Genomic DNA, 57,671 nt, shown 5'->3' with positions numbered 1-57,671 from the left:
TCCAAATATATCTCCGAGTAATCCTGTTATACCACCAAAAACGTTTTTTAAACCGTCTAATATTGGACCATAAATCGGATCTAAACTTATTTGTGATCCTAATTCTCCCATTGCATTTCCAAAACTTGAAAGGCCTCCGCTAATAGCATTTCCAGCTGATTTAGCATTACTTTTAATCCAATTTGATATATTTTGTGCCCATGATGTTTTCATAATTCCATCAGCAACTAAAGTTCCCACATTTCTTATACTTCCTGTTAATACATCAAATCCACCTTTGAACATCTGACTTAAACTTCCTAATTGTTTTGTTTCTAAATCATAATATGCTTTTGTTTGAGGATATAAGGTTTGAGCAAGTTTTAATTGTTCCAAAAGAATGTTTTTAGTTTCTTTTTGTGCTTTATTTGAATCATCTTCAATTCCTAAGAGTTGATTTAATACAGTCCTTATTACATTTTCATTTTCTTTTGCATCTGGAACGTAATTCATAACATAATTCAAGATTTCATTTGCTATATTTTTTGTTTCAGTGAAATCTTTTGCTATATTCGTATTGCCCGAACCAGAAAGATAATTTGAAATCAAACTTACTATATCAACTCCACCGCCTGTTTCATATCCTCTAATCCTTTTTTGTTCTAACATTGCAACTAATTGAGGATATTTTTTTACCATCCAGGCAGGAATTACATATTCACCTTTATGTACTACACCGGCAACATCATATTTCCCACCATCACCTGTGTATCCTCCGCTTGCAAATCCTGCTGCAAATAAAGCATATTTTAAAGCCTCTTCTAAAAATGTTGCTGATAATGCTGAACTCGTTAATACTCCTGTACCAATTGAACCAAATATTCCGGCCATTCTTAAAGCATATTGACCTGTAGTTAATGGAACATCTGTTGCTAACGTTGTTGTACTATTTGCTGCACCTGTTAAATTTGCAGATGTCTCGCCTGGAATAATATATTTATTATCTTTCATTGTTTTTTCAGCATCTGGATTTACAGGTTTTTCTTCAAATTCGTTTTTGCCTTTAAATAAATCTATCGTAAATTGTATAGTTTTTGTCCATGCATTTTTGATTAAATCTTCAAAAAAGTTCCATATTTTTTTAGCACCTTCTGCTATGCTAAAAGAAATGGTTAATGCAAGTGTTTTTGCTCCATCGAAAATCCATTGATATGTTTTTACGTACGAAAAAATTAAGCTTAAAGTTATCTTTTTTATTCCTTCTATAATCCATTTTGATATATTGGAAATATCTTCTATGAATTTTAAAGTTACATCTTTTGCAGTAGAGATAGCTACATTACCTGCAGTTATTAGGTCTATTGATATTTGCTTTACGCCTTTTTTAAACCAATCCCATAACGCTATTGTTCCCTGTATAAGATTAACTGTTACTTCAATTATCCCTGTTTTTAACCAATTATATAAAGAGTCTGCACCTTTTAACAAATCAACTTTTACTCTTCTGGATCCTTTTTTTAACCATTCCCATATTAACAAAGAGCCTGCAAGAACATTTATTACTATAGATTTTAATCCGTTATTAAACCATGGCCAAAGGTCTGTCCCGCCTTTAGTAGCATAAATTAATATCGTTATTAAACCTTCTTTAAACCAGTCCCATAATTTATTTAAACCTTGAAATACGTCAATTGTGATTTTTCTTATACTATCAATAAACCAACTCCATAAGTTGTATCCGCCGCCTACTGCATAAATTGTAATAATTTTTGCACCTTTATTAAACCAATCCCACAGTTTTTCTGCACTACCTTTAACCAAATTAATTGTTATATTAAAAGCAAGTTTTGCAAAATTTTTGAATAAATCTAATAACCATTTTATTAGTCCTTCTTTTCTTATTATTTCAAATTGTTTCCCAATCCATTCAATAGCATTTCCTAGTCCTTTTAAAATATTTTCAATAACTTCAGCTCTTTTAGCCTTATCCAAAGAAGCAAACCAAGCTAATAAAACACCAAATAACCATGTAAATGGATTTGCCAACGCTCTAACTGCATCACCAATTTTCCCAATTAAATTCAAAATTATATTAAAAATTATGATTGTTGTCAAAAGTCTTGTTATTGCACTAATAAGCGCAATAAATTTTTCCTTATTTTCATCAATCCATTTTGTTAATCCTTGAATCCATATAATTGCTTTTTGAACCCATTGCCCTAATGTACTTTTAAATGTGTTATAAATGCTTTGCTTTAGATTATCAAAAACAACAAATAATCTTCTCAATTGAAATTCTAAAGTTTGTGTCTGTTTTAAAAACATTTCATTCAAAGCGGAAACATCATCGGTTACTGAATTTGTTATCGTTTCTAAATCTTCAAAATTATTCACAAGATTTACAATAGCTCCTCTTGCTGTATCTGATAATTCTAAGCTGTTTATAAATTCTGCTACTTCTTCATTTGTTTTGCCTTTCAATTGATTTCTTATTTGTTCTAAAACTTTTACAAATCCAATAAATTTCCCATTATCATATAATTTAATCCCAGCTTTTGCAAGGTTTTCTGATTTTTGAGTTAGTTCGTCGTAGGCATTTTGAAGTGCATTAGCTGCTTGTGCAGCATCTGGCATATATTTTGTTAGTGTTGCAAATGTTGCTGTTGCTGATTTCCAATCTTCCCCTAAACTTCTTGCAGAAGCAGCTATTTCCGGAATATATTGTGCAAGTTGATCATAAGTTAAAAGACCATATTTTACAGCTTGAAACTGTACAGCATAAACTTTTTCTAAATCATTTAAACTTAACCCAAAACCTTTGATTTGTTTTATAGCTCCTGTAAAAGCTGTTTCTATATCAGCACCACCTGCAACAGCTGCTCTTGCAGTTTGTTCTAAAACTGCAGGAACATTTTCTAAAGCTATACCTGCACTACCTAATGCGTAAGTTGCATCCCACATTTTCTTTAAAGATATTCCGTATTGTTGTGAAATCCTTGCAACTCTGTTTCCTAATTGTTTTTCAAACTCTTTCCCAGCAACACCAAACATTGTAGAAGCATTTGCCATAGCTTTTTCTGTATCTTTACTAAAAGCAACGATAGCTGTTCCTGTTGCAGTTATTGCACCCAAAGCATATTTTGCATATCTTGCCATTTCATTCATACTTGTTTTGAATTCCTGGAAACTTCTATCAGCTTTTTGAGTTGCACTTTCTAATTTATTCATTGCTCCTGTAACTGTTTTTAAAACTTTAGAAGCATAATCTTTTGCCTGTATAATTAAACTTAAAGTTGCGGAATTAGACATTTATCTCACCGCCTTATTTTTCTTATTATTTTCTTCGTTGATTTTCTCGATTAATACTTTTCTATATTTACTTAAAAAATACATATACTTTGCATTCTGGTCTAATAAACCACCTGAATCAGGTAAATTGACTAAGTTACCTCTATGATCAAATAAATTATTTTTAATCAAAAAACATTCTTTTAAATGTTCCTTTTCTTTTTCGTCAAATCCATCAAAATTTAATTCTTCTACTATAAAAGACGTTTTTATAAACATTTCAAGTTTTGATTCATTTATATTAGTTATTATCAAATAACCTTCAATTGCTTTACTTAAAACATTATCAAGAATTTCAGGCTTTAACAACAAAATGTTTTTCAAATTCAGTTCTCTATTTAAAGTCCAGTTATAAATTAAAAAAGGCAGGGCTTCAACTTTTCTTCCCTGCCTTCTCAACTCTAATGTTCTTATTGTATCTTCTTTAAAAAAAATTACTTCTCCATCAAATTCCAATAGCATTTTGATCGCCAACTTCATACATTTCTAATAACTTATTCCAAAGATTTTGTAAGAATTTTGGATTAACTTTTGTTTTTAAAATTTGTGCTGTTGGCTTTTCTGATTCGCTCCAATTTACAATTAATTTTACTAATAGCTCCACTGGAACTTCTCCCATTTTTTCTGTATCTAATTCTATTTCATTCGTTCTTGCATTCATTTTTATAGTTTTAGGTTTTATTGCTTTTCTAATTTCTTCAAGGAGATAAAAATTTGGTTCTGCTTTTACTTCAATCCAGTTTTCTGTTTCCTTCTTTATAATATTCATCTTATCATCAAAATATATTTTTATAGTTTTTCCTTCATCAATAAAAAATCCCATAACCTCTACCTCCAATCTTAATATGTTCCAGTTGTATTTTGATAATCAGAAACTTCAATTACATCACCAGTATCAGGAATTAAAGCTGTAAAGTTTGCTTTGAACATTATTTTTTCTGCTCCTCCAATATCGTGTGTCATTTCTGAGAAATTGATTCTTGGAAGATATATTGTTAATTTTTCTCCTGTTGCTTTTTCTAATTTAATACCTATTGCTCCGTCCTGGAAGTTTTTAAATTTACTGTATTCACCACTAACAACAGAAGCATCAAAGATAATATCTAAACTTCCTGTTATTTCTAAATTACCTGCTTCTAATGTTTTTCTTTTCCCTGTTCCATCAAGTCTGTAATCGTCTGCATCTAAGTTATTACCTATATTTAGCTCAATACTTGAATAAAGATCGGTTGTTGTTTGAAAGTCATCTGTGTATAGAGTTAATTCTTTAAAGAAAAAGGGTTGATCATCTACATCAACTATTGTCCCTTCTGTTCCAGCTCCTACTACTTCCTCTTTACCTACTAAATCTAAACTAATTGAAGGTATTGAACCAACTGCACCACTGAATTTTAATGAATTTACTTTCATTCCTAAATATTTCATTTTTTGTCCTGAATGATCCACTTGAACTGTTGCAGAAGGTATATCTGAATTTAAATCAATAGGTGTAATTTTCGTATATTCATCACCACTATCAGCTGTTCCGTCAGGATCCACTAATGCCGCTTTACCTAAGGCAAGGTAAAAAGCTAATCCTGCGGATGTTGGATAAGCTTCTAATTCAAGAGAGCCTTCTGCACCTTCTTTCGTAGGAGCAAGTGATTTTGTTCCTCTAATTCCAAGCAATGCCTCGGATTTTGCTGTTTCAATTTTGTGATTCAAACTTTCTGATTTGAAAGGCAACTTATATTTCAACGTTGCTTCAGTCGCGAACGAACTCTCTATTCCTAACAATACGCTACTTTTTGCACCTGTATAACTCATATATTATTCACCTCACTTGTTTTTATTCTGAACATAACAAAAAGATGTTCGTCATCAGAACTAAATTCTGTATTCAATAACTGATAATTCTGCTTAAAATATTTTTCCAGAACTTCTACAATATCATATTTTTCTTGAAAAAACAATTCCGAATCTTCGCCTCTACTCATTGAAAAAACACACACTATATCAACATTTACATTAATTTCATATCTCAATGAAGTCATTTGCTGATGATTAGATGAATCTAAAAAAATTGAAGCTGAAGATAAATAATCATCGGCTTTCAAAGCTCCAATACCTACTTTTTGAAAAACATTTTTGTTATTATATGTCATTCCTTTTAAATCTGATTTTATTGAATTTAATAAATCATTATACATCTTCCATCATTCCTTTTTTAAAGATTGTCAAAATCTTCTCTTTATTATCTTTCAATGTTCTTGCAAAGAAATATTTCCCTTTTGTTCCTGGATGTCTTACATGTTTAGCTACTGCCCAGTATTTTTTATCTCCCATATATCCTTGTGGTTTAGGTTTTGGCCCAATATACCAACTTAAAGCTTTTTTCCTTTTTGGGAAAATATCGTGTGCTTTAGTTCCATATTCTAAAAATATTGCATGTATTTGGTCAGTATAAACCTTTCCATGTTCTGTAGAAACTTCTGTAAAAACTTTATTTTTTATCTTAGATGAGTTTAACTCTTTATCATACAAGAGTTTTAAATAATTAGCTAATAAAGATGTTGCAATGCCAAAAGCCTTCCTTCTTCCAGAAGGCCCTAAATTTTTTCCTAATTGTTTTAGTCTTTTATTTAATTTCTTATCACCTACAATTTCAATCTTCATAACTCATCTCTCCAATAACCAAATCCCACTCATATTCTCTTGTAATCCTTTCAATTTCACGTATCAATGAAGTTTTTGAATAACTCTCCTGATAATCACCTCTCGTTGTTGTTTTTGCCGAATCCCAATCCCTAAGCAGTTGTCTCAAAGCATCTCTAACCGCAAGCATTAAAGATATTTTGTTTTCTGCAGTGTATAAATCATCTTTATTTAATCCATGATCACTAAGCCATGCTTCTAATTCTGAATCAGAGAAAACCTTCCCATTTGAATCCCTTAATTCAATTCTTATTCTCTCCAGATTTGTCATTATTATCAGCTTCTTTCTTTGAAGTCTTTACAGCTTCTATAACTTTTCTTTTAATCAAATCTCCAACTGGATAATTTTTATCTAATTCCACAATTTCGCCTTTTTTCCAAACTTTTCCATCTAAAGTCAATGGAATTAATACCTTATATTTCATTTTTCTAACCTCCAATTTTTAATTTTGTAAACAATAAAAAAATCCGCCCATCAGAGCGGATTATATTAAATAACTGTAGCACTTACTGTATAATCAGCATATGGCATAGAAGGAATTTGAGCAGCTGCAGCTTTTGTCCATAATGTAACTGGTTCTGTTGATTCCCATTGTACAACTGTTATACCTTTAAGTTCTTTTTTCTTCTTACCTGCATCTTCTAATAATGCTTCGGCTGTTGGACCAACGAGTGTATCTCCTGCTACTCCATTTCCAGGAAGCAATACGAATTTATCTTCATCAAAGAATCTTACTGTATTTCCACTCAAATCTCGTGCTTGTAAATCGTAGTGAGTTAATGCTGGTAATCCTTTTGAAGTAAAGTAAGAGTTCAATGTTCTTAAATCAAGCAATCTGTCTGAATTTACACCAAATATTGCTTTCCTTAAATTTACGTTTCTCAATAAGTAATTTACAACTTTTAAAGAGGTTACAGCTTTTGTTGGTTGAGGTCCTCCTTTTTCAATGACCATTGATACCCATGTGTAAATATCATTTTCTGGATCTGAATTTGTGGTATCGCTCCAAAGAGTTGCAACAGTTGGTTTGTTTTCAGATGGCATGAGATAATCTATTGAGTATTGAAAACCATCATTTGTAAAATCAAGTTGTCCTTTACATAATGCTTGCATTCTTAAATATTCAATTTTGTTTTCAACACTATCAAATACAGCAGTTACATCATCAAAAATCTTTCTTATTGTACTTTCTGGAATGTCATATCCTCTTTTTTGGAATTTTTTTAATTTAATATACTCTTCTTCATCAAGACTTCTTTTAATTTTTATAACTGGAATTTTTCCTGAAACTGTTGATACTCCATCTCTTCCCATAATAGCAGCTTCAGCACCAAATGGTTGAACTCTGGCCATTACCGGAAGATTATTTGCACCTTTAACCCATTCAAAAGATAATGTATCAATCTTCTTTCTTGGGAAAATGACATCACCTAAGAATTTTCTGTCAGGTCTATTCAACATGTAATTTAAAAATGTTTTTGAATCCAAAAGATTTGCAATAGTTTTCATGCTATATCACGCTCCTTATATAAAGATAATATGTGATAATTGTGTTTTTGCTGTGGCATCAATACCTGTAAGTTTTGATTCTTGAACAACACCGTGAATTACGTAATTGGCCATTTCATCTTCTTTAGTCACATCTACATCATGTACTAAAATACCAACTGCTGTTTGTCTTCCATCACTTGCAGTAGAATCATATGGTCCAAATTTTCCACTTGCAGTTATTTTTCCTAAGACTGTTCCAGCTTTTAAGATTTTATCTCCATCTGAATCGGCAGTTACTGCTGAAGAATCAATTACACAACCTAACATTACAAAATGATCACTTACCAAAAATGCTACACTACCTGCATAATCTTTTTGATTAAGCATTTAAATCACTCTCCTTTCTTATTTCCAAAAATCTTCTATTTTAGGCGCTCCTGTTTTATCAACACTTAAAATACTTTCTATTTCAGATTCTAAATGTTCCATGCTGTCTGTTCCAGTTCCTTTAAATCCTTTGCCTTTTTTTAAATCTTCTATTTTAGCTTGAGTCAATTTTTCAATTACAGTTTTAAGTGTTTTTATATTCTTTTCTGTAGTTTTCACGTCATCTTTCATAACTATTGGCATTAGCGAATCTGCATATTCTGCAAATCCTTCTTTCATTAATAACTTTTCAGTTTGATAGATTAAATCTTTTTTGGCCAATTCTGCTTTCAATTTTTCGATTTCACTCATAGGATTAGTTTCATCATTTTCATCATTTTTGCCGGGTTCAGTTTCAGTTTTTTTGTTTGATTTTAATTCCTCAATAATCTTAGTTAATTCAGAAATCTGTGTTTTCAACGATTCAATTTCTGTATTTTTTTCCGGTTCTTGCGTAGGTTCATTGTTTTGTCCATTTTCGTTTGTGGGATTATTCTGTGGTTCTGTTCCATTTTCACCTCCTTCACCATTTTCTGCAAACAACTGCAAATCAAAGTTAAAATCTAAATCTTTACCTTTCACTATTTCACCTCCATGATATTTTGGCAATAAAAAAAGGAGCCTAAAAGGCTCCAATTAATTTTGTGTATCAATAAAAAAACCGCTCATATGAGCGGCTTAAGTTATATTCTTTCTAAATATTTTAGTTCTTTTTTATCCATACTAGAAATGCGTGAAAGACGATCTATTAAAAGTTTTTTTTCTCCTCTTAAGATTTTATCGGCTGTTTTTAATATTACTTTTACTTCCTTTTTTGCCTTAGAATTATGAAGTTTTCTAAGTTTTACTATTGCCATACGTCTATAATATGCTGCATCTTCAGCAAAATATGGATCTTCTTTATAATATTTTACTGCTGAATAATATCTTTTTGCATATGTTAAAGCATCTATTTCCTTTTCCATAATAAAACCTCCTTCTTCATCATTTTATCAAGTCGTTTTTCTTCCTTAGCAAATGCAGTTTTTATTTTTCCAAATAGAACATTAACTTTTACAATTAAATTTGTTGTTTTCGGTATTTCTTCGAAATAATCTTTAATTTCCTCTACAGTATATATTTTTATAATATCTAATACGGCAATATCGCCCTCTTCGAATTTCTCTCTATCAATTATACCATATATATCTCCTTTTTTCAAAGTCTCTTTTATTAATCGATTATAACTTTCTATATTTTTAAATTTAAAATTTTCTAAGTATTTACGCTTTATGTAATGGGCAGTTAGTAAATCAACTTCTTCACCTATTTCATATTCTGGATTTTCAACATCTATTCTCTTTTTAAAACTTTTATCCCAATCTACTTTGTTTAAATATTTTTCTAAAGATTTTCCTTCTTCTTCAGTTAAACTTTCTCTTTTTTCGATTTTTTTCAATAAAAATTGATTTCGTTGTTTATCTGTCATTTTGTCAAATGAAATTCTATCACTCATATTATCGTCCTTTTTCTTGTTTTTTTTATCAATTATACCATAATCTTCCAGAACTTTTTCATCAAAAATTTCAGTTTCAAAACAATTGCACCAAGGATGATCAGGAACATGAGGATAATATTTTATCGGATATACACCTCTTCCAAGCCCAAAAGCATTTTGTGTCGCGTTCTTTTCACAGTTACAATCATATGCTCCGTATTTATGTTTATGTGAAAGATTCCATTTCATTCCTTTTATCCATTCCTTATCTTCAGCAAGTTTCAATGTAGTTGTTCTATATGCTCTTTCAATTTCAGCTTCTACAAGTCTTCTTGTAAGATAATTTGTCTTTTTTACTGTGTATAAATCTATTATTTCCTCTATTTTTTTATGCGACATCTTCTCAAATTCTTTTTCTAGATACTCCGGAATTTTTATTTTAGGCGATTTTATCTCCTGAAGTTCCATCATCGTATCCCAAACAGACTCACCTGCAAGAATATTCTTTTTTAATGAATCAAATATCTTATCTCTTATTTGTTTTGAATGACCCCATAATCTTTTAGAAATAGTTAATCCATCTTGTGCTTGATAAGATATCAAATAATCCATAATATTTTTATTCCATTTTATATGTTCAATTAAGTTTTCCATTCCAACTTTAAAATAAATTTCTTTCATGTCTTCAAAAGCCCTAAAACTTGATTCTTCTAAAAGATTTAATGTGGTAGATTTATATCTTTTATAGAACTTATTTATCTCTTTCTTCAAATCTTCTTTTATTTGATTTAAATAAATTGCTCTAATATTTCCCATATCGTCTTTGTATTTTTTTATTCTATTGTTTAAATCATAATAAAGCTCTTTAAATAATTTTGAATATTCGGTTCTATATTTTTCTTCAAGTTCTTTTATCGTTGTATTTAAATAATTCTTTCTTAATTCCAGCATTTTAGATTCAAAGTCTTGTTTTGTCATTTTTTCACCAACCTAAAGGACTAGCTTGGTTTTCTTTTTCTAAATTTTTCATTTCTTCTTCCGCATTATTGATAATTCCTTCTTTTTGCAATTTCTCCAATTGCCATTTTTTGCTTAAAATACCTGAAACTTTAGTAACTTCATTTATTACATCATCAAAATCACGTGGAGTTATTGGTTCAAATTCTATCTGTGTTTTTATTTTTTGATCAAATATTAACCAACTTATTAATTCGTTTAATTCTTCCAATCCATTTTTTAAAGCTCCACGAGCTAAATTAATATGTGAGCTTATTTCTATTAATTTCTTTTCTAAACCAGGCCCAGTGATTTGCCCTCCAGCTTTTAAAATATCCATCAAAACAACTTCAGGGAAAAGTTTTTCAATTGTCTTATTTATTTTATCTTGTTGAACTTGTATTCTCTCAGCCATTGCGCCATTTGATTCAAGAAGGTTTAATCCTTTAGAATCTCTTGGATAATGCAGAAACTTCCTTATTTTTCTTTTATCTTTGCTAACAATTATCTTAGTTTCTTTATTGGCCTGTTGTTTTGCCATAAAAGCTTCGCCTAAATCATCGTAAAGAATTGGATCTGCATGTAAATCAAAAAGAACATCAAGATATGATTCATATAGATTCAATCTATCCTGCAATCGAATTAACCCTATAATCCTATAATTTTCATTATCAATCCTTATAAAAGGAATTCCGTCATATAAATTCGGCTTTCTCTCTTCTTTATCACCTATTTTGGTTATTATTTCATCTTCGGTAAGAATCTTTTTTGTTTGTACTTTTTTACCATCAATAAAAATCTCACTTTGAATCTCAACTTTTACTATTTCATTTGCCACTTTTTCAATTGAAATTGCGCTTGGATGATGAAGTATTATTTTTGTCCCTGAAATCTTATCAGTTGTATCTTCAAGAACAGCTTCTAAATTGACTTGATTATACAAGAAAAAATGTTTCGCAATTTCATATTTCAAAGTTTGCATATTATTATTTTCCCAAATATCCCAAATTTGATTTACTTTATCTTTTTCACTTCCATCACCAACAAGAGAAAGTTTTTTTTGCATTGTAAGAGCAATTGATATAATAATAAATTTTGGAATGAAATTATATAAAAAATCAACATCCTCTTGTTCATATTCAAATTCATCTTTAAACATCGAATCTAACAATTTAAAATCTATTTTGTCGTGAAATCTCATTCTCACCACTCCATTTCTTCTTCTATATAAGTATTTTCTATAATCTCATCTTCAATACCATATCTAATTGCATCAATAGCATGATTATCCTTATCTTCTGGGATAGGTAAGGCTTCACCATTTTTATTTTCTTTCCACTTATGTACTGTAAATTCATTTATTGTATTCTGGCATTTTGGATCTATGATTATTTCTAATTTCTGTAAGAATTTATATCCTGTTTCTAAACTTCCCTTTCCTTTTTTTGCCCCACGTGCATTTACACCGTATTTTCTTAATTCTTGTATAGATTTAGGTTCTGCACTATCACAAGTAACTAATTCACTACCTATTTTTTCTTTGATTAATTTAGCTAATTCTTCATTGTCCAGTCCAGTTGCATATATTTCATCCAGGATAAACAGCCTATTTCTTTTCCTATCAAAACTCATTCTTACAAATGCAGCTGGATCATTAGCAAATCCAAAATCAAGCCCATTAATATATCTATCAAAATTATACTTAGAAGTATCTTCCACCTTCCAGTTTCTGAAAATAACATTGCCTAATATTCCCCAGTTACCTTCAATATAAACGTCTCTATAATACGGATCAGTTTCGCTCTCTATTCTTTCAATATCATCAGCAGTTAAAAATTTATTGTTTCTATATGTAGTTTTTAATATATACAAATCTCTTCCCTTGTTAATGAATTCTTCTTTGTCATCAACCCAACCTTGGAAAAATTCTTTGTAAATCCAGTGTGTTTGATAAATAGGATTAAACATCAAGGTAATTCTTTTCTTTACATCACTTTTACCCCTTAGCCTCTTTGTTAATTGTTTAAACGCATCGTATCTTATTTCAGTAGCTTCTTCGATAATAATATCTGTAATTACTCCTTTAGCTGGTGTAATTGATTTTAGTTTTTCAACATCATCAAGTCCTGCAAATAAAATTTGATTTCCATTAAATGCTGTAATTGTCATTTCTGATTTATTTATTTTGAAGTAATCTGTTAAGTTAAAATTTGCTATTCCTTTAAGGACTTCATTAAATGTAGAATGTCTGTTTGTTCTTGCAACATTTCTAACAATAAGAAAATTTCTATTTGAGGTTAAAACATCCAATATAGTTCTTTGACCTAAAATGAAATAAGACTTTCCAGAGGAAGCCCCACCAAAATATATTTGTGTCCCATAAGTATTTTTGAGGTTTTTGAAATATACATCATTAAATATCTTTTCAGGATGTTTAATCCTCAGAATCATTTATCTCATTCCCATCTATTACTAATTCAAAATTACCAGTGAATTGATGCTTTTGAATGAATTCATTTTCTTTTTCATAATACAATCTCATTGCTGAAACATCGCCTTTTAAAATCTTTTTTAATAATGCTTTATTGACTAAATTTTTACTGCGTTTAAAAAACTCTTCTGATTGTCTATTAAGTTCTTCAATAAATTCTTCTTTTCTGAGCCATTTGTATAAAGTTGACTCATCAATTTGTAGTAAAGACGCTATATCTCTTTTTGTGTAATCTTTTTCAATATCTATCAACATTTCAATTGCTTTTAATTGTTTTTTTGAAAGCCCTTTTTTCTTGACTTTTCTTGACTTATTTTTTTTCATTTCACATCACCTCTCTCATCTCCTTTTTGAAGTGTAAAAGCAGGGGCGCCCGTCAAACCCCTGCGTCTTGCGACCTCCTCTCTATTCTGGAATTATACTGGCAGATATAATATCAACCAGCATAATAATTTAGATTAGTATAATCATGATTAGTATTATAAAAAAATCCGGCATTTTATATGCCGGAAAAGTGCCGGAAGCTGCCGGATTAATGCCGGAGTGCCGGTATTTATTTCAAGGAGGGAAGAGCTGGTCAGGATAGCAGGACTCGAACCTGCACCTCCACATCCCAAGTGTGGAATGCTACCCTTAACACCATATCCTGCCAATAAAAAAAGGAGCCAGTTAAGGCTCCTTTAACAAATCATTTATATTCATCAAATACATTATAATAATCATATCCGATTAAATCAATATACTTCATTTTTAAATCCATGGGAGATATCATTATGTTATCCCATTTCCAAGGTTTTTTTTCACCAATTGAGATTTTTATATATTTAGCCCTTGAAAATATCAATTTCATTGTCGTATCATATTTTGAATCATTATTATTTAACCCTTTTAAAATAATACCACTAAAATTGTCTGTCATTTCAATCGTTTGAGAATATAAAATTTTTATACTATCACTTTTATTTTTCTTTAAAACTTTTGGTTTTGGTAAAAATTTAGGTCCTTCTAATTTTACGTTATTGAGCTTAGAATATTCACTTATTTGCTTTATCAATGGCTTTGTAAAACCTTGATCATCATTTTGATCAATATACCAACGAATTTTAGGAGTTCCTGATATTTTATATCCTCCAAGATTATAATACGCCCATTTATAAAAAGGGATACCTCTTCTAAACAAATTAGCATATAAGTTTATTGTCTCGTCTTTAACCTGAGAAGGATTTTTATAATATTCTTTGTTCTTTTCTATTATTCCTACAGAAAGCAAAAATTTATTATCTGTTTCACCTAAAAAATCTTTTAAAAATTTGTTTAGTATTTCAGGATTATTTTTTATCATTCCTTTTTGTTTTTTCCAACTTCTTAATGAATTACCAAAATAAAATTTTGAAAGTTTTTTAAAACTTTCAACCGTATCTTTAATGTCATTTTCATCAAAAAAATGACTAAATATTATTATTTTATATTTATCTTGACTATTTAATCCATTATCTCCAGCTTCATCTGTAAAAACAAACAAACTATCCCCTTCTAACAAAAAAGCCCCGAAGTTTGACAGGACCTAATCCTGCTGCCTCAATCGAGGATCGAGACTTTCGGGGCTTGATTAAATATTTTCTAGTAATTTAATTATATAACCATATGTTTATTTTGTCAAGTAAAAAAATCATAAATTTTTATTAAAAAGAAAAAGGAACCTCACGGTTCCTGTAAGTATACTATTCCATCATAATAAATTATACTACATTTTGTCCGGAAAAGTCAATGATATACTATATATTGTATTGTAAAATTTTTGTTAAGCTTTTTTGCATCAAATCATAAACCGTACTTTTAGGTAAATTCATTTTTTTAGAAATTTCCCTAATACTCAATGTTTTGTAATGATTTCCATTCTTTTCAAAATCATGATTTATATAAGCATGAAATAACACTATTTTTTCTTTAGTAGTTAAAATATTCATCCACTCATCGATTAATTTTAAAATCACTATAGAATCAACAATTTCTTTTGGGATTCCATTTGTAATTAAAGAATTGAAATCTTTAACTTTTAGTGCTTTAAAAGCTTTTATTTTTTGATATTCATCATTTTTAAAAGCGCCTTCAACATGTATTTCTCCGTCTTCATCAATGTACAAGTGAATTCGTCTTCCCATTAATATTTGCAATGATTTTTTGTATTGTTGAAGTAAATCTATTATTGTTTCTTTATCTATTCTTAAACTCGCAAAAAAAGAAACAACTTCATACATTCAATATCACGCACCTTTATATTATCGCAGGTTTCTTTTTACCTTCTTTCAAAATTTTTGTATCAGCCTTGAATTCCACATGTATAATTACATCGTGAATATTTGAAAGTTGAATTAAATTATCTAATTCATCTGTAAGTACTGGATTTTTTGCATTTAATACTGTAAGTAATGAAATAGCTTCATTCAAATCCTCAACATATATTTGTTTTAAATGTCTTGAATTAAAGAAATTATACTTTTTCATGTTTCTCATCCCTTTCTAAATACAAAGATAAATTTGCTAAATTTGTTTTTGCAAAATTCTCAAGCTTAATCCACTTATACAGTTCTACATGTAATTGCCTTATATGTTCTTCAATATTTTTCTTAGCTTCTTCATTTCTTGCATTTCCAATTGAATTTTCATAATTTTTAATCATGGAAATGCATTTCTCTTTTTTTCTTCGAATATTTTCTAATGCTTCAAGATTATATTCATATTCAAGATGTAATTCTTCATTAATCATTATCCCACCCCATTTTTAAAATCTGTAATAAGATTTAAAACTTTTTTCTCTACCATACTATCTTTGCTTAAATAAATATAAAACTCTGTTAATCCTTGATCAATTCTTAATACACGAGAACCTTTTTGTACCCCTTCATCGATTATTTGCTTTACTAAAGCTATATCTGATACATACCCTTGAATATCAAAAGTATAAGGTTCATCTATATTATCGATATTTTTATACAAATAAATGATAAATTGTAAGCCAGTTAAAAGATTTTTAATCATTCATCTTCCCCTTATAAATTAATTCATAAACTGCCAACAAAAGATAATCTCCATGTTTATAATCATCACTATAATTTTCCATTTTGACTTCCAATAATGCATCTCTATCAAAATCATAAATCCAAAAATTTTCATAATACAATGGGAACTCTTCTTGTGCGTCAATTGAATTAAAATCAACTACAGCATAATTTTTAAATAATGTATTTAATATTTCTTCAGGTTCTTCAACTTGTATATCGTCATCATCGAATTTAGGAAATTCTTTTCTAAATTCATCAACATCATAAACTTTATTTATTTTTATATTATGCTTTTTGTAAAGGTTATTAATTTTTATTCGTGCTTTTTCCAAATCATAATAAAAAGCTGTTTCGATTAGTTTTGAATGTAATTCGGTTGCAAAACTTATAAATTTTGGCAATAACATTTTTGAAAAATTCCCTTTTGTTTTAAGCATTTCATTCCCTCCTACTTCTCAAACACAACCAGAGTTTTATTTTCTCCAGTGATGCTTGAATTTGTCTCAATATCAATATTTCTGTCATTTTCAAAAACTACACCCTCCAGGGCATCAATAAGAATCTTAAGTAAATTATTTGGATCAGGATGCCGCCTGTTTTTAAAGTAAAAATACACTTTCATTTTGTAAAAACTCTTATCGTTAGGAAGTCTAGTCCATTTTGCTTTTCTCATTGCTTTGACAGCAAGATAATGAACATACTCTTTAAATTCTCTTGCAGTTGCGGTCATATACATTCCATATCCATTCCCGCGTTTTCTATATGCATGATTTACTGATGGTGGAATATCATCAATTTCAATTTTCAACTTCATTCATTTCCATCTCCATACGATTCTTTCTATAGTTTCTTTTTACTTTAAGAAGTTTAGCGAATAATTCAGCATTTTTCTTCTGTAAATCAGCATTTTCTTTTACTATACTGCTAATTCTTTCGTGTAAAGAATCATTTTCTGCTGCTAATCTTCGATTTTCAATTCTTAGCCTTGAAATTTCAGTATATAAATCTATACTTTGAGATGAAGTTAAAATTTCAATTATTATAAATCCAACAAATACTCCAACAAAAGAACCTATGAAAAACAAAGTCATTTTCACACCCCCATATAATTTGCTGCAGTAAACATCAATTTATCTATCCGATCTTTTCTTATTACCCTATACACTTGTTTTCCCCTATATAATCTAAGAACATAAAAATAACCATCTTTAGATATTTCAATCTTAGTAAATTTTTCAGGTAATTTTTCTAAAATCTGTTCATATTGTCTTTCAAAATTTATTACTCCAATCATTATCTCACCCCCGTAGATCCGAATCCTTTCGTTCCTCTTTCGGTATCTTCTTCAGCCTTGCCGAGCAAGATTTCAGCGTGTAATAATACAGGAACAATTAATATTTGTGCAATTCTATCTCCGGCTTTAATTTTTAATGTTTCTTCTCCTAAATTCAGCATTATTACTCGTACTTCTCCACGATATTCACTATCAATCACTCCACCAGTAACAACAATTCCTTTAGCAGCAAATGATGATCTTTCTTTTATAATTCCAACATGTTTATACGGTATTTTCATTGTTAATCCTGTAGGAATAATTGCTCTTTGCATAGGTTTAATTTCTATATCAATTTTTGAACGAATATCATATCCAGCATCAGTCCAATGTTTTTTAAAGGGCTTTACCATATTGTTTTCATAATAAAGGCTAAACACAAATCATCCCTCCTCATCTACTGGAAAAAATTGTGGAAAGTCATCATCTTTTATTTCCGGAATATCTCCAAAAGGTTCATCAATATTATTTTCAACCTCGTTAATATCTTTAAGGTATTTTTCCTGATACTCATCAGCGGGATCTTTCTTTTTCTCCAAAAATACAATATTGCTACTAACAACATAGGATTTATTATGCCATTGTCCATTCTCATCCTGCCAATTATCTATTTGCAATCTACCTTCAACCATTATCTGCATTCCCTTTCGTAAATATTGCTCTACAAACTCAGCACTTTTACCAAAAGAAGTTACAGGTATAAAATCCGTTTTATTTTCTTGATTTTCTTTTTTGAAATTTCTATCAACCGCTAAAGTAAAATTTGAAACCTTTATATCTGTCGTTGTTAATCTTATTTCTGGATTTTTAGTAAGTCGCCCGATCAAAATTATCTTATTAAAACCTGCCATGTTTTCACCTCGCTAACGCAAGATCGAAGAAATGCGAATACTTTCCAAAGAACCCTAATTCAACTATTCCAGTTCTTCCATTTCGATTTTTCCCAACAATTACTTCCATTTTTTCGGCTTTGTCAGTTTCTTCCTCATAATTTCCTTTTTTATATTTCCAGTAATATGCTGGACGATATAAAAAGAGGATTATGTCCGCATCTTGTTCAATAGCTCCTGAATCTCTTAAATCTGCCATTAATGGTCGTTTATTTTCTCTATGTTCCACCTGACGTGATAATTGAGATAATAAAAATATCGGTATTTTAAGTTCAACAGCAAGAAGTTTCAACTGTCGTGTAATCATTCCTAACTCCTTAACAAGATCCGTCGATTTGGCCATAAGTTGTAGATAATCCAAGAATAAAGCTTTTATCTTATACTCTCGTTTTAACTTTCTGGCAAGTGATTTTACACTTTCTATTGTCAAATGAGTTGTATCCCCGAGAAGAATAGGTGTTTTCTCATATTCCTTTAATACACCTTTTATAATCTCTTGCTCCTTGTGATTTAAAAATTTATTCTCAATTTTTTGGTAGTCGATATGTGTAAATGAAGCTATTATTTTATCTCTCAAGTTTTTTTGCCCCATTTCTAAAGAAAAGAATGCAGAAGGATACCCATTTTTAGCCATATTAGTTGCAATGTTTAAAGCGAATGTTGTTTTCCCCATTGAAGGACGACCTGCTATTATAATTAATTGCTCTGGTTTAAATCCACCTATAAACTTATCTAAATCTGTTAATCCTGAAGGAATTCCATTTATTTTTCCTTGTAATGTCAATTCTCTTACTTGTTCTAATTCTTCCCAAAAAGTTGAAATACTTTCATTAAAAGTTTTAAAAGGACGTTCAGTGATAATATCAATTCCCAATATTTTCTGTTCAACATATCCTAAAACCTCGTAAATATTTCTATCTTCCAAGGTTTCATTAATTTGTTTCGTTAATTCTTTTAATTGTCTTTTTATGCTTTCTTCTTTAAGTTTTTTTACGGCACTTTCAAAATTAAATATAGCAGGAACACTGTCTATTAGCTCATCTAAACTTTCCGGCTTTATTTTTAAATCATGAGATACCGTAAAAATATCAATTGGTTCATTGTTATCAAGTTTATTTTTAAGGTATTCAAAAATCAAACCTAAATGCTGATTTGAAAAGTCTTTTTTGTTTATAGTAGCTACATCAATGGAATCATCAAGAAACATATATCCAACCAACCAACGTTCTAAATCTTCAACTCGCATTTTCCCACTCCTTGAATTTATTATCTAAATACATAACTAATTCATCATCACTCCATTTAACCTTTATAAACAAAGCTCTAAAAGTATAATATTTTGCTATTATTTTTCTTTTTAGTCCTTCAGCCTTTTTTCCATAACTGTTTGAATACGCAAAGAAAAGTTCTATAAGATCATCAAAAACTTTGTTAATATCAATCATGTTTTAAACCCCTCCGGAAAAGTTATGTAAAAATCTTCTTCTTTTTTCGTTTCTGTTCTATTTTTGTATTTTCCCTCAATTACCTTGGCGAAATTATTCGGTCGCATTAGCCATTCAAGATCAGCAATAAATGGATCCCTATTCCCATAATTAGCACGTCCTGTTAAAAAATCACTTTCCTCAACACTCTTAAAATAGTTTTCCCAAAATTTTAAATCAGGATGTTCTTTCCAACGTGCTCTAATATATTTCTTTCTTGTTTCATTCAAAACTCTAACTTTTGGTAAAGAAGGACAATACGCGTGATAAAGCTCAACTATTTTTTGATACGGAGTTTGCTGTGGTCCTTCAACTTGTTGAGGGACTATATCATTTTTTTCTATATCTTTTTCTATATCTATATCTATATTATTATTCGCGGGTAGAGTCTGACTTACTGTCTGACCTAGTGTCGCGGGTAGTATCTCGGGTAGAGTCTGACCTAGTGTCTGTGTGGCAGAGTCTGGAATAAAATATCTGGCTAAATCATTTCGATTTTTTCCCTCTTTAAAATCGATTAATCCTAATTGCTTTAATTTATTTCTTGCTCTGTAAAAAGTGTCTTTTTTTAAACGTGATTTATCCATCAAAGCTGAAGCTCTAAGTTTTACCCATTCCCTCTTGCCTGTCATTAACCAATATTCATTCAGTTCATCTAACAGTGCAAGAAATAGAAATCCTTCCTGAGCATCAATGGGTAAATATCTTAGTTGCTTCCAAAACCAACGGATAAAATCAACATATGTCATATAATCACCTCTTATTCTTTGCCATATTCATTTCAAAACTAAAACTCGAATATTAACTTGTCAAAGAGCTTTTTCTTATTTAATCAACTCATCTATAGAAACTTCTAATATTTTTGCAAGTTTAATCAATTTATCAAATGTCGGTTTTCTTCTTCCAGTTTCCCAGTGTCCTACTGATTTTGCGGTTACACCTATTTTCTTTGCTATTTTTTCTTGAGTTAATCCTTTTTTTATTCTTAATTTTCTAAGATTATTTGAAAACATAAAAAGCCACCTCTACATTTTGGTATTTTTCACAACCACTTGTGTAAATAAAAAGTAACTCTACTATATGTAGTAGTATAATAATATTGGGAGTGCAGATTTTGAATTTAATATTATCCGATTTTCAATGAAAGGAGGTGAATACAATGGCCAAGACAAACAAAGGCAAAAAGATTGTGCCAGTTAAACCATACAAACGTAAAAGAAACGGAAAAACTGAAACTGTTAAACGACATAGACGCTCAACACCTAACTAATTAAACTCTGCACTCCCAATTAATCGGGGGCTGGGGGGAAGCCCCCTTTGAGCTACTCTTTAAATACTTTTAGAATTTTATTTCTATTTTCAATATCTTCAACATTTTCTTCTTCTTTTGTTTCTTCAACAATTTCTTCCTGAACTTCAACAGCATCTTCAACAACAGCAGGAGTTTCCCAATCTGTTTCATCTGGAACTTCTAAAGCAATATCTTCCGAAATTTCTTTTTTAGTCGTTTCATCTGCAGCTACTGCTTTTTGTACTTCAATGCTCAAAGGTAAGTATTTGCATAATTGTTTTATTACTGTCTTTTTGGCCATTGCATCATAATCTGTTACCCATGGACCATTATTTGGTGATTTACTTCTTTTTCTTATCTTTTCAATATCTTCTTTTCCCATTACTAAAAAGCTATATCCGCCATCTTTAAACTTTGCAACAGCATAATATGCATATACTTCTCCTCTATTTTTTAATGCTGGTTTATGTCTTAATTTAGGATCCAAACCATATTCATATTCAAATTCATCATTTTCATATACTTCATGTGCATCTATTGTTTCAATTTCTCCGGATCTTCTTACTAACTCAAGTAATCCTTTATATCCAATTTGAAATTGCACTTCATATGACTTTGTTTTTGAAGAATAATAAGGAATGAAATAAGCATGTCCTAAAACATTTGGTTCTAATCCAAGTTGTGCTGCCTGGAGTATTGCACCAACTAAAGAAGGTAAGGAACACTGTAAAAGCTTAGGATTTTGTCTCATTGTGGTTAAAGCAACTCGAGCTAATCTTTCAGAATCCATATGTTTAGGTAAGGCTTGTTGAAGCTCTTTTGAATGTTTTCTTAAATAATCTTCTATTGACATATAGTTTTTTTGCATAGGTGAAATTGCTGTATTACTTCCATTTTTTAATTTATCTTTAACTTGCTTTGTGTTTGCCATATTATTTAACCTCCTTAATTTCAAATTTTCTATAATATGATTCTTTTATGTATTTTTTATAGAGATTCTCATGCTCTTTTTTGAATTTTTTAGAATCAAATCTACTTGATTTAATGTTTTTATAAGACAAAATATATGATCCGCATTTAGCTTTTTCATTGTCTCCAATTAATTGTTTAAGACGATTATCAATTGCTTTAATACTTGTCTCTAATTCCTTCTTTTGCCTATCTAATTCTTTTCTTCTTTCAATAAGTTCTACGTTTTCTTCAGGTAACTCAATTTCTGTTCCTTCTATTGCTTCAGGATACATGTATTTAAGAATTTCTTCAGCATCTTTACTTCCATCTAAAACTGGCGGTGTTCTATTTTCAACCATTTTCCAGAATTCTTTTTCTTTCTCAATAAGTAATTCAATTAATTCATCATCTCTTTCAATTTCTTTGTATAAAAATTTATTTCCACCAATTAATACTGCTATATATGCTTTTTCTGCTCCAGTAACGGCCATATAATGTTGAACTTGAATTATATATTCTTGAGGAACTTCATCACCTTTCCATTCTTTTTCATTCCATTGAGAAGTTGTTTTACATTCTAAAATTGCATTTTCTCCTACAACTCTTCTATCAATATTTGCAATCATAAAGTCGTATTCCGGATGTTGTAAAATTGCATTTACTCGTCTAACTTTTTTACCAGTTCTTTTTTCAAATTCTTTTGCAACTAAACTTTCAAGAACTCTTCCCCAATACATTCTTTCGTTATCTTCAACTTCTGGTGCTTCGCCTATTTTTTCAAGATATACTCTCAAAGGACTTTTATATCTATTTAATCCAACAATTGCTGCTGCATCTGATCCTCCAATTCCTTTCATTCTTGTTTTCTTCCATTCTTCATAACTAATTTCTCTTGTATTTAAAAGTTTTTCAGCTCTCATTTTTCTCCCTCCTATTATTTTTAATTTTTTTATGGTATAATATAAACGGTTAGTTTTAAGTGAAATCCATTATTACACGTCTTGCTCACACTGTCCCAGCGGTGTGGGCGTTTTTTAATGGTAAAGGCATTAATCTCTGTTGTTCTTCTTTGTATCTTTTAATCCCCTCTCTAATCTTCCATTTTTGATATGGACCTTTGATGTCAAAGAACTTTAAATATCCGTTACTTTTGCGATTTTCTGTTTCTATTTGAATTACTCTGAAAAGTATTAGCATTATTATTTCATCTTGCGGTTTATCAATTTTCTGGATAGTTTGTAATATTTCTTTGAATCTACTGCGATACGGCTCAGGAGAATCAGGTATCCAACTTTTAATCTTTTCTTTGAGTTCATCTTCAATATCTTCATACATCTCAAACCTTTCAAGTAATTGTTTTATGAAGAATGCGTTTGCTATGCTGTTTGAGTTTTCTGCTATCAACTTTTGAATCGGTATTCCTGAAATCTTTACTGTCCTTACTGTCCCCATTTTCTCCCCTCCTCTGTTTTGCAAGATTAATAAGATACTCTCTTGTTTTTGGATTTTGAAATAACGCTACTCCTATCGGATGTAGTTTCTCCACTTTTCTCATCTCCTTCAGTTAAAATTTCAAAGATTTTAACCAACTTTAGAAACTTTTCTTTCGGTTTGAATATCTTTTTTTCTTTTATCTTTTCCATCATCTTCCTCCTTTTTAGGTTTATATTTTTCCATAATTTCCGGATGATCCATTAACCAGAAACAAGCATTTATAACCGCTGCTTCTTTGTCTGTCACTTTAAAATCCATTGCATCACCTCCGTTTTGAAAATTTTGAATTTTGTATTAAAATGTTAATGATAATCTTTTATAAAGGGGGATGTTCTTATGGGATTTAAGTTACCAGAAATTATTGCTGCAACAGAAAAATTAGATTTAGCTTATCAAGTTGTTATGTCCCATAATTCAGAAAGTGGTGTAAAAAATTCTTTAGTCTCACTCTTTCAACTTTTAAAAGAAGATCGAGTTTTAAAACACATTACGAATTTAATTTCTCAAAATATTAATGTTGATATTGATAATTGGATCGAAGAAAATGCAAAATTACGTGGAAGTATGGTAGGGTCCGGAACATTTGATTTAGGTAAAAACAAATCAGAACGTTTTTTAACTTCAAAACTTATCTTGGAAAAATTAATTGACGATGAAGATTTCCCTCTAAGAATTGGTCACAATTGGTACTCAGATAATTATTTGCAAAATTTTCTCATCGATTTTCTAAATACTTTTTATAGAGAATTGAAATTTATGCTTATAGATTTGAGAGTTAAAGCAGAACTAAATGAATCAAAAAATATTTCAGAACAAAGTATCATAAATATTGTTTTAAGTGGGAATATTCAAAATGTTCAAGCAAAAAATATTGATAAGTCTGAATTTACTCAAAATGAATAATTGTTTTAGAATTTTTAATTTCTATTTTTTCTACTTTATATCCATGTGATTCAACAAAAACTTTAATAATTTCTTTTGTCTTTTCTATTGGAAATTTATCTGTAGCTTCGTCAATAATAGCTGTAAATTTTAAATTCACATTTTTGGGAACAGAATCTTTAAAAACTGTTTCATACAAACTATTAAAAACTTTTTCCAAGGATTCTTCTAAAGATGATTCCGGATCTGACACTTTAAAAGAACGAATTATCATAATAACACCTCCAAAGGAGTGATTTTATGGAACAAAAAATAAATAATTTCGGCAATAATAACAATATTCAAAACATTCAAGCTGAAAAAATAGAGAATTCTAACATAATTCAAAATTCATCAGATACTCTTGAAAATATATTTGAACAACTAAAAAAAGAAATAGCAAATATAAATGATCCAGATTTAAAAGATGATGTTGAAACAAGAATAGAGTTATTAGAAAAACAACTTGAAAAACCAAATAAAAACACATTAGAACGTTTAAAAAAATGGTTTAACGAACATAAAAGTGAGATATTCAATATATCTTCTTTAGCTCTTCAAGCAATTGGAATGTTGCTTAATAATAGTTAATTTTTAATTGGTTGCCCTGCGCAACCTTTTTTTATTCACTTTCCAAAGAGCTTTTATTCTCATATAAACTCCATCTCTCTTTTCAAAATCTTTCTGATCCATTCAAGACCTTTTGGTGTAACTAAAGTTTGAACTTTCACTTCTTCAAAATCTGTGTGTTTAATTGTATATGTTCTTAATTTGAAATATCCTCTATCTACGTATTCCTGATAAGGCTCATTATTATTTCTCAATATTCCCTGCATTCTTAAAAACTTAAATAATCTGTTTCGTCCCCAGTTCAGCAATTTTGCAACTTCTGACATTGTGTATTTGCCGTCTGTTGAAATCAATTCATCAAATGCTTCTGCTTTTGGTTTCATTTGTCTGTTTTCTGCTTCGAGAGCCTGGCGTTCTTCTTCTACTCTCACTAATTCTTTTAATGCTTCAAGATAATTTTGCGGTAACTTTGGAGTTTGTATTTTTTTATATCGTTTTTCAACTTCTATAAAATATTTTCTGAACATTCTTCCTAATTCATTATTTTCAACCATACACAATTCTTTAGCCATGTCTAATGAAATGTAGTATTCCTTTTGTTTTCCACCGCTTACTAAATTTTTAGTAAGCGTTATAAAATCAATTCCTTCAATAAAACCGTATTTTTCTATTCTGTTTCTTATCCAATCATTGAACCTCGAACCAACCTTCAATTTTTCATGTAACTCTCTTGCATTTACTGTCTGAATCTTTTCGCTGCCAAAGAATTTTTCATTTACAGAAATAAGCTCTTTCACTATGCATCACCTCGTCAATTCCGTTGTATCTTTAAAATCGAAGAGTTCTTCTACTGTTGTTCCTAATATTCTTGCTATTTTTATTGCTTTGTCGAGTGGGGGTTTGCTCATTTCATTTTCCCAAGAAGTTACAGTTGTTCTTGCAACATTTATTTTTTTAGCTAAATCTTCTTGGGTCATGTTATTTTTTAGTCTTAATTCTCTTAATTTTGACATCTTTTTCAACCTCCTTTCTTTTGTGACGAATTTCTTGACATTTATATTATACGACAATAATATCGTCATGTCAATTACAAAATAATTTCATTTGTATTAAGAGTTTATTATTATGTCAATGTTGAAAATCTTGACATTTTGGTATATAATATCAATTGAATAAATAAAAAGGTGATTATTATGGACTCAAAATTCAGTCAAAGAATTAAAGATTTAAGAGAAAGAAAAGGCTTAAAACAGATGGATTTAGCTAATATGTTGAACGTTGGACGTTCAACTGTTTCGTCATGGGAATTAGGGAAGAGCGAACCGAATTTAGAAATAATCAAACAACTTTCTGAAATTTTTGATGTCTCAGTAGACTTTCTTTTGGGAATAGATAATAAAATTAAAAACATCGAAGACAACAAACTCAGTTTAAAGCAAATTCCTGTATATGGCTATGTTGCAGCAAATAGTCAGCATGGTGAAGTTGCATATGAAGAATTACTCGATTTTATCGTTATCCCTGAAGGAATGCGAGGAGATTTTGGTTTAATAATCAAAGGAGACTCCATGGAACCTCGTCTTAAAGACGGAGATATTGCCGTAGTTTTAAAACAACCTATTCTTGAAAATGGCGAAATCGGAGTGATTATCATTAATGGAAATGAAGGCGTAGTAAAAAAATATTATCAATCTGAAAATGCTATAACATTAATTAGTTTAAATGAAAATCATCCGCCAATAGTAATCCCAAAAAGAAATTGGGACGACATAATTATTGTTGGTAAAGTAGTAGGGAAATATGAAAGATGGGAATAAAGAAAACAAGGAGGGGGATTATGGAAGAAAGAAAGGTTAAAATTATTAAGAGCGAGGATTTTAAGGAAGTATATTCAAATTTTATTACTGTATCTTCGAGTTTTTATGATCTTTCAATTAGTTTTGGCAAAATAAGAAATGCATCTGAGAAAGGAATTGAAGCTATTGTAAGAGAAGAAATTATTATGAGTCCACAACATGCGAAAGAATTTCTTAAAATATTATCCCAACATATAAAAAAGTACGAAGAACAATTTGGAGAAATAAAATTGCCAGGTTCAAAAGAGGGATAAAAGAATGGTTAATAAAGATGAAATAATTTTTAGTACTACTGACCCTTTAGGAAGAAAAGTTGTTTTATATAGTTCGACATGGTATGGGCATATAGAAAAAAGAGATGATATTCCAGAAGATATGGTTGAAAAACTTGAAGAGGTTAAAAATACTTTAGAGAATCCTTATGCAATTGGCAAAAGCTTTGATAATGAAAATAGAGAATTTTATTATGCTTTTGATGAATCTTATAATAAATATACAGCTGTTATAGTTGATTTTTCTCAAACACCCTATTTTGTTGTAACAACATTCAAAACACAAAGATTAAAATGTAAACCATTCATATACATAAATTCAATTGAATATGGTACAATTATAGGCAAAGAAGAAAATTTGGAGGAATAATTATGAAAAGAAAACACGGATACAGTCCAAAAGGTGATGTGGTTTATATAAAATTAAAAGATTCAAAAAGTAAATATGGAGATATGATTGATGACAACATCATACTTTTCTTTGATGATGATACTGATGAAATTGTAGGAATTGAAATATTATCTTTTAAAAAAACCTTAGAAAAAGGAATTTTAGAAAAGAAATTGAAAAATTATAATTTGAATATCTTTGATGATTTGAAAAAAATATATTATGAAATGAATGTCAATTAGCGAGACCTCGAGGGTCTCGCTTTTTTAATTAATCAAACGCTTGATATATTAATTTTTGATTAAGGAGGGAACTACATGAAAAAAGTGGGTTTATTTTTTATAGGAATACTTTTGCTTTTTTCTTTATCTTCATGTATTAGTGATCTTTTTTCAAAAGTCGAATATCCTGAAATTTCAGGATATTGGAAAATTGATACAACTTTATCAGGATTAAAAAATACGGACTATATGTTTATAGAACCAAATGCTGATACTGATAAAATTACAGGATATTTCCAAAAGCACGATATTTTTGGAGAACCAACTGATAAATATAATATTAATGGGAATTTTGAAGATATGACAAATTTAAACTTCTCCTATGAATATTCATTTAATAATTCCAAAGTAAAAATTGAATATTCTGGAATTTTGAAAGATAATTCAATTTCAGGAAAAGTTAATCAATTTGTGAATGGAATGTTATATGCAAGCGGAACATTTGATTCTACATATTTAGGAAAAGAATTGAATTTAGAGTCTAAATTACGAATAAAATTAAATTATCCAGAAGTTCCAGAATTTTTATCTCAAAACAAAGAAGATGCCGCTGTTTATATTCGAAAAAAGGAAGATACCAATAATGCTACTTATACATTTGATTCAAATTTTGAAGTTTCTATTCCAATTTCTGAAACAGGAATATATAGAATTTATATAAATACAGGGAAAGATTTTGAAAACATAAGTGGTGACTATGAAATAAAGTCTTTGCTTCAAGATTCATCTTTAAGTTTTAATGTAGATTATAGTTGGGGAATTCTTCATGTAGTTATTAATGATTTTAATAATGTATCTTCTGCCAAGGTGACTTATATATATCATGGAACAAATTATTCTTCATCACAAGAAGTTGAAATAACTTCTGCTGATCAATATGTTTATATACCAGCAAATACTTATTATGAAATTATATTAGAAAAAAATTATGTAAATGGTGCAAAATCAACAAAATCTACTTGGCATATGTTTAAACCTTTAGAAATATTAAATTTTTGATATTACTTATTAAACTTTGTTCCTGTTAAACTCGAGGAGTACGAGAGGAATTGAGGGGGGATGCGGGTGTGTGAAATTGATTTGGGAACATTAGAAAAAATTTGGTGTGGATGGAAATCAATAGGAACTATTAAAAAATGCGATCAAAATACAGAAAATATAGATCAACTTTTTTGTTTGCCACCTGTATTTTTAAAAACTTTTAAATACTGTGGGAATATAAAGAAAGATAGAAAAATCTACGTACCAACAGATAATGCAATTTTATATATTGGTATAAACAATGGTCTTATAAACTTAGAGAAAAAGAAAACAACACTAGAAAAATATATTAATAATTCTAATAATTGGTATAGTAATGAATATAAAGATTTAATCGGAAATGAAATTTGTGATGAAACTACTAACGATAAAACTACTAATAGTGATTTTTATTATTATAAAAAAGCTGTATTTAATTATTTTTTAGATGAACAATATGTTGTTAGTTCATATTTTGGTGGAATTATTGTAAATACTTCTAAGATTTTTTATAAAATGAATTGTGTTAAAAATTTCATCTTCGTAGAAATATTTCCATTCTGGAGTGGAACAACAGAGGGATTAGAAAATGTAATTACAAATTGGATTGACTGTTTAAAAGAAAATAATAATAAAGACAAATGCAAAATTGATGATATAGTAGATTATATAGTAAAAAAAATTAATAATTCCAAAATAGAAATTGAAAAAGCTTGGATTAAACTTATTATTGAATTTCAAAAAGATTTATTAGAACATTTAATAAAAAATGCTTCTGAAATTTGTATTGTTGGTAGAGAAGGGAATATAGATATTATAAATAAAATAGCTTGCTATATATTTGAGGAAATAGACAAAAATAAAATAAAAAAAGATAATGTATATTGGTATAACAACAAGCTAAAACCAAATAAATATGAAAAAATAAATATTTACAAAAGAAACTCAAACAAATTATTCTTAAATAATGAGGAGGAAGTTACATGTCACCTAAATCAGCTTTAGATTGGGATATCAAAGAACATACTTTGATTAAAGAAGCTATATTGGGAAAATACTTACATATATGGTTTACTGCTGTTTCAAAAGATTATACATCGATATTTTATATTGATGGTTTTGCTGGTTCTGGCAAATTACAAGATACTTTAGGAAACTTTAAAGAAGGCTCTCCATTAGTTGCGCTAGAAGAAAGTTTTTTTGCATTAAAAAATCATAATAAAGCAAATTTTTACTTATTTTTTGTAGAAAAAAACAAAGAAGCATCACAGATACTTCAAAGTAATTTAGAGAAAAAATTCGATGTTTTAGATAAAAAATATAATATTGAAAAAATAGAAGAAAAAATAAAATTTAGAGTACAAAATATGGAATTTGATAGATTAGTCACAGCTTTAGAAGCTTTCTTAAAACAATTCCCGCAAAATGAATTGAAAAACTTACCATTATTTGTTTTTATTGACCCTTTTGGAATTAATATAAAATTTGAATGGATAGAATTCTTTTTGAATAATTTTAAATCTGAAATTCTTATAAATTTTGTTTCAAGTGCTTTAACTAGAAATAAAGATAAAATGAATAATAAAAAAATAAGGGAAATTTTTGGTACTGATATTGACTTAGATAATGTGGAAAATTATGCTTTAGAATTCAAAAAACAAATAAAAGAAAAATTCGAAAAATCTAAAGTTTTAATTTTCAATATGAAAAATTCAAAAAATTCTACAGTTTATAATCTAATTCATATTTCACAACATTACAAAGCTATTAAAAAAATGAAAGAAATAATGTTTAATGAAAGTACTTTTTCAAATAGTTTTGGTTATACGCCAAATGATAAAAATATTAAAAATCAATTAGTTTTATTTGACCCAGGAAAAGAGTATTTTGAAAAGAATTTGTGTATACTATTTCCTCATAATGAACCAATAATTGCTGAAAAAATATATTCTTTTTTTCTTCATTCAGATAAATTCATTTGGCCTGAGAAAAAAATAAGAGAATATCTTTTAAGTCTTGAAAAAGAAGGTAAAATAAAATATATTAAAGATTTAGATGAGAAAAAGAAACGGCGAAAAAACACATTACCATATTCTTCAATAATTGAAATAATAAAATAAACGTCTTCCTAAACTGGAAGACGTTCTATTTTGGTATTAATTTCAGGCATATCATCCCATGTTCTACCATCAAGGATCCTTCCGTTTTTCTTTTTGTTAAATCCTCCCCATTGTTTGAAGAAGAAATGAATGTCTTGTTCTAAACACATATTTCTAATATTTCTTACCCAATCAGGTTCTATTGATCTTGCTCCGGGGCCACTTTCTCCGCCGACTACAACCCAATCAATTCCATCAAAATCAATATAAGGCATGTCACTTAAAAGAGGTTCCATTGAAACAAATTTTATTTTTGCTGGAATTTTTTTCAAGTGATTTAATCTATATAAATATTTCTCATGCTCTACTGTTACTCCTGCCCATATATTATCTGTCCATTTAACTTTTTTAGAAATTTCTAATAGTCTTTCACTTCTTTTAGTTAAAACTTGAAAAGTATGCCAATATGCTTTATTCATCACTTCAAAAACTTTTTCAATAAAATCATCTGGAACATCCTTATGAAATAGGTCCCCCATCGAAACTACAAAAATAATTTGCGGTTTTTTCCAATTCAATGGTTCATTTAAACTTTTAGGATGTATAGTAACTTTAAATCCATTTTCGTATTTTTTTAATCCCATATTTTTTAATCTTTTAGCTAATCTTTCAGCATAACAATTTTGGCATCCCAAGCTTTCTTTAGTACATCCAGTTACAGGATTCCAGGAAGATTCTGTCCACTCTATTTTTGATTTAAATGCCATAATAATCCCTCCTTAATAATATTTTATCATAAATATTTCAAAAAGTTAATTTCTAATGTGACGCTATCATTAATTTTTTGTTTTGTTTTATTTACTAAAATGTAGTATAATATATGTAGTAAATTGATAACTTATGTTAAATCGTTTAAGTATTAATATTTTGCATCACCGTATTAGAAAAAAGATAAAATCTCAATGAGGTGATGCAAATGATTATAGTTCATGTGCTTGTTTCCGAAGAAGATTTGGATCTTTTGAAGGAATTTGGATTTATGTTTTGGGATGAAAGAAAACTCAATCAAGACGAACTTTACGCATTTTATAAGTTTTTGCTTTCACTACAAAAGGTTAGCAAGGAGGGAAGTGAGGAGTTATGAAAAGAGCTGCTGCTTATGCAAGGTTTTCAAGTGAAAATCAGACTGATGATTCCATAGAAGCACAATTAAGAGCAATAACAGAATATGCTGAAAAGAACGGGTATAAAATTGTAGAAAAATATATCGATAGAGCAAGATCAGCAAAATCCGATGATAGGCCAGAATTTCAAAGAATGGTAAAAGATGCAAAATCTAAAAAATTTGATGCTGTAATTATTCATAAAATTGATAGATTCGCACGAAATATAAAAGACGCTGCATGGTATAAAGCTGAGTTAAATCAATATGGAGTGGATCTTCTTTCTGTATCTGAAGATTTAACAGGTGCGTCTGGTGATCTTATTTTTAATATTATGGCCAGTGTAGCTGATTGGTATTTGAAAAATCTTAAGAATGAAATAAACACCAAAGTAAGAATTACTGCAGAAAAAGCTTATTTTTTAGGTGGAATTCCACCGTATGGATATGATGTAGAAGAAACTTATGAAGAAATAACTTTTGGTGATAGAGTGAAGAAAATACCAAGAAAAAAATATGTTATAAATGAACGCGAAGCGGAAGTTGTAAAATTAATGTTTGAGTTAGCGGCAAAAGGATATTCCAGCATTAAAATAGAAGAGTATTTGAACAAAAATGGTTATACCAATAGAAGAGGGAATAAATGGAGTTATAGTACAATTTATGACATACTAAGAAATCCTAAATATAAAGGAACCTATGTATGGGCACGTGGGAACCATAGAACTTCACACATTAAAAGAGATGATGCTGTAGTAGTAAATAATGCCATACCTGCAATTATTTCTGAAGAACTTTGGAATAAAGCTCATGCTGAAATGAAGAAGAAAAGAAAAATAAGAAAAAGTAAACATAAATATTTGTTAAAAGGACTTATATACTGTGGTGTATGCGGAGCTCACATGACTCCTTACGGTGGAACATATCCAAGATATGTTTGTTCTGAATGGCAAAAAGCTAAAAATAATAGAGAAAAAGGAGATCATTTTACTTCAATTTCAAAACAAAAAGTAGAAAATTTTGTAATAGACTTTCTTTTAAATGATGTTTTTGGTATTTTAAATTCTGAAGAATTATTGGAAAGAATAAAAGCTATGATGCAACTAAAAGAACAAAAACATAAAGACGAAATTCTAGAGGAAAAGAAAAAAATAAATGTTTTAAAAGAAAAGAAAAAACGATTAGAAGAAAGTTTTATTGATGCAGTTGAAAACGGCGTAAATCCGGAAAGTATTAAAAGTAGAATTAAAAAATTAGATGATGAGATAAAATCTTTAAAGTCAAGAATTAAAAGGTATAATGAAGAAGTTATAGAGATAGACGATATAACTATTAAGAACATGGTTGATACAGCTATAAGTATTCTTAATAGTGATGATCAAGTTTTGTTGGAAGATTTTTTACATCAAGTAATTGATAGAATTGAGATTCGCCCGTCGGGGCGCTCAAATAAAAACTATGTAGCAATAAAACTCAGAGGTCTAAGTAAGTATATTAGTAAATTACAAAATATTTGACATAATATTTTTAATCCTTCGCTTTGAAAAAACTTACATGAGATTATATAATGGAAGCACTCCGTTGCCTCCAAAAAACTCCCGACTTATGTCGGGAGTTTTTATTTTTGTATTAAAAAAAGTCTTGACATTTGACTTTATTTATGTTAAAATCGTAAAAAATTACAGAGGTGATTTTATGAAAAATTTTTCAACATTTGAATTTTTATATAAAGTAAATATGATGATGATGTGGCATTTGCGGTCTTCTCTAATGAAGATTAATGCCACACTGTTTTCGTGCTGAGTGGTTTTAATTGAGAAGGCCGATTAGAAATAATCGGCCTTCTTTTTTTTAATATTTTTTATGGAGGTGGTTTTTTATGAAAAAAGTGGTATTTATTCTGGTAGGAATTTTATTGGTATTGATGGGATGTAGTGAAAAAGAGAAAGTTTTTAAAATCGGAGCTACAGCTATTCCGCACGCTGAAATTCTAGAATTTGTTAAAAATGATTTTGAAAAGGAAACGGGATATAAATTAGATATTGTTGTTTTTAATGATTATGTACAGCCTAATATCGCGTTAGAAGAAGAACAGATTGATGCTAATTATTTTCAACATATTCCCTATTTAGAAGAATTTTCAAAAAATAAAGGATATACCGATTTAATTGCCGTTGCTAAAATTCATGTTGAACCAATGGGTTTTTATTCTAAAAAACAATTATCAGAATTTAAATCCGGTGATAAGGTTGTTATTCCTAATGATGCAACTAATGAAGGAAGAGCTTTATTATTACTTGCAAAAAATGGTTTAATCACCCTTAAATCAACAAATTCATTGAAAGTAACAATAACGGATATTAAAGATAATAAATATAATTTAAATTTTGTAGAATTGGACGCTGCATATCTTCCAAGAACTTACAAAGAAGATAATACTGTTGTTGGTGCAGTTATTAATACAAATTATGCTATTGAAAATGGTTTAAATCCTTTGCAGGATGCTATTTTTATTGAAGATGCAAATTCACCATATGCAAATATTATTGCAGTAAAAGAAAAAAATAAAAATAATAAACAATTAAAAAAGTTAATTGAATTATTGCAAAGTCAGAAGGTAAAGGAGTTTATATTAGAAAAATATAATGGGGCTGTTGTTCCAGTATTTTAAGGAGTGTGAATGTTTTGCTTGAAGTTAAAAACTTGAATCTTACATATGATGGATTAAATTACATTTTAAAAGATATTAATTTTAATATAAAAAAAGGCGAAATCGTTGGGATAATAGGACTTTCCGGAGCCGGAAAGTCCTCCTTATTGAGAGCTTTAACTCTTTTAAAAAGACCTGAGGGAAAAATTCTATTTAACAATATTGATTTAACCTCATTATCAGGTAGAGATTTAAGAAAAATTCGAAAAAAAATAGGCGTTGCATTTCAACATTATAATTTGTTATCAAGAAAAAATGTTTTTGATAATATTGCTTTGCCTCTTATTCTTAATAAAGAAAGAAATATTGAAAAAAGAGTCATTGATATTATAAAAAAAGTTGGTCTTGATCACCGAATTAAAGCTTTTCCATCACAATTATCAGGTGGAGAAAAACAAAGAGTGTCAATTGCAAGAGCAATTGTCTCAAATCCTGATATTTTGTTCCTTGATGAACCTACATCTGCGCTTGATCCAAAAACTACTGAAAAAATACTTGAATTAATATTAAAAATAAATATAGAAATGGCCATTTCAACTATTATTATCACTCATGAAATGGATGTAATAAAAAGAATTTGCGATAAAATACTATATTTGAAAAACGGAAGAGTTTATTATTATGGAGAAGTTTATAAATTCTTCTCAGAATTTGAAAATGAATTAAATAATGAATTCTATAAGGATGTTAATTTTAATTATAATAAATTAAAAGAAAGAACTGGCAAGATTATAAAAATTATCTTTTATGGAAACAATGTTGAAAAACCTATTCTTTATAACATTGCAAAAAAATATAATATTACTTTTAATATTTTATACGGAAAAATAGAAGAATTTAAAAATGCACCTTTTGGAAAACTTATAATTGAAATTGAGGGAAACGGAGCAAAGGAATTTATATATGATTTACAAAAACACGTTTATTCCCTGGAGGTGTTATAAGATGCATATTTATAATGAATTACTAAAAGCTACGTTAGAAACCCTTTATATGACATTTTTTTCAGGTTTTCTAAGCGTTGTTTTTGGAATTCCAATTGGAATATTATTGTATTTAACTTCTATTAATAATGATACAATTTCAAGAATTATTTATAGAATTCTTGATGGATTTATAAATATTTTTAGATCTATACCTTTTATAATTTTAATTGTGCTTGTTATTCCTTTAACTAAATTAATAGCCGGAACAATTATAGGTCCAAAATCAGCAGTTGTTTCACTAACTATAGCTGCTATTCCTTTTATGGCCAGATTAAGTGAAAATACATTTAATTCTCTTCCTAAAGAAATGCTTGATACCGCACATACTCTTGGAATGAATAATACAGAATTTATATTAAAAATGTTGTTGCCTGAAACTTTACCAAAAATAGTTTCTGATATAACTTTATTATTAATTAATCTTATAACCTATACCGCAATTGCCGGTGCTGTTGGTGCTGGAGGTCTTGGTGCTATGGCTATAAATTACGGCTATCAACGATTTAGATTTGATGTTTTAATTTATGATATTATTATTTTAATATCTATTACACAATTAATACAGGCTATAGGAAAAAATATTGAAAAAAAATTGTTATTATAAAAAATTCCCTGGGCTAAATACCAGGGAATTTTTTTATTTGTTATATGTTTTTTCTTTTATCTTTATTATTTTTATTGCATTATTCTTTATTATTACTTTCTTATCTTTTATTTCAAACACTCCTGAAGTATTTAAATTTATATTATACATAATTTTTGAAGTAATTCCTTTATAATACAATCCTCCTGTTTTTAGATCTATACTATACATTTTCCCGCCAAATGTTGTAATTTCTATAATATTATTTTTTACTTTTATACTTGCTGGACTTCTTTCCATATCTCTAATTATATTTCTTAATCCAACAGTTAAAATTTCTCCGTATGAGGTTATTATGTAAACTGTGTAATTATATTCATATAAAAATATGGGCTTTCCATGATATTGAATACCATGTTTTTTATCAAGCATCCCATATGGCGATATAAAATCCACATTTTCAACATCAAGAATTTTATCCCCATTTTTCGGTATCCATATGCTTCTTTTTTCTCCAAGTATTGATATACCAGATTCCAATTCAAAAATTGCATAAATATTTTCCATTTTAATTTCTTTTTCTACAACCTCTTTTATAAGAGAAAGAGTATAATTATTTTCACTTTCTGTCGTATCAAAATTTACTTTTTCGTATGGAGTTATTAATTCATATTTCGCAGGTGGGATTTCCATATTTTCATCCAACTGAATAGGTATGTTATTTAAAGTAGCTGGACCCGTATATCCAACAATTTTTAAATTTACCCATTTATCAGGAACTCTTTTTATACTTTCCCCTATCGGCATAGATACAGGTACATTAAAAATATTACCATTTTTGTATATGTTTATATATACTTCATTTTCCCAATTTATAAATGTTGATTTTACCCTATCTCCATCGTTCAATACTATTTCACAATCATTAGCCATAACATATATTCTTCTTGGATAATAATCTTTTAATATTTTTCTTATTAATATTTTATAATTATCAAACTTATCGATATATTCATTTCCTTTAAAATCGATTTTTATTTCTGGAAGATTGACAACAACCTCCATTCTTTCAGATAGAGTAGACGGTGGCGTTTCAATATCAGCATATTTATATATTTCATAATATATTTTAGAAAATAAAGAAGTAGGGCCTTTATAAATAAGCCCTATTTTTTCTTTAGCAAATATATTTGAGGATATTATTAAAATAATACTGAATAAAAGTATAATCCTTGTGGTGGTGCTGAAGCCGGTGCCTTTGACCTGCTTTTGGCCTCTAATATCTCTTTTATATATTCTGGTTCCCAATTTTCTGTCCCTACCTTTACAAGTGCTCCTACTATATTCCTGACCATTCTTCTTAAGAACGAATGGCCTTCTACCCTTATTAATATAATATTATTTCTCATTTTTAAAATTCTTATTCTATATATTGTTCTTACTGGATTTCTATCATCGTTTCCAGTTTTAAATGTCGTAAAATCATGTTCTCCTTCAAGATATTTTGCAGCTTTTCTCATTTTTTCAATATTTAAATCATATGGAAACCACCAAACTCTATCTCTTAAAAAGATGTTTGGTTCATCATTTTGATATATAAAATAATGATATATTCTTTTTGTTGCTTCATGCCTTGGAGAAAATTTATCTCTTACTTTAAGAACTTTTCTAACATATATATCTTCTGGTAGATTTGCATTTAAAGCATCTTTTATATTTTCAAGTGTCATTCTTTCATTTGGAACATCAAAAGCTATAACCTGTCCATATCCATGAACACCTGTATCTGTTCTTCCTGCTCCCCATGAAATTACTTTTTGTTTAAATATTCTTTTTAAAACTTTTTCAAATTCTCCTTGAACTGTTCTTACTTTTGGTTGTCCTTGAAATCCATTGAATTTTGTTCCGTCATACGCTACTATTGCTGCTACTCTCATTTATTTACCTCCATTATTTAAATACTCCCTTTTCTTTCAAAACACCTGTTTCCAATATTTTATAAGCAATCTCCTTTTCTTCTTTTTCAAGTAATTCTAGATTTTTTGAAAACATATTTTCATAAACACGAATTAAATAAAGGTTTGCAAATTTTGAAATGTGCATTCCAAGCGTATCAATATGTTCATCAGGAACATCTTTTAATTGATTGTCAAGCCACTGTTCATAATTTTCACGAATATTCCCAAGGTTTATTAATCTATTTAATTCATGAATTATATTATATAATCCTACAAATTCAGAAATTACTTCAATATAATCACCGTATAGTTCCCTTATTTCATCAGGTATAAAATCAACAAAGGTTACTTTTAAGTAATTATTAATTCTCTTATCTATTTTCAGGAATCTTTTCATTCCAACAAGATTCCCTACTTTTTCTTTTATTACAAAGTATCCGAGTATTCCATCGTTTTTTTGTTTTATATTTTCAATATCCTCTTCACCATATAGTTCTATTTTTAATGTTTTTAAATCAATAAATTCACATTTTTTTGGAACATAAAAATCTCCATTATTACACACTAATAAAAGATTAGGTTCCATAATTTCACCTCAAATAATTATTCCATTATTAAATTCACTGCATCTTTTGCCATTTTTATCAAACTTTCTACTTCGTTTAAATTTTCTCCCTTTGCCATCAAATAAAACTTGATTTTAGGTTCTGTACCTGAAGGTCTACCTATAATCTTTATTTTATTATCATAATTCAATTCTACAACATTTGATTTAGGTAAATTATTTATCCCTTTTTTATAATCTATAGTTTCTATTAAGTTATATTCTCCTATTTTTACTGGTGGTTCATTTCTTAATTTTTCCATAGTATCGTTTATCTTTTGCATTCCTTTTATTCCTTCTAAGGTATATGAAACATTTTCTTCAAGATAATAGCCATATCTTTCATACAATTCATTTAAATATTTTTTTAAAGATTTGTTTTCTTTTTGTAAATGAGAAAATAAAACAGAAACTAATCCAGCTGCAATCACAGCATCTTTATCTCGTGCATGATCATTTGCAAGATAACCATAACTTTCTTCAAATCCAAAAATAAACTTTTTTTGACCATTTTCAGTATAATATTCTATTTTTTCACCAATGAATTTAAATCCTGTTAAAGTTTCTTCCAATGAAACATTAAACTCTTTTATAATGGGTTTTATCATGTCTGTTGTAACTATTGTTTTTACTATTAATCCATTATCTGGTAACATATTTAATGCCTGCAATCTTGTCAAAATAAAGTGGGCAAGCATAACTCCTATTTGATTACCTGTAAAAGTTATATATTCTCCATTCTCTTTAGCGTATATTCCCAATCTATCTGAATCAGGATCTGTTGCCATTATAAGATCAGCATCATTTTGTTTAGCCGCTTCTATAGCTAATTTAAATGCATCTTTTTCTTCTGGATTAGGGACTTTCACAGTGGAAAAATTTGAATCAGGAACTGCCTGTTTTTCAACTATAATTGTTTCAAATCCTAATCTTCCCAATAATTCTTTTACTGGTTTTAAACCTGTTCCATGTAAAGGTGTATATACTATCTTTAAATTATTTTCAAGTGAAGGTTCAAGAGATCTTAAAAAGCTTTCAAGCGTATCTATGTAATCATCAAATAATTCATCAGATACCCAATTTATTATTCCTTCTTCCAGACCATCTTCAAATTTCATAGTTTTTATGCCTTCAAAATAGTCCAATTTTTTTATTTCTTCAATTACTTTTTCTGCTATATGAGGTACTGCTTGAGTACCATCTGAGGTGTATATTTTATAACCATTATATTGCGGTGGATTATGACTTGCTGTAATTACTATTCCACCTGTAGCTTTTAATTGTCTCACTGCAAATGAAAGAATAGGCGTAGCTGTAACTTCTTTAAATATATAAACATTTATATTATTTGCAGCAAGAACAGAAGCTGCTGCTTTAGCAAATTCAAATGAAAATTTTCTTGTATCATATGCAATTACTACTGATGGAAATCTGCATATGCTTTTCAAATAATTTGCAAATCCCTGTGTTGCTTTGGATATAGTATGAATATTTATTCTATTTGTACCAGCTCCTATCTTCCCTCTTAATCCTCCTGTTCCAAACTCAAGATCCTTAAAGAATCTATCTATTATTTCATCTTCATTATCCTTAATTTCTTCAAGTTCTTTTTTTAGCATTTTATCGCTTTTTTCAAGCCATATATTTAATTTTTTATATGAAATTTCTTTTAAATCCATTATCTTCTCCTCCTTTTACTGCTAGCTTTCCACATATATTATACCATAATATAAACAAATAAAAAAAGGGCATTACGCCCTTATATTAATCTTTGGTCAGGAAAATATGAGATTTCAAATTTATCGTTAATCCCAATTACATCTATCCTTGTTTCTTCAAAGTTTGGTTTAAACTTATTAATATATATATTTGCTACTCTAATTATTTTGTTTATTTTAGAAATATTAACCCTATAGGCAGGATTTCCATAATAATCCTTCCCGCCTTTTACTTCAACAAAAACCAATGTATTTCCATCTTTTGCAATTATATCTATTTCGCCTATACGGGTAGTAAAATTTCTTTTTAAAATCTTAAAACCTTTCTTTTTAAGAAACTTTACAGCAATATCTTCATATATTTTTCCTTTGTTGTTCATGATTAATTCTGAATTCCAGGCACCTTCAAGAGATTATCCTTTTTATTTGGATATTCTTTTATTATATTTTCTATATATTCAGAAACTTTTTCTTTATCTTCATGAAATACATTTTTTAATATATTTTCAACAGGTGAAAACATGGGTTCAATATTTTCTGTAATTACTTCATCTATTTGATTCATATAATTTAATATTTCCTCTAAATCTTTTTTTATTATCTCTTTTTCTTCTTCACTTAATTTTATCATTGATAATTTTTCTAATTTGGTAATTAATTCATCATTTACTTCTATTTTCATTCTCTCACCTCATATTAATATAAATTCTATATATATTGCTGAAATTATTAAATTAACAGACACTATTAAAGCTGCATATTTAAAGAAATTTATAAAACTAATCTCTTCATTTTTAAATTGTTTTAGCATTGCAAGAGCTATAATATTTGCCGATGCACCTATAGGTGTAAAATTTCCACCTAAACATGCTCCAAGAGATAATGCATACCACAATGGGTTTAAATTCCCAAATGTTTCCGGATTAATATTTTGAAGATTTTTTATTACAGGGATCATTGTCGCCGTAAATGGAATATTATCTACAACACCTGATACTGTACCTGAAACACCTATAAGCATCATCGCAAAGCTTCTCATAGAATCTCCTGCAATTTTTGCAAGAAAATAAGTAAAGTCTTTTAAAATTCCTGTTTCTACAAGACCTCCCGTAATTATAAATAGTCCAAAAAAGAACAAAATTGTTCCCCATTCTACTTCTTTCAATATTTCTTCAACTTCATCTTTATCCAGTATCAAAAGTGCTAAGAAACCTATGAATAAAGCAATTGTCGAACTTTCCATTTCAAGTTGATGCTGAAAAATAAACATTAAAAGCGTTAATATAAGTAAAAACCATGATATTATAAAATCCTTTTTATTTCCTATTGCAGAATGTGGATCAAATGATTTTACTTTTTCCTGATCAATTTTAAAATTCAATGTTTTTTTAAACATTATCATTGTTATTATTTGCATTGTAAATAGGTTTATAAAAGATATTGGACCATTTGTTAGAAAAAATTCTGTGAAATTTAATCCGGCTGCACTTGCAATCATAATATTCGGTGGATCACCAATAATGGTTGCAGTACCTCCAATATTAGATGCCATTATTTCACCAAATATAAAAGGTAACGGATCTACATCTAATGAATCTGTAATTGCTAAGGTAATCGGTATAAATACCAATACAGTAGTAACATTATCAATAATAGCAGACATCAATGCAACCATAAACGTTAAACCAAAATAGAGCAAAAATCCATTTTTCTTAAATATTTTCAGGGTTACTATTCCAAGATATTCAAATAATCCCTTCTTTCTTATAACCGAAACAAAGATCATCATACCCATTAAAAGATATATAGTATTTACATCAACATAATTTTTTATTGCTTCGATATGATTATCAAATATTCCAAATATCATCATGATAGTGGCGCCAAGAATCGCCACTATCGTTCTATTTACTTTTTCGGTAATAAGTAATGTATATGAAAAAAGAAATATAATGAGGGCTATAATTCTATCCATTTAAGAACACCAGCTTACTTTATATAATTTTGAATGTTATTCATCACTTCGTTAATTTTAACGGCATTTTTACCTCCAGCTTGTGCAAAGTCTGGTCTTCCACCACCGCCACCACCAAGTTCTTTCGCTATTTTTCTTGCGATATTTCCTGCATGATATTTTCCAACTATATCTTTTGTTACTTTAACAACAAAATTTACTTTTTCACCATTTTTGTTGAATAATATTATTATTCCGCTTCCAACTTTATTTACAGCAATATCAGTAACATTTCTCAAAACATCATTGTCAACCTTTTCAAATACTTTCATGTAGATCTTTGTATCTTCAAATTCTTTTACATTAAATGCATCTATAGATTGTGAAGTCATTTTTTCTTGAAGCCTTTTGATTTCTTTTTCCTGTTCCCTGATTTTTTCAAGAAGTCCCAATATTCTTGGAACCACAATTTCCTGCGCAGCTTCCAGATGTTCTGAAATTACATTTATTTTATCTTCTAGATCATTTAAATATTCAAGTGATTTCATTCCGGTAATAGCTTCTATTCTTCTTACACCTGCAGAAACTGCTGTTTCTGTTGTTATTTTAAATAATCCTATTTCTCCTGTGGAAGAAACATGTGTTCCTCCACACAATTCAGAACTAAAGTCTGAAATCTTTACAACTCTTACTTTATCACCGTATTTTTCTTCAAATAATGCCATTGCATTTTCGCTTTTGGCTTCATCAAGACTTTTTATTTCTGTAATAACCTTTATATTTTCAAGTATTTTTTCATTTACAAGCTTTTCTACTGCTTTTATTTCTTCTGGTTTCATTGCTTCGTAATGTGAAAAGTCAAATCTAAGTTTTTCGTCTGTTACCAACGAACCAGCCTGTTTTACATGTGTCCCTAATACTTCTCTTAATGCTTTATGCAATAAATGTGTAGCTGTATGATTTCTTTTTATATTCTGTCGTCTTTCTTTGTTAATTATTAATTCAGCCTTTTCGCTGCGTTTAATAGTACCTGATTTTACAACACCAAAGTGTCCTATTACTTCATTATTTATTATTTTAGTATCTTTTACTTCAAATTCAAATCCAGCCCCTTTTATTATTCCTGTATCTCCAATTTGTCCGCCTTTTTCAGCATAAAATGGTGTTTTATTTGTAATTACTACTACTTCTTCACCTTCACCAGCACTATCGATTATTTCTTCTTCTTTTATAATATATAATATTTCTCCTTCATCTTCTATTTTTTCATAACCTGTAAAATCTGTAGTTTTTATTTCATCACCAACAAATTTATATGCCGGATTCATTTTCGCATATTCCTTTTCACCAGCGGCTTCTCTTGCACGTTTTTTCTGAAGCTCCATTTGCTTATTAAATCCTTCTTCATCAATTCCAAAACCATTTTCTTCGGCTATTTCTTTTGTTATATCAAGCGGGAAACCATATGTATCATATAATTCAAATGCAAACTCACCATCTATTATTTTATTTTCAGTATTTTTCATGTAATTTATTAATTTTTCTGTTCCTTTATCCAATGTTTCAAGGAATCTTTTTTCTTCAGTTTCAACTATTTTCTTTATGAAATCTTTTTTCTCTATAATCTCTGGATATATATCGCCATACTTTTCAAATACAGCATCTATTATTTTATTAATAAATGGTTCTTTCTTCCCAAGTAATGCCCCATGTCTTAAAGCCCTTCTTAATATTCTTCTTAATACATAACCTCTACCTTCATTTGAAGGTAGTATTCCTTCTGATACAAGGAATGTAACTGCTCTCGAATGATCAGCAATTACTTTTATTGAAACGTCTGTTTTTTCATTTTCTTTAAATTTTACATTAAATACAGATTCTATTTTATTAATAATAGGCATAAATAAATCTGTTTCAAAATTCTGATATACCCCTTGTACAGCTGCAACAACCCTTTCAAGACCTGCACCGGTATCAATATTTTTTCTTGGTAATGGTTCAAGATTTCCCTTTTCATCCTGGTAATATTCTGTAAATACAAGATTCCATATTTCAACATATCTTCCACAATCATCATATGGAGTGCAATTATCAGGATTTGGACAAAGTTCAACCATTCCTGTATCAAAATATATTTCGGAGGATGGACCACATGGACCGGTTGGGCCAACAGGACCCCACCAATTATCCTCTTTACCCATTTTTAATATTTTGTTTTCTGGTACACCTATTATATCTTTCCAGATATTATAAGCTTCTTCATCGTCTTTATAAACAGAAACCCATAATTTTTCTTCTGGAAGTTTTAATACTTTTGTTAAAAATTCCCATGCATATTTAATTGCACCTTCTTTAAAATAATCTCCAAAAGAAAAATTACCAAGCATTTCAAAAAATGTTTGATGTCTTGCGGTTCTTCCAACGTTTTCAATATCATTGGTTCTAATACATTTTTGACACGTAGCTATCCTCGTATAAGTTGGTTCCACTTTTCCCCAAAATATTGGTTTAAATGGTACCATACCTGCAACTGTAAACAATAATTGCGGATCTGAAGGAATTAATGGAAAACTTTTCATTACTTTATGACCATTTTTTTCGAAATATTCCAAAAATGATTTTCTAATCTCTTCTGATGTCATATATTTATACCTCCATTATACTCTTAATATTTTCATTAAAAAATAAAACGTAGGTGCAAGGTATAATACTCCATCTATTCTATCATACATTCCACCATGTCCAGGTAAAATTTCTCCTGAATCTTTTAAATTATATGTTCTTTTTAGAGCTGATTCTGTCAAATCGCCAACAGTATCAACTATACCTATAGCAATTGCAAATATTATCGCTCTTAACGGGTCTATCATATTTAAATCAAAAATTTCTCTAATATATTCAAATATTATTATATATACGTACGTAAAAATTATTCCTCCAATGAATCCTTCTATACTTTTTTTAGGTGAATATACAGGTGCTAATTTATGTTTTCCTATATTTAACCCAACAAAATATGCTCCTATGTCATATACCCAAACAGAGGTTAGGGCTAATAATCCTGTAGTAAAACCGTAATTTAAAATAATATGATAAAAATACGATAAAAATAATGATATTGCTATTAATGCATATGTATAGCTGGTTATTACATTTTTATATTTAATATTATCTTTTAAAATAAATAAACTAATTAATGCAACTATTACTATTGACATTACGTATATTGTAATTGGATCAAAAAATATCAATCCTGCATAATATGTTCTTAATGTAAATCCGTATACCGCACTTGTAAAAGCTGCCATTAAAGATAAAAAGATCTTAATTTTATGATCAATATTATCCAGAGTCATTTCAAAATATTCCATAGCTGTTAATAATACTATGGTTGTTACTAAACCAATTGTTGTTGGAAAAGTAAATACAGAAAAAACTACTACCGGACCAAGTATGAAGCCAGATAGAGTTCTGATAAATAAATTTTTCTTATTTACTGCCAATATTGCCACTTCCCTCATCTGATGAAATACCACCAAATCTTCTATCCCTATTAGAATAATCTATTAATGCCTTTTCTAAATCATTTTTGGTAAAATCCGGCCAGAGAATATCTGTAAAATATAGTTCTGAATACGCTAATTGCCATAATAAAAAATTACTTATTCTTATTTCACCAGATGTTCTTATTATTAATTCAGGATCAGGAACATCAGGCAAATATAAGTTAGTTGAAATATCATCTATTGATATTTCTTTTTTTCCTGAAGATATTAATTTGTTGACAGAATCAACTATTTCCTGTCTTCCACCATAATTAACTGCAAGAATTACCTGAATTTTTGTATTGTTTTTGCTTTTTTCTTCTATTTTTTTACAGACTTTATATACATTTTCAGGTAATTCTTCAATTCTTCCGAGAAATCTCACTCTAACATTTTCCCTAACTATTTTATTTAATCGAGATTCTAAATATCTAACCATTAAAGAAAAAAGATATTTTACTTCTTCAGGAGGTCTTTTCCAATTTTCAGTGGAAAATGAGTATAAGGTTAAATATTTAATGCCAAAATCAGAAGCCCATTGTATTACATCTTCTGCAACTTTAGCACCTTTTTCATGCCCCATTGTTCTTTTTAACCCACGTTGTTTAGCCCATCTTCCATTACCATCCATAATAATCCCCACATGAGTGGGGATTTTTCTTATTGCTGTCAAGAGTCCATTATCTCCTTTTCTTTTTTATGGAATACTTCATCTATTTTTCCTTCATGTTCTTTTAATATTTTTTGTATTTCATCTTCTAATTTCCTTGCATCATCTTCTGGAATTTCTCCATTTTTCTGTTTTTCTTTTACTATTTTCATATCTTCTCTTCTTATATTCCTTAATGCGATTTTAAATTCTTCTGCCAATTCTTTAGCATGTTTTACCCATTTTTTTCTATCTTCTACAGTTGGATTTGGAAATTTAACTCTTACGACATTTCCATCTGTAGATGCCATCATACCCAAATTCGCTGCATTTATGGCTTTTTCAATTTTTGCACACAAACTCTTATCCCATGGAGTAATTACAACTGTTCTATCTTCCCCAACTGTTAATGTCGCAGTTTGATTTATTGGCGTAGGAGTTCCATAATAGTCAACCATTATTTCTTCAAACATAGCAGGAGAAGGTCTTCCTGTTCTTAATTTTTTATATTCATCTTCAAGATGTTTTACTGTTTTATCCATTTTGTTTTTAGCTTCTTTTAAAATAGGATCTTTTAATGACACTACATCCACCTCCAATTAATTTTTTATTTTCTTATTTTATTATATCATTTTTTATAATGAATATAAAGGTATTTATCAGCTATTATTTTTGATTCATATGGTTTACCAATTGTTTCGATAAATTTATCTAATTTCATTATATTTATTATGTTTAAAACACGCGGATCTCGATCTAATAGATTTTTATCAAGATTGAATACAAGTATCAAATTTTCTTTAAATTTTTCTTTTAAATATTTTATATCTTCAAATATATTTCTTGAATATTCCGGATTTAAATATATAATACTATCATATATCTCTTTTATCTTTCTATCTTCTATATATTCATTGTTTTCTATTGTTATTCTTTCACCAACAAATATTTTTTCTTTTGTATTTATTTCAAGAGTTTTTCCTTTGATAGCTCTGGAAATATTATATTTTAATTCATTAGAATTGAGCGGATTCTGAAAAATTGTATCAAAATAATTTGTAAATTTCTTTAAGAATTTGTCAAGCGCATAAATAGAATTGTATTCTGGTTGAGGAGAAACATAAAAAATACCTTTATTTTCTGATTCATACCAACATCTAACCGGATTAACCACAGGTAATAATGACATTATTTCACCAAGATTTACTACATCAATAATTTTATCTTCTGTTTCTTCTATATTTTTCTCATAATAGAAACCTGTATAATTATAATGACCTCCTTTTAAATCAGCAATTATAGGATTTAATTCCAATGCACTAAGTAGATATTTTTTTGCATTTTTAAATTTTTTATTTTTTCTATAATAATGATATAGTCTTAATCCTATAAAAGCTTTAAATTTTTTATTATCTTTTATAGAATCAAAAATTTGTAATAGTATTTTTTCGTAGGCTTCATCAAATTCTTTATTATAACTAATTTTTAGTGCATAATTAAATTTTAAAGGTATAAACACTTTTCCAAGATAATAATCATATATGGATAATTCATTTTTATTGAAACTTTTTAATTCAAATATCATTTCTATTTTTTGATTCATTTCATCTCTTAAATCTATATATGCTGGAATTATTTCTTCTGGATTCATTTGAGTTAATATATCTTCTATTAAAACCTGCACAAATTTTGCCAATGATTTTTCAAATTCTACAGCTTTTTTGTATTTATTTTTCGCTTCATTAAACCTTCCCATCTTTACAAGAGCATCACCAATTAATAATTCTATCACACCTTTTTCTTTGTCAGATGCTTCACGTCTCAATCTTCTAATTTTTAAAAATGTTTTTAATACTTTTTCATAATCCCTTAGTTCAAATAAATTGTCTCCATATGAAAGGAGTAACCCTACTATATTTTTTTCATTTTCAAAATTTTCAACTAAAAATATCAAAAATTCATATGGATCATTTTTTAGATTATCAAAAAATGTTTTTATTCTTTTTATCCATTTAATATGATTTTCAGGATAGTATTGAATGTTATTGGTAATTCCCTCTATTAATTTTTCAAGTATATATAATATTATTTCCTTTTCTTTCATAGTTTTTGCAGATATGAAGGTGTCAAACGTAATTTCCAATAACGTCAAAATTTTGTTTGTATTTTTTTGATAATCTATTTCTTCTATAATTTTTTCTATTTTATTAAAATCACTTTCTTTTATTTTAGATAAAGCTAAGTATATAATCCCTTCGTTTTTCTTAAATAATGACTGCATTGACCAGGTTATTTCACTTTTTCTATTTTCAAAAATATTTAAGTATTTTATAAATTCTAAAGAAACTTGCTTTAAATTTTTCCAATCCCTTTTATTATAATAAACATTCATCAGACCATAATAACAATCCAGATTCCATTTGGTTCCAATATTAAACCATTTTATCGCATCTTCCCAATACCCTTTATTCATTAATTCTACTCCCCATAGAAACATAAACTCTACTTCCATGGGAATTGGTTTATAATTTCCTTTTCTTAATTTTTCAGATAGCATTTCTGCCACTTTTTTTCCTATTTTCATTTTTTCAATATATTTATTGGCAATGGAAAGTGTTTTCATGTATTGTATTAAGTAGTATATATCATCTGGATTTTCTTTAAGATATTTTTCAATTAGAGCTAAAGTTCTTTCTGTTTTTTGTTTTCTTCTTAATCTAGTCCATATATAACCATAATGATATAATGGGAAATCGACTTTTACCTGTTTTCCTTTATAAATTGGTTGATTATGTACTATATTTTCATATTTCACTTTTCCATTTCTGAAAAATCTTGCTGTACTTGCTATTTCCGTAGTTTTTTTATCAAAATCCATATAATTAATTGTAGGTATATATACAGCTACAATATCTTTTTCTAAGTTTTCCAAAAAACTTCTTATGTTATTTTTTAACTTTTCAGAAGCTTCTTCATCTGCATCTACTATAAACACCCATTCTGATGTAGCATATTTCAAAGTTTCATTTCTTGCATCAGAAAAATTTCCATTCCATGGAAAAAAGTATATTTTATCTGTATATTTTTTAGCTATTTCAACTGTATTATCTGTTGAGCCAGTATCTACAAATATTATCTCATCACAAAAATCTTTTATACTTTCAAGACATCTGGTGATATTTTGTTCTTCGTTTTTTGCCATTATACATGCACTTATTAATCCTTTTTTCATATAATCCCCCCATAATTTTAAAAGAGTTTTATAATGTTATTTTTTTTAGCTTCGCTATTTTCATTTCCTTTATATATAATATCAATTTTTATTAAATGTTTTGATTCATTTGAAAGCAATAATTCCAATTTTGTTGCTTTTAATTTTAAAATTTGATATTCCAATAAATTGTTTTCGTTAAACTCTATTTTTATATAATCTTCCGATTCTGTTATTTCAGCATGTTTTAAAGCAAAATACATGGAAAGATCCATTTTTTCCTTTGAATTTAATAATATATTTAACACTTTATTTATTTTTGAATCTTCTGTAATTACATCTCTTGTTTCATCGTGATCCAAAATTTCAACTTTTTCATCTTTAACTTCTGTTTTCATATTTAATTCATATCCAATATTTAAAATATGTATATCAAATAAGATTTTTTTATTCTCTGAATATTTTAATTCTTTTAATAAATCTGAAAGTTTTCTGGTTAGTTTTATATAGATATTTAATCTCTTTTTATCTTCAATCTTTTCATCTAAAATATATTCAAGTACTTCTTCAAGAAATACCTCTATTTCTTTTCCTTCTTCAAATATCTCTCGAGATATTTGAAGTAATAATTCAGAATCACCTTTTAATATTGCATTTATGAATTTATCCAAAATACTTTTATCAAATAATCCTAAAACATCTATCACAATCTGCTCAGTTATTACTTCTTCAGATGAAAATTTTAATACTTGTTCAAGCAGTGATAAAGAATCCCTAACTCCACCCTTTGCTTTTTTAGCTATAATCCCTGCCGCTTCTTCTGTAATTTTTTTATTTTCTTTTTCTGCTATTGAAATTATATGTTTTTTTAAATCTTTTTCTGTGATATTTTTAAACTGCAATACTTGAGCTCTCGAAACAATAGTTTCAGGAACTTTTTCAAGATTTGTTGTAGCTAAAATAAATATTACATGTTCCGGTGGTTCTTCTAAAGTTTTCAATAACGCATTAAAAGCTTCTTTAGTAAGCATATGAAATTCATCTATAATATATACTTTATATTTTCCATGGACAGGCCTAAAATTAGCTGAATCTCTTATTTTTCTAATTTCATCTATCCCTCTATTTGAAGCCGCATCAAGCTCTATAACATCCATAAATCTTCCTTCATTTATGGCTATACAATTATCACATTTATTACACGGATTATCATCAACCGGATTTGAACAATTTAAAATTTTACTAAGAATACGTGCTGTAGTTGTTTTTCCAGTTCCCCTTGGACCAGAGAATATATATGCATGTGAAAATTCATTATTACGCACTGTATTTTTGAAATATTTTTTTATATGTTCCTGACCTATTAGCTCATCAAAGGTTAAAGGTCTATATTTCCTATACAAGGTTATCATAAATAAAAATACCTCCCAAAAACGTATTATTATAAAATTCTATCTCTTCAATTATACCATATCACTATAAAAATAAAAAGGGGGAAAATCCCCCTTTTTATGCCATTACAGTTTCTTTTAAAGCTTCTACTATTTCACAATCAAATTTTTTTGGACAATCTTTTTCTAAGATTTTTAATACCTTTTCTTTAGGCCATGGTTCTTTATATATTCTTTTTGCTGTTAATGCGTCATATATATCAACTACAGCTAATATTTTACCAAATAACGAAATTTCATTACCTTTCTTACCAGTTGGATAACCACTTCCATCATTTTTTTCATGATGTTCCAGTGCTCCTAAAGGTATATTTTTAGATAAAAAGTCTATATCAGATAATAGATTGGCACCTATTATTGTGTGAGATTTTATAATTTCATACTCTTCATCTGTTAATTTAGATGGTTTATTTAAAATATTATCCGGAATTCCAATTTTTCCAACATCATGTAATAATCCAGCAATTTCAAGCTCTTCAATAAATGAGTCATTATATCCAAGCTTTTTAGCTATTTCAACTGCCAAAACAGAAACATTTTTTGAATGTGTATGGGTATAATTATCCCTTAAATCAATTGCAGTTGCAACAGCCTGAATTAATCCTTTTATTGTGCTACTTAAATCATCATATACTTTTGAGTTTTTTAACTTATTTGATATTAATGATGAAAATATTTCCATAATTTCTTTATCTTGATCTGTATATTTCCCTTTTTTCTTATTTACAGCTTCTAAAACTCCTATTACTTCGTTTTCAAAAAATAATGGTGTTGCAATTAAGTTTCTTGTATGATATTTTGATTTTTCATCTGTTTTTTTAAAATGTTTTTTGCTTTTGGTTGTGTCATTAATTATAATTGTTTCTTTCTTTAAAAAACATTCTCCGGCTATTGAATCATCTATTGGAACGTCAATGGTTTCAATTTTACCACTTGCGCCACCAGAAGTTACATAGAAATTTAAGACATCTTTTTCTTCATTATACAATAATATAGCTGCTCCATCTGAGTTTAAGAGATTCCTTATAGTTTCTTCTATTGATTTTAATATGCTTTCTAATTTAAAGTTTTCAGTAATTAGATTAACAGATTCCAAAATATTTTTATTATGACATTTTGTACTAAATATTTCTTCAGCTTTATCTTGAGAAATATTATAAAACATATTTTTCAAAGTTAAAATTTTTTCTAAATCTTTTATTTCTATTTCTGTATATATTTTTATATTATCATCTATGGTTATAGCTTTTTCATTTTTTTCTCCATATACTTCTTGTTTTATTTGTAGTCCTACAATTTTCATTTCTTTCATTAAACAGTTGATCATACAATCACCTTAGAATTCAATCGTTTCAAAGTTAATTGTATATTCAAATTCATCTTTTTCTACATCATAACTTATTGAATAAATAATTCCTGAATTTTCTAATACTGGATAATATATGAATCCTTGAACCCATGTATTTTTATTGAGGAATATACTATCAACTGTATCATCTTCAAGGAATTTCCACTGGATATAACTAAATCCTGCCGTTAATTCGGGAAGTCCTCCTAATGCCGGGATTTTAACAGTCATATTCCCTTTTAACAATCCATCTCTTGCATTGCTAAACGGCCTATTATAATCAAGAGTAATATTTAAATATGGAGCTATTGTTAAATATGATTTTCCTATTAAACCCATAGATTTTTCCTGATTTAAGTCCATATATTTCCCATTTGCAACATTATATTCGTAATATGGTCCGACATATTCCATATTAAAACCATCTGATAAGTAATCAAATCCAAACATAAACTGGAAATATGGAGGAAAATCTATCATAGGACCTATAAGCAATCCATAAGTTAGTGTATCATCACCTGAATAAACAACATCAGTTTCTACACCAAATTTTATAAAGAATATCTTTTTATATAATGTTGCTAATATAGCTTGTTTTAATTCATTGTCTTTAAGATCTTCTTCTGACATATTATAAATACCTGTTATTTCTGTATTAAATAATCCCAAATCCATATCAACATAGCCAAACATAAGATTTGATGTTTTTTGATAATTAAATGGCATTAATGATGTAACTTCATAAGGAATATGCATTCCTAACTTTAATCCTCCAAATCTTAATTCAGTATCAAAAACTCTTGAATAAGGTATTGAATAATTATTCATAAATAACCCTAATCCCTTTGTATATGAAGGACTTACACCGTATCTTATATAAAACATTGGGAAATCAAGTTTTAAATAATTAATTGATATTGCACTCCATAAATCCTGGGAAGTTGCTTCTTTTGAAGGTATTCCATAATATAATGGACCGTCTATGCTTTCCTGGTATGCATTGAAACCTATTCCTATTCCAAATGGACCTATATCAAAATTAGGTGCAAATGAATATACTAAATATGTACTATTACCCTTTGTTTGTTTCCCGAAGGATATGTTTCCTAAATTTGCTTTTGTTTTTACAGGTGCGGCAGCAGGTTCTTCTGCAACAGGTGTTTCCCTTTTTTCTTCAGCAACTTTTTCTTCTTTTTTCTCTTCAACTTTGGTTTCAGGTTTCTGTTCTTCCTGCTTTTTTTCAGGCATTAAATTTTTCTCATAATCTTCTATAGGCATGTCTAATTTTTCAAGTTGTGGATTTGGATTTTGTGGAGAATAATTAAACATATTTCCAGCTTTTACAGGGAATAGTTTATTATTTACCATTGTGTAAACTGTACCTTCAAATGTTCTTATATTTGTATTGTTACCCTTTTTTTCAAAACCAAATTCTGTACCTCTTACACCAGCAACTACTGAACCAGAACCCACTAAATATTTGGAACCTGGAGCTAAAATTTCGTTTATTTTATTTACTGTTGCACCTTTTTTAAGTTCATATTCAATATCAATATCTCCACTTTCTGAAGCTCTTAACTTTTTTATGTATAACTGTGTTTCAGGTGAAACTTTTATTTCTATATTTAATTCAGGTTCTTTTAGATGTATATATCCATCTTTTAAAGTTAATAATTCCGAATTTTCTTTTATAACCGTATCACTGTTTATAGAATCCCAAACATCTGAATCTGCTTCTTTATAAAGAACATTACCTTCTTTTTCAAGAATTATAAGCGATGTTTCTGGCATTTCTATTTTTTCTTCTAAAATGTCAAATTCTATCTTTTTCTCAAGTGTTTTATCTTCATTATAAAATACTAATTCTGCTTTTCCAGGCATTAATGGAGCTAAAAACACAAGATTTGCTGTTCCATCCACTAAATCAAAACCATCAAAAAGAATAAAAGGATCATCAAAACCACCATTGGTTACATCTACATATAAATGAGTTACTGCTGAATCATTTACACTTACTGTAATGTTAACACTTTCACCAACATAAATAGTTTGTGTTTCTGTTGTTACAGTAATTTCAGAAAAGAATGTAATTGACAACAACATAAACAAAAGAAATACTCCCCACTTTTTAAACATAACATCACCTCCATATGGATAAATAAGTTATAATTATACTTAAAGCTAAAGGTCCACTCTCTGATTTTATATTTTCTGTATTATTTCTTAAAAATATTACTATGGAAAACGTTATAAATATAATTGAAGCTATTAAGAAGTACATATCCCCATAATATTTTATAAAGGGTAACGAAAACCGAAAAAAGTATCCAAGATAATCTCTTGTATAAGGTTTTGAAAATCCATCAATCATATAGAACAATAAACTAACAAAATATGCATTAAATAATCCTACAGCTATGAGTTTTACATATTGTTGAGAGATGAGAAAATGATCAGTTTCGTAAAAAAAACTCGCCATTAATAAGGAAGAAAAATGCATAACTTGATCTATAATATAATATGTATGGGTATTAAATACTTTTTTAGTTCTATTTTTAAATTTTATTGTATCAATAGCAAAATGAATTATTGTCAAGGTTATAATTACTATCAAATTATTTATTTTCAATGAACTTGGATACATTAGAATAATCATTGATAAGAATATTATACAAACATGAAGTATTAAAACTTTAAGTTTAGAATTTTTATATTTTGCAATATATCCATTTTGAAAAACATAATCGCCTACAAGATGCGTCAGCAAAAAATAGAAAAATATCTCTTTATTCATATGATTCCACCTCTTTTAATAGCTCGACCAATTGTGAATTAAAAAATACGCCACTATAATCTTCAATTAATTCAATAGCTTTGGATTTCGGAATTTTAGTTCTATACGGTCTATCCTCTAACATCGAATAATACGCATCTAAAAGTCCTATTATCTGTGCTAGAATAGGTATTTCATCTCCTTTTAACCCATACGGATACCCTTCTCCATTCCATTTTTCATGATGATATAAAACTATTTCTTTTACTCCATCAGGAATTGTTGGAATTTTAGAAACTAATTCGTACCCATATATTACATGTTTTCTTATTTCTTCTTTTTCAGAATTGGTTAATTCTTCTTTTTTTAACAATATTTTTTCAGGAATACCTATTTTTCCTATATCAAAAATCATACTACCAAATTTTAAATCTTTGAGTTCTTTGGTGGTTAAATTCAATTTTTCGCCAATTTTTATTGCAGCTTTATAAACACTTTCACAATGTTTTTCTGCACCAGGCACTCTTGCCTCTAAAATCCTCGTTAAAACCTTTAAAGATTTATCCAATATTTTTTCAAATCTGGTTTCTAAATATGAGGTTTCTATGGTTTTTGATATATATTCATTTATATTCTTTACAACAATGTAATCGATAATATCATAAGATTTTTCTCTGGATTTTATCAATTCAAATAACAAAAAGTTCTTCCCATCGACTTTAAATGGAATATTCATTATATTATTATTTATTATGATTCCATCTTCTTTAAATTCTTCAATATATTTTATATTTAATGCTCTTTTTAATTCATCTACATTATTATTATCTTTGAATAAATAAATCTCGGTTTTTTTTAACTGGAATATATTTTCAAATATTCTTTTTAATTCCTCTATAGTATCTTTTAAATCTATCTCGGTTTTTACATATTTTAAGATTTCAAATATTATTTCTTCACTATCTTTAGAAGGTATTCCTGTATATTCCCTTAACAATTTATCAAAACTAATTAAAAAAGTATCTTTTAAATTATCTATATTATCATAAAATTCTATTAAGATATCACTTCCATAATGAACTTCAAAAATCTTTTTTGCATTTTTATTATTTAAATTTTCAAATATATCATTGTCTATTTTTATTTTATAATTAATATTTCTTGTTTTCAAAAAATTAATATTCTCAAGAATCAGATTCTTTATTGACGTCATCTAAATCTCCTTCCTTAATCTTGTATAATTTTAAAGGTTTTTCCTTACCTTTTACTTTAAAATCTCCAATGTATTCAAATTTATATTTTTTAGATCGCTTTACTATTTCTTCTGTTACTATTAACCATTCATTTAAATCTCTTGTTAAATGTTCTATACGCGAGGTTGTATTTACAGTATCTCCAATACATGTATAATCCATCCTGAAATCCGCTCCTATATTTCCGATAACTACTTCACCATAATGCATACCAATACCTGCATTTACTTCAAAATCAAATCCCATATTTTTTAATTCTTTATTTATATCTTTTAATTTTCTTCTCATATCTATTGCACAGGCTATAGCCCTATCAACTTCATCGCCAAATTCAATAGGAGCACCAAAAATTGCCATAATTAAATCACCAATGAATTTATCAATTGTTCCATAATATTTATTTCTTATGATATCTGCCATTTGTGATAAATAAAAATTGAGAAACTTAACAACTTCTTCTGGAGAAAGCTTTTCTGATTTTTCAGTAAATCCTACTATATCAGACATTATTAAAACTACATTCTTTTTCTCTCCACCAAGCTCCGTTTTTCCCTGTTCTAATAATTTCTGTGCAACAAAATCTGGTACATATTTAAAGAAGAATGATTTTATTTTTTTCTTTTCTCTTGATTCTTTTAAGAATGATTGTGCATTATCTACAACCGCTATAATCAAACTCGACATTACTGGATAAAATGTATCAACCCATATATGCTGTTTAAATAAGTAATACGAGATAAATATATAAGCAATTGGAATCACAAAGGATAATAACTTGGTGTATATCTTATTAAAAGATAATAATATTAGGGTTACTAATAAAATAGAAGTCAAAATAATCAAAGTATAAAAATAATTAACTCTTGTCATTCTTTCATTGTTTATCAAATTTTGAACAGCAGTCGCATGTAAATATACACCTGGTTCATCGTTGGAAAATGGTGTAAC

Annotated in this window: 71 protein-coding genes and 1 tRNA gene (2 of these 72 cut by a window edge); 14 read left to right on the top strand and 58 right to left on the bottom strand. The window is 28.3% G+C overall.

The genetic code is table 11. The features are described 5' to 3' along the window. The 36 genes from XO10_RS00680 to XO10_RS00505 all read right to left on the bottom strand — a co-directional run. A protein-coding gene (locus tag XO10_RS00680; RefSeq protein ID WP_175421002.1) for a phage tail tape measure protein crosses the window boundary here: on the bottom strand, positions 1–3,288 show its 5' portion. It extends 636 nt beyond the left edge of the window; only the first 3,288 of its 3,924 coding nucleotides appear in the window; its start codon is at positions 3,286–3,288; its stop codon lies off the left edge, out of view. After that, positions 3,289–3,789, bottom strand: coding sequence for a hypothetical protein (locus tag XO10_RS00675; RefSeq protein WP_175421001.1), 501 nt, complete (start codon positions 3,787–3,789; stop codon positions 3,289–3,291). Next, positions 3,773–4,150, bottom strand: coding sequence for a hypothetical protein (locus XO10_RS00670; protein WP_175421000.1), 378 nt, complete (start codon positions 4,148–4,150; stop codon positions 3,773–3,775). The genes XO10_RS00675 and XO10_RS00670 overlap by 17 nt, the downstream gene beginning before the upstream one ends. 17 nt (positions 4,151–4,167) lie before the next feature. Beyond that, the gene (locus XO10_RS00665) at positions 4,168–5,133 is read right to left on the bottom strand and encodes a phage tail tube protein (protein WP_014295853.1); all 966 of its coding nucleotides are present in this window, start codon (positions 5,131–5,133) and stop codon (positions 4,168–4,170) included. Beyond that, on the bottom strand, positions 5,130–5,516 hold the full coding sequence (locus tag XO10_RS00660; protein WP_175417993.1) for a hypothetical protein: 387 nt from the start codon (positions 5,514–5,516) through the stop codon (positions 5,130–5,132). Before XO10_RS00660 ends, XO10_RS00665 begins: the two co-directional genes overlap by 4 nt. Continuing rightward, entirely contained in the window at positions 5,509–5,982 is a 474-nt protein-coding gene (locus XO10_RS00655) for a hypothetical protein (protein WP_014295851.1), read from the bottom strand. Before XO10_RS00655 ends, XO10_RS00660 begins: the two co-directional genes overlap by 8 nt. Then, positions 5,972–6,292 (bottom strand): DUF6706 family protein, encoded by a 321-nt coding sequence (locus XO10_RS00650; RefSeq protein WP_014295850.1) that lies wholly within the window; start codon positions 6,290–6,292, stop codon positions 5,972–5,974. Before XO10_RS00650 ends, XO10_RS00655 begins: the two co-directional genes overlap by 11 nt. Then, a complete protein-coding gene (locus tag XO10_RS00645; protein ID WP_014295849.1) occupies positions 6,264–6,446 on the bottom strand; it encodes a hypothetical protein in 183 nt (60 codons plus the stop codon). Before XO10_RS00645 ends, XO10_RS00650 begins: the two co-directional genes overlap by 29 nt. A 65-nt stretch (positions 6,447–6,511) precedes the next feature. Beyond that, entirely contained in the window at positions 6,512–7,531 is a 1,020-nt protein-coding gene (locus XO10_RS00640) for a major capsid protein (protein ID WP_175420999.1), read from the bottom strand. A gap of 15 nt (positions 7,532–7,546) precedes the next feature. After that, the gene (locus XO10_RS00635; RefSeq protein ID WP_175420998.1) at positions 7,547–7,900 is read right to left on the bottom strand and encodes a head decoration protein; all 354 of its coding nucleotides are present in this window, start codon (positions 7,898–7,900) and stop codon (positions 7,547–7,549) included. 18 nt (positions 7,901–7,918) lie between these two features. After that, positions 7,919–8,521 carry a hypothetical protein gene (locus XO10_RS00630; protein WP_175420997.1) on the bottom strand — a complete coding sequence of 201 codons (603 nt, stop codon included), beginning with the start codon at positions 8,519–8,521 and terminating at the stop codon, positions 7,919–7,921. A 101-nt stretch (positions 8,522–8,622) separates the two neighbouring features. Next, complete coding sequence (locus XO10_RS00625; protein ID WP_175420996.1) at positions 8,623–8,904, bottom strand: hypothetical protein; 282 nt, start codon at positions 8,902–8,904, stop codon at positions 8,623–8,625. Then, positions 8,889–10,394, bottom strand: coding sequence for a hypothetical protein (locus tag XO10_RS00620; RefSeq protein ID WP_175420995.1), 1,506 nt, complete (start codon positions 10,392–10,394; stop codon positions 8,889–8,891). Before XO10_RS00620 ends, XO10_RS00625 begins: the two co-directional genes overlap by 16 nt. A 4-nt stretch (positions 10,395–10,398) precedes the next feature. Next, the gene (locus tag XO10_RS00615; protein ID WP_175420953.1) at positions 10,399–11,613 is read right to left on the bottom strand and encodes a hypothetical protein; all 1,215 of its coding nucleotides are present in this window, start codon (positions 11,611–11,613) and stop codon (positions 10,399–10,401) included. Positions 11,614–11,615: 2 nt separating this feature from the next. Continuing rightward, the gene (locus XO10_RS00610) at positions 11,616–12,863 is read right to left on the bottom strand and encodes a PBSX family phage terminase large subunit (RefSeq protein ID WP_014295842.1); all 1,248 of its coding nucleotides are present in this window, start codon (positions 12,861–12,863) and stop codon (positions 11,616–11,618) included. Continuing rightward, complete coding sequence (locus XO10_RS00605; protein WP_175420994.1) at positions 12,847–13,227, bottom strand: phBC6A51 family helix-turn-helix protein; 381 nt, start codon at positions 13,225–13,227, stop codon at positions 12,847–12,849. Before XO10_RS00605 ends, XO10_RS00610 begins: the two co-directional genes overlap by 17 nt. 250 nt (positions 13,228–13,477) lie before the next feature. Continuing rightward, a tRNA-Pro gene (locus tag XO10_RS00600) sits at positions 13,478–13,552 on the bottom strand. A 39-nt stretch (positions 13,553–13,591) separates the two neighbouring features. Continuing rightward, on the bottom strand, positions 13,592–14,425 hold the full coding sequence (locus XO10_RS00595; protein WP_175420993.1) for a hypothetical protein: 834 nt from the start codon (positions 14,423–14,425) through the stop codon (positions 13,592–13,594). Positions 14,426–14,678: 253 nt separating this feature from the next. Next, complete coding sequence (locus tag XO10_RS00590; RefSeq protein ID WP_014295838.1) at positions 14,679–15,161, bottom strand: sigma-70 family RNA polymerase sigma factor; 483 nt, start codon at positions 15,159–15,161, stop codon at positions 14,679–14,681. A gap of 16 nt (positions 15,162–15,177) precedes the next feature. Continuing rightward, on the bottom strand, positions 15,178–15,408 hold the full coding sequence (locus XO10_RS00585) for a hypothetical protein (protein WP_175420992.1): 231 nt from the start codon (positions 15,406–15,408) through the stop codon (positions 15,178–15,180). Further along, positions 15,395–15,670, bottom strand: a complete 276-nt coding sequence (locus XO10_RS00580; protein WP_175417976.1) for a hypothetical protein — start codon at positions 15,668–15,670, stop codon at positions 15,395–15,397. The genes XO10_RS00585 and XO10_RS00580 overlap by 14 nt, the downstream gene beginning before the upstream one ends. Continuing rightward, complete coding sequence (locus XO10_RS00575) at positions 15,670–15,942, bottom strand: hypothetical protein (protein WP_175420991.1); 273 nt, start codon at positions 15,940–15,942, stop codon at positions 15,670–15,672. Before XO10_RS00575 ends, XO10_RS00580 begins: the two co-directional genes overlap by 1 nt. Then, entirely contained in the window at positions 15,935–16,402 is a 468-nt protein-coding gene (locus XO10_RS00570) for a hypothetical protein (RefSeq protein WP_175420990.1), read from the bottom strand. The genes XO10_RS00575 and XO10_RS00570 overlap by 8 nt, the downstream gene beginning before the upstream one ends. Before the next feature lie 11 nt (positions 16,403–16,413). Next, the gene (locus tag XO10_RS00565) at positions 16,414–16,779 is read right to left on the bottom strand and encodes a RusA family crossover junction endodeoxyribonuclease (protein WP_175420989.1); all 366 of its coding nucleotides are present in this window, start codon (positions 16,777–16,779) and stop codon (positions 16,414–16,416) included. Beyond that, on the bottom strand, positions 16,763–17,056 hold the full coding sequence (locus XO10_RS00560; protein ID WP_175420988.1) for a hypothetical protein: 294 nt from the start codon (positions 17,054–17,056) through the stop codon (positions 16,763–16,765). Before XO10_RS00560 ends, XO10_RS00565 begins: the two co-directional genes overlap by 17 nt. A 2-nt stretch (positions 17,057–17,058) precedes the next feature. After that, positions 17,059–17,259 (bottom strand): hypothetical protein, encoded by a 201-nt coding sequence (locus tag XO10_RS00555; protein ID WP_175420987.1) that lies wholly within the window; start codon positions 17,257–17,259, stop codon positions 17,059–17,061. Then, on the bottom strand, positions 17,259–17,678 hold the full coding sequence (dut, locus tag XO10_RS00550; protein WP_014295830.1) for a dUTP diphosphatase: 420 nt from the start codon (positions 17,676–17,678) through the stop codon (positions 17,259–17,261). Before dut ends, XO10_RS00555 begins: the two co-directional genes overlap by 1 nt. A 3-nt stretch (positions 17,679–17,681) precedes the next feature. Next, positions 17,682–18,149, bottom strand: coding sequence for a single-stranded DNA-binding protein (locus XO10_RS00545; RefSeq protein WP_175420986.1), 468 nt, complete (start codon positions 18,147–18,149; stop codon positions 17,682–17,684). Positions 18,150–18,153: 4 nt separating this feature from the next. Next, the gene (locus XO10_RS00540; protein WP_175417966.1) at positions 18,154–19,434 is read right to left on the bottom strand and encodes a replicative DNA helicase; all 1,281 of its coding nucleotides are present in this window, start codon (positions 19,432–19,434) and stop codon (positions 18,154–18,156) included. Continuing rightward, entirely contained in the window at positions 19,424–19,633 is a 210-nt protein-coding gene (locus tag XO10_RS00535; RefSeq protein ID WP_175417965.1) for a hypothetical protein, read from the bottom strand. The genes XO10_RS00540 and XO10_RS00535 overlap by 11 nt, the downstream gene beginning before the upstream one ends. Then, positions 19,630–20,421, bottom strand: a complete 792-nt coding sequence (locus XO10_RS00530; RefSeq protein WP_175420985.1) for a hypothetical protein — start codon at positions 20,419–20,421, stop codon at positions 19,630–19,632. Before XO10_RS00530 ends, XO10_RS00535 begins: the two co-directional genes overlap by 4 nt. Before the next feature lie 75 nt (positions 20,422–20,496). Then, on the bottom strand, positions 20,497–20,685 hold the full coding sequence (locus tag XO10_RS00525) for a helix-turn-helix domain-containing protein (protein ID WP_175420984.1): 189 nt from the start codon (positions 20,683–20,685) through the stop codon (positions 20,497–20,499). A 309-nt stretch (positions 20,686–20,994) separates the two neighbouring features. Then, positions 20,995–21,894: a recombination protein RecT gene (recT, locus tag XO10_RS00520; protein ID WP_175420983.1), complete on the bottom strand. Its 900-nt coding sequence runs from the start codon at positions 21,892–21,894 to the stop codon at positions 20,995–20,997. 1 nt (position 21,895) lies between these two features. Next, positions 21,896–22,834, bottom strand: a complete 939-nt coding sequence (locus tag XO10_RS00515) for a YqaJ viral recombinase family protein (protein WP_175420982.1) — start codon at positions 22,832–22,834, stop codon at positions 21,896–21,898. Between the two features lie 85 nt (positions 22,835–22,919). After that, positions 22,920–23,366 carry a hypothetical protein gene (locus XO10_RS00510; protein WP_175420981.1) on the bottom strand — a complete coding sequence of 149 codons (447 nt, stop codon included), beginning with the start codon at positions 23,364–23,366 and terminating at the stop codon, positions 22,920–22,922. 129 nt (positions 23,367–23,495) lie between these two features. Further along, complete coding sequence (locus XO10_RS00505; protein ID WP_175420980.1) at positions 23,496–23,666, bottom strand: hypothetical protein; 171 nt, start codon at positions 23,664–23,666, stop codon at positions 23,496–23,498. 78 nt (positions 23,667–23,744) lie between these two features. Here XO10_RS00505 and XO10_RS00500 point away from each other — a divergent pair, with 78 nt between their 5' ends. Then, a complete protein-coding gene (locus XO10_RS00500; RefSeq protein WP_175420979.1) occupies positions 23,745–24,311 on the top strand; it encodes a hypothetical protein in 567 nt (188 codons plus the stop codon). Here XO10_RS00500 and XO10_RS00495 read toward each other — a convergent pair. Further along, positions 24,295–24,564, bottom strand: a complete 270-nt coding sequence (locus tag XO10_RS00495; protein ID WP_175420978.1) for a hypothetical protein — start codon at positions 24,562–24,564, stop codon at positions 24,295–24,297. The two genes, XO10_RS00500 and XO10_RS00495, sit on opposite strands and share 17 nt — an antisense overlap. A 26-nt stretch (positions 24,565–24,590) precedes the next feature. Between XO10_RS00495 and XO10_RS00490 the strand changes: the two genes are divergently transcribed. Beyond that, the gene (locus tag XO10_RS00490) at positions 24,591–24,920 is read left to right on the top strand and encodes a hypothetical protein (protein ID WP_075780057.1); all 330 of its coding nucleotides are present in this window, start codon (positions 24,591–24,593) and stop codon (positions 24,918–24,920) included. A 59-nt stretch (positions 24,921–24,979) separates the two neighbouring features. On the opposite strand, the gene XO10_RS10765 is transcribed toward XO10_RS00490, so the two are convergent. After that, entirely contained in the window at positions 24,980–25,696 is a 717-nt protein-coding gene (locus XO10_RS10765) for a phage antirepressor KilAC domain-containing protein (protein ID WP_175420977.1), read from the bottom strand. A gap of 6 nt (positions 25,697–25,702) precedes the next feature. Next, entirely contained in the window at positions 25,703–25,912 is a 210-nt protein-coding gene (locus tag XO10_RS00480; protein ID WP_175420976.1) for a helix-turn-helix transcriptional regulator, read from the bottom strand. A gap of 180 nt (positions 25,913–26,092) precedes the next feature. Between XO10_RS00480 and XO10_RS00475 the strand changes: the two genes are divergently transcribed. The 7 genes from XO10_RS00475 (at position 26,093) to tcmP (ending at position 30,839) form a co-directional block, all read left to right on the top strand. After that, positions 26,093–26,716, top strand: coding sequence for a LexA family transcriptional regulator (locus XO10_RS00475; protein ID WP_175417957.1), 624 nt, complete (start codon positions 26,093–26,095; stop codon positions 26,714–26,716). Further along, positions 26,707–27,009 (top strand): DUF3467 domain-containing protein, encoded by a 303-nt coding sequence (locus XO10_RS00470; RefSeq protein ID WP_368494253.1) that lies wholly within the window; start codon positions 26,707–26,709, stop codon positions 27,007–27,009. The genes XO10_RS00475 and XO10_RS00470 overlap by 10 nt, the downstream gene beginning before the upstream one ends. A 4-nt stretch (positions 27,010–27,013) precedes the next feature. Beyond that, positions 27,014–27,397, top strand: coding sequence for a hypothetical protein (locus XO10_RS00465; protein WP_175420974.1), 384 nt, complete (start codon positions 27,014–27,016; stop codon positions 27,395–27,397). A 2-nt stretch (positions 27,398–27,399) separates the two neighbouring features. Continuing rightward, positions 27,400–27,660: a DUF2283 domain-containing protein gene (locus XO10_RS00460; protein WP_175420973.1), complete on the top strand. Its 261-nt coding sequence runs from the start codon at positions 27,400–27,402 to the stop codon at positions 27,658–27,660. 75 nt (positions 27,661–27,735) lie between these two features. Next, the gene (locus XO10_RS00455) at positions 27,736–28,698 is read left to right on the top strand and encodes a hypothetical protein (RefSeq protein WP_175420972.1); all 963 of its coding nucleotides are present in this window, start codon (positions 27,736–27,738) and stop codon (positions 28,696–28,698) included. Positions 28,699–28,764: 66 nt separating this feature from the next. Beyond that, on the top strand, positions 28,765–29,724 hold the full coding sequence (locus XO10_RS00450) for a hypothetical protein (RefSeq protein ID WP_175420971.1): 960 nt from the start codon (positions 28,765–28,767) through the stop codon (positions 29,722–29,724). Then, positions 29,703–30,839 (top strand): three-Cys-motif partner protein TcmP, encoded by a 1,137-nt coding sequence (gene tcmP / locus XO10_RS00445; RefSeq protein ID WP_175420970.1) that lies wholly within the window; start codon positions 29,703–29,705, stop codon positions 30,837–30,839. Before XO10_RS00450 ends, tcmP begins: the two co-directional genes overlap by 22 nt. An 8-nt stretch (positions 30,840–30,847) precedes the next feature. Here the strand turns inward: tcmP and XO10_RS00440 are convergent, their stop codons facing one another. Further along, entirely contained in the window at positions 30,848–31,585 is a 738-nt protein-coding gene (locus XO10_RS00440; protein ID WP_175420969.1) for a DUF5131 family protein, read from the bottom strand. 209 nt (positions 31,586–31,794) lie between these two features. Here XO10_RS00440 and XO10_RS00435 point away from each other — a divergent pair, with 209 nt between their 5' ends. The 5 genes from XO10_RS00435 to XO10_RS00415 all read left to right on the top strand — a co-directional run bounded on the left by XO10_RS00435 (position 31,795) and on the right by XO10_RS00415 (position 36,280). Beyond that, a complete protein-coding gene (locus XO10_RS00435) occupies positions 31,795–31,962 on the top strand; it encodes a hypothetical protein (RefSeq protein ID WP_175420968.1) in 168 nt (55 codons plus the stop codon). After that, on the top strand, positions 31,959–33,497 hold the full coding sequence (locus tag XO10_RS00430) for a recombinase family protein (RefSeq protein WP_175420967.1): 1,539 nt from the start codon (positions 31,959–31,961) through the stop codon (positions 33,495–33,497). Before XO10_RS00435 ends, XO10_RS00430 begins: the two co-directional genes overlap by 4 nt. 362 nt (positions 33,498–33,859) lie before the next feature. Further along, complete coding sequence (locus tag XO10_RS00425) at positions 33,860–34,651, top strand: MetQ/NlpA family ABC transporter substrate-binding protein (protein WP_014295615.1); 792 nt, start codon at positions 33,860–33,862, stop codon at positions 34,649–34,651. Between the two features lie 5 nt (positions 34,652–34,656). Next, entirely contained in the window at positions 34,657–35,634 is a 978-nt protein-coding gene (locus XO10_RS00420; protein WP_232223905.1) for a methionine ABC transporter ATP-binding protein, read from the top strand. A 1-nt stretch (position 35,635) separates the two neighbouring features. Further along, a complete protein-coding gene (locus tag XO10_RS00415) occupies positions 35,636–36,280 on the top strand; it encodes a methionine ABC transporter permease (RefSeq protein WP_014295613.1) in 645 nt (214 codons plus the stop codon). A gap of 33 nt (positions 36,281–36,313) precedes the next feature. Here the strand turns inward: XO10_RS00415 and XO10_RS00410 are convergent, their stop codons facing one another. From XO10_RS00410 to XO10_RS00325, 18 genes are all read right to left on the bottom strand, one after another. Beyond that, positions 36,314–37,567, bottom strand: coding sequence for a hypothetical protein (locus XO10_RS00410; RefSeq protein WP_041638401.1), 1,254 nt, complete (start codon positions 37,565–37,567; stop codon positions 36,314–36,316). Further along, the gene (truA, locus tag XO10_RS00405) at positions 37,462–38,196 is read right to left on the bottom strand and encodes a tRNA pseudouridine(38-40) synthase TruA (RefSeq protein ID WP_014295611.1); all 735 of its coding nucleotides are present in this window, start codon (positions 38,194–38,196) and stop codon (positions 37,462–37,464) included. The genes XO10_RS00410 and truA overlap by 106 nt, the downstream gene beginning before the upstream one ends. Before the next feature lie 13 nt (positions 38,197–38,209). Further along, positions 38,210–38,803: a hypothetical protein gene (locus XO10_RS00400; RefSeq protein ID WP_014295610.1), complete on the bottom strand. Its 594-nt coding sequence runs from the start codon at positions 38,801–38,803 to the stop codon at positions 38,210–38,212. Between the two features lie 17 nt (positions 38,804–38,820). Next, on the bottom strand, positions 38,821–40,500 hold the full coding sequence (locus XO10_RS00395) for a phospho-sugar mutase (RefSeq protein ID WP_014295609.1): 1,680 nt from the start codon (positions 40,498–40,500) through the stop codon (positions 38,821–38,823). 80 nt (positions 40,501–40,580) lie between these two features. Beyond that, entirely contained in the window at positions 40,581–40,919 is a 339-nt protein-coding gene (locus tag XO10_RS00390) for a YraN family protein (protein ID WP_014295608.1), read from the bottom strand. A 2-nt stretch (positions 40,920–40,921) separates the two neighbouring features. Further along, a complete protein-coding gene (gene gatC, locus XO10_RS00385) occupies positions 40,922–41,221 on the bottom strand; it encodes an Asp-tRNA(Asn)/Glu-tRNA(Gln) amidotransferase subunit GatC (RefSeq protein WP_014295607.1) in 300 nt (99 codons plus the stop codon). A 9-nt stretch (positions 41,222–41,230) separates the two neighbouring features. Continuing rightward, positions 41,231–42,514, bottom strand: coding sequence for an SLC13 family permease (locus tag XO10_RS00380; protein WP_014295606.1), 1,284 nt, complete (start codon positions 42,512–42,514; stop codon positions 41,231–41,233). A gap of 14 nt (positions 42,515–42,528) precedes the next feature. Then, complete coding sequence (alaS, locus tag XO10_RS00375; RefSeq protein WP_175420966.1) at positions 42,529–45,135, bottom strand: alanine--tRNA ligase; 2,607 nt, start codon at positions 45,133–45,135, stop codon at positions 42,529–42,531. A gap of 15 nt (positions 45,136–45,150) precedes the next feature. Continuing rightward, positions 45,151–46,014 (bottom strand): phosphatidate cytidylyltransferase, encoded by an 864-nt coding sequence (locus XO10_RS00370; protein WP_075780043.1) that lies wholly within the window; start codon positions 46,012–46,014, stop codon positions 45,151–45,153. Next, positions 45,983–46,711, bottom strand: coding sequence for an isoprenyl transferase (locus XO10_RS00365; RefSeq protein ID WP_014295603.1), 729 nt, complete (start codon positions 46,709–46,711; stop codon positions 45,983–45,985). Before XO10_RS00365 ends, XO10_RS00370 begins: the two co-directional genes overlap by 32 nt. Beyond that, entirely contained in the window at positions 46,708–47,229 is a 522-nt protein-coding gene (gene frr, locus XO10_RS00360) for a ribosome recycling factor (protein ID WP_050899172.1), read from the bottom strand. The genes XO10_RS00365 and frr overlap by 4 nt, the downstream gene beginning before the upstream one ends. An 86-nt stretch (positions 47,230–47,315) precedes the next feature. Further along, positions 47,316–49,919, bottom strand: coding sequence for a glycosyltransferase (locus XO10_RS00355; protein WP_075780041.1), 2,604 nt, complete (start codon positions 49,917–49,919; stop codon positions 47,316–47,318). A 17-nt stretch (positions 49,920–49,936) separates the two neighbouring features. Further along, on the bottom strand, positions 49,937–51,310 hold the full coding sequence (dnaX, locus tag XO10_RS00350; protein WP_014295600.1) for a DNA polymerase III subunit gamma/tau: 1,374 nt from the start codon (positions 51,308–51,310) through the stop codon (positions 49,937–49,939). 97 nt (positions 51,311–51,407) lie between these two features. Next, entirely contained in the window at positions 51,408–52,676 is a 1,269-nt protein-coding gene (locus tag XO10_RS00345) for an HD-GYP domain-containing protein (protein ID WP_014295599.1), read from the bottom strand. A gap of 9 nt (positions 52,677–52,685) precedes the next feature. Further along, entirely contained in the window at positions 52,686–54,833 is a 2,148-nt protein-coding gene (locus XO10_RS00340; protein WP_075780040.1) for a FecR domain-containing protein, read from the bottom strand. A gap of 4 nt (positions 54,834–54,837) precedes the next feature. Continuing rightward, positions 54,838–55,491 (bottom strand): DUF3307 domain-containing protein, encoded by a 654-nt coding sequence (locus XO10_RS00335; RefSeq protein WP_014295597.1) that lies wholly within the window; start codon positions 55,489–55,491, stop codon positions 54,838–54,840. Beyond that, positions 55,484–56,683, bottom strand: coding sequence for an HD-GYP domain-containing protein (locus tag XO10_RS00330; RefSeq protein WP_014295596.1), 1,200 nt, complete (start codon positions 56,681–56,683; stop codon positions 55,484–55,486). Before XO10_RS00330 ends, XO10_RS00335 begins: the two co-directional genes overlap by 8 nt. After that, positions 56,655–57,671, bottom strand: the 3' portion of a protein-coding gene (locus XO10_RS00325; RefSeq protein ID WP_175417945.1) for a CHASE2 domain-containing protein. The gene runs 993 nt beyond the window's last position; 1,017 of the gene's 2,010 nt are visible here — the last part of the coding sequence; its start codon lies beyond the right edge, outside the window; the stop codon is at positions 56,655–56,657. Before XO10_RS00325 ends, XO10_RS00330 begins: the two co-directional genes overlap by 29 nt.

This window comes from Marinitoga sp. 1135 (assembly GCF_013363245.1).
GTDB lineage: Bacteria > Thermotogota > Thermotogae > Petrotogales > Petrotogaceae > Marinitoga > Marinitoga piezophila.
The sequence above is the reverse complement of the archived record's forward strand: the minus strand, read 5'-3'. Positions and strand labels throughout refer to the sequence as shown.

Coding starts and splice junctions, on each gene's coding strand:
- XO10_RS00500 (WP_175420979.1), top strand. CDS start 23,745: ATGGGATTTAAGTTACCAGAAATTATTGCTGCAACAGAAAAATTAGAT.
- XO10_RS00670 (WP_175421000.1), bottom strand. CDS start 4,150: ATGGGATTTTTTATTGATGAAGGAAAAACTATAAAAATATATTTTGAT.
- XO10_RS00400 (WP_014295610.1), bottom strand. CDS start 38,803: ATGGAACCTAATCTTTTATTAGTGTGTAATAATGGAGATTTTTATGTT.
- XO10_RS00635 (WP_175420998.1), bottom strand. CDS start 7,900: ATGCTTAATCAAAAAGATTATGCAGGTAGTGTAGCATTTTTGGTAAGT.
- XO10_RS00455 (WP_175420972.1), top strand. CDS start 27,736: ATGAAAAAAGTGGGTTTATTTTTTATAGGAATACTTTTGCTTTTTTCT.
- XO10_RS00345 (WP_014295599.1), bottom strand. CDS start 52,676: ATGATCAACTGTTTAATGAAAGAAATGAAAATTGTAGGACTACAAATA.
- XO10_RS00540 (WP_175417966.1), bottom strand. CDS start 19,434: ATGCGAGTTGAAGATTTAGAACGTTGGTTGGTTGGATATATGTTTCTT.
- XO10_RS00495 (WP_175420978.1), bottom strand. CDS start 24,564: ATGATAATTCGTTCTTTTAAAGTGTCAGATCCGGAATCATCTTTAGAA.
- XO10_RS00585 (WP_175420992.1), bottom strand. CDS start 15,408: ATGAAAAAGTATAATTTCTTTAATTCAAGACATTTAAAACAAATATAT.
- truA (WP_014295611.1), bottom strand. CDS start 38,196: ATGAGAGTAGCAGCAATAGTAGCGTATGACGGAACAAAATTCAATGGA.
- XO10_RS00415 (WP_014295613.1), top strand. CDS start 35,636: ATGCATATTTATAATGAATTACTAAAAGCTACGTTAGAAACCCTTTAT.
- XO10_RS00570 (WP_175420990.1), bottom strand. CDS start 16,402: ATGCTTAAAACAAAAGGGAATTTTTCAAAAATGTTATTGCCAAAATTT.
- XO10_RS00620 (WP_175420995.1), bottom strand. CDS start 10,394: ATGACAAAACAAGACTTTGAATCTAAAATGCTGGAATTAAGAAAGAAT.
- XO10_RS00505 (WP_175420980.1), bottom strand. CDS start 23,666: ATGGATTTTAAAGTGACAGACAAAGAAGCAGCGGTTATAAATGCTTGT.
- dnaX (WP_014295600.1), bottom strand. CDS start 51,310: ATGATAACCTTGTATAGGAAATATAGACCTTTAACCTTTGATGAGCTA.
- tcmP (WP_175420970.1), top strand. CDS start 29,703: ATGTCACCTAAATCAGCTTTAGATTGGGATATCAAAGAACATACTTTG.
- recT (WP_175420983.1), bottom strand. CDS start 21,894: ATGGCAAACACAAAGCAAGTTAAAGATAAATTAAAAAATGGAAGTAAT.
- XO10_RS00525 (WP_175420984.1), bottom strand. CDS start 20,685: ATGTTTTCAAATAATCTTAGAAAATTAAGAATAAAAAAAGGATTAACT.
- XO10_RS00640 (WP_175420999.1), bottom strand. CDS start 7,531: ATGAAAACTATTGCAAATCTTTTGGATTCAAAAACATTTTTAAATTAC.
- XO10_RS00515 (WP_175420982.1), bottom strand. CDS start 22,834: ATGAGAGCTGAAAAACTTTTAAATACAAGAGAAATTAGTTATGAAGAA.
- XO10_RS00545 (WP_175420986.1), bottom strand. CDS start 18,149: ATGGCAGGTTTTAATAAGATAATTTTGATCGGGCGACTTACTAAAAAT.
- XO10_RS00490 (WP_075780057.1), top strand. CDS start 24,591: ATGGAACAAAAAATAAATAATTTCGGCAATAATAACAATATTCAAAAC.
- XO10_RS00555 (WP_175420987.1), bottom strand. CDS start 17,259: ATGATTGGAGTAATAAATTTTGAAAGACAATATGAACAGATTTTAGAA.
- XO10_RS00560 (WP_175420988.1), bottom strand. CDS start 17,056: ATGACTTTGTTTTTCATAGGTTCTTTTGTTGGAGTATTTGTTGGATTT.
- XO10_RS00460 (WP_175420973.1), top strand. CDS start 27,400: ATGAAAAGAAAACACGGATACAGTCCAAAAGGTGATGTGGTTTATATA.
- XO10_RS00390 (WP_014295608.1), bottom strand. CDS start 40,919: ATGAACAACAAAGGAAAAATATATGAAGATATTGCTGTAAAGTTTCTT.
- XO10_RS00435 (WP_175420968.1), top strand. CDS start 31,795: ATGATTATAGTTCATGTGCTTGTTTCCGAAGAAGATTTGGATCTTTTG.
- XO10_RS00615 (WP_175420953.1), bottom strand. CDS start 11,613: ATGAGATTTCACGACAAAATAGATTTTAAATTGTTAGATTCGATGTTT.
- XO10_RS00470 (WP_368494253.1), top strand. CDS start 26,707: ATGGGAATAAAGAAAACAAGGAGGGGGATTATGGAAGAAAGAAAGGTT.
- XO10_RS00370 (WP_075780043.1), bottom strand. CDS start 46,014: ATGAGGGAAGTGGCAATATTGGCAGTAAATAAGAAAAATTTATTTATC.
- XO10_RS00675 (WP_175421001.1), bottom strand. CDS start 3,789: ATGCTATTGGAATTTGATGGAGAAGTAATTTTTTTTAAAGAAGATACA.
- XO10_RS00340 (WP_075780040.1), bottom strand. CDS start 54,833: ATGTTTAAAAAGTGGGGAGTATTTCTTTTGTTTATGTTGTTGTCAATT.
- XO10_RS00475 (WP_175417957.1), top strand. CDS start 26,093: ATGGACTCAAAATTCAGTCAAAGAATTAAAGATTTAAGAGAAAGAAAA.
- XO10_RS00590 (WP_014295838.1), bottom strand. CDS start 15,161: ATGTATGAAGTTGTTTCTTTTTTTGCGAGTTTAAGAATAGATAAAGAA.
- XO10_RS00650 (WP_014295850.1), bottom strand. CDS start 6,292: ATGACAAATCTGGAGAGAATAAGAATTGAATTAAGGGATTCAAATGGG.
- frr (WP_050899172.1), bottom strand. CDS start 47,229: ATGGATAAAACAGTAAAACATCTTGAAGATGAATATAAAAAATTAAGA.
- XO10_RS00605 (WP_175420994.1), bottom strand. CDS start 13,227: ATGAAAAAAAATAAGTCAAGAAAAGTCAAGAAAAAAGGGCTTTCAAAA.
- XO10_RS00425 (WP_014295615.1), top strand. CDS start 33,860: ATGAAAAAAGTGGTATTTATTCTGGTAGGAATTTTATTGGTATTGATG.
- XO10_RS00440 (WP_175420969.1), bottom strand. CDS start 31,585: ATGGCATTTAAATCAAAAATAGAGTGGACAGAATCTTCCTGGAATCCT.
- XO10_RS00610 (WP_014295842.1), bottom strand. CDS start 12,863: ATGATTCTGAGGATTAAACATCCTGAAAAGATATTTAATGATGTATAT.
- XO10_RS00395 (WP_014295609.1), bottom strand. CDS start 40,500: ATGGATTTAAAAGAAATTTCATATAAAAAATTAAATATATGGCTTGAA.
- XO10_RS00335 (WP_014295597.1), bottom strand. CDS start 55,491: ATGAATAAAGAGATATTTTTCTATTTTTTGCTGACGCATCTTGTAGGC.
- XO10_RS00565 (WP_175420989.1), bottom strand. CDS start 16,779: ATGAAGTTGAAAATTGAAATTGATGATATTCCACCATCAGTAAATCAT.
- XO10_RS00665 (WP_014295853.1), bottom strand. CDS start 5,133: ATGAGTTATACAGGTGCAAAAAGTAGCGTATTGTTAGGAATAGAGAGT.
- XO10_RS00535 (WP_175417965.1), bottom strand. CDS start 19,633: ATGATTGATATTAACAAAGTTTTTGATGATCTTATAGAACTTTTCTTT.
- XO10_RS00530 (WP_175420985.1), bottom strand. CDS start 20,421: ATGACATATGTTGATTTTATCCGTTGGTTTTGGAAGCAACTAAGATAT.
- XO10_RS00645 (WP_014295849.1), bottom strand. CDS start 6,446: ATGAAATATAAGGTATTAATTCCATTGACTTTAGATGGAAAAGTTTGG.
- XO10_RS00480 (WP_175420976.1), bottom strand. CDS start 25,912: ATGTCAAAATTAAGAGAATTAAGACTAAAAAATAACATGACCCAAGAA.
- XO10_RS00380 (WP_014295606.1), bottom strand. CDS start 42,514: ATGGATAGAATTATAGCCCTCATTATATTTCTTTTTTCATATACATTA.
- XO10_RS00575 (WP_175420991.1), bottom strand. CDS start 15,942: ATGATTAAAAATCTTTTAACTGGCTTACAATTTATCATTTATTTGTAT.
- XO10_RS00580 (WP_175417976.1), bottom strand. CDS start 15,670: ATGATTAATGAAGAATTACATCTTGAATATGAATATAATCTTGAAGCA.
- XO10_RS00330 (WP_014295596.1), bottom strand. CDS start 56,683: ATGACGTCAATAAAGAATCTGATTCTTGAGAATATTAATTTTTTGAAA.
- XO10_RS00465 (WP_175420974.1), top strand. CDS start 27,014: ATGGTTAATAAAGATGAAATAATTTTTAGTACTACTGACCCTTTAGGA.
- XO10_RS00655 (WP_014295851.1), bottom strand. CDS start 5,982: ATGAAGATTGAAATTGTAGGTGATAAGAAATTAAATAAAAGACTAAAA.
- XO10_RS00430 (WP_175420967.1), top strand. CDS start 31,959: ATGAAAAGAGCTGCTGCTTATGCAAGGTTTTCAAGTGAAAATCAGACT.
- gatC (WP_014295607.1), bottom strand. CDS start 41,221: ATGAAAATAGAAGTAAATGATGAATTAATTACCAAATTAGAAAAATTA.
- XO10_RS00510 (WP_175420981.1), bottom strand. CDS start 23,366: ATGGGGACAGTAAGGACAGTAAAGATTTCAGGAATACCGATTCAAAAG.
- XO10_RS00660 (WP_175417993.1), bottom strand. CDS start 5,516: ATGTATAATGATTTATTAAATTCAATAAAATCAGATTTAAAAGGAATG.
- XO10_RS00355 (WP_075780041.1), bottom strand. CDS start 49,919: ATGAAAAAAGGATTAATAAGTGCATGTATAATGGCAAAAAACGAAGAA.
- XO10_RS00625 (WP_175420996.1), bottom strand. CDS start 8,904: ATGGAAAAGGAAATAGATGCTTTAACATATGCAAAAAGATATTATTCA.
- alaS (WP_175420966.1), bottom strand. CDS start 45,135: ATGACATCAGAAGAGATTAGAAAATCATTTTTGGAATATTTCGAAAAA.